This window comes from Streptomyces sp. NPDC001941, assembly GCF_040296945.1.
Lineage (GTDB): Bacteria > Actinomycetota > Actinomycetes > Streptomycetales > Streptomycetaceae > Streptomyces.
In genome coordinates, this window is sequence record NZ_JBEOYE010000007.1 from 80,941 (window position 1) to 138,611 (window position 57,671).

Below are 57,671 nucleotides of genomic sequence, written 5' to 3' on the forward strand. Positions count from 1 at the left end.
CGCCGGGGCCCATCGGGATCAGGGGCTGGAGCTGGGCGAGGTTGGTGGCCAGGGAGCGGTGGAAACAGGACCCCCGGGTGCATCTCTCCGGGGTTCACCCCTAGAGCCCGCGCCAGCCGCCCTCGTCGACCCCGCCCGGCACCGCGTCCCGCGGGCCGTACGGCTCTCGCGTGAAGGCGAAGGACGCGAGGTCGAGATGGCTCACCGAACCGTCCTCGCGGCGCACCACCCTCAGCGGCTCCCCCTGGTAGTAGCCGTCGAGCCCGATCCAGCCGCCGTCGGGCAGCGCCCTGAAGCGCGAGGCGCGCCCGCCGCCCCGCAGCGGCTCCAGTGCCACGCCGCGCTCCGGCAGCAGCCGCAGGCCGTAGGAGTACGTCCCCCAGTACCAGGGGCCCGTCAGCGCGAGGAGTTCCTGGTCCACCTCGGGCAGCGGGCGCCAGGGGCGCGGGATGCGCGGCTCCGCCTCCGCCACGGTCCGCAGCAGCTCGGCGGCCACGGCGCCCACCTTCGGCCCGGACGTGGCGTTGGCCACCGCCACCGCGGACAGGCCCTGTTCGGCGCTCACCCACAGACAGGCGACGAAGCCCGGCAGCGAGCCGGTGTGCCCGAAGAGGGTGCCGCCCTCGCCCATGGCGATCTGGAGCCCGAGCCCGTACGCCGCCTCCCGGTCCCGCGGGTCACCCGGCGCGGCGGGCCGGCGCATCTCCGCGACCGTCCCGGCCGGGAGCACCCGGTCATCGCCCTCGGCCAGGAACCAGCCGAACCGGCACAGGTCGGCTGCCGTCGACCAGAGCTGCCCGGCCGGCGCCATCAGCCCCAGGTCCTCGGACGGTTCGGGCATCATCGCGTCCGCCCACGGGTGCACCGCCCAGCCGCCCGCGTGCGGGGCGACGGGCTGGTAGCTGGTACGCGACAGGCCCAGCGGCTCCAGCACCTCGGTGCGCAGCGCCTGCTCCCAGCTGACGCCGCGCACCGCCTCGACGAGCGAACCCAGCAGGGTGTAACCGGGGTTGGAGTAGTGGTGGACCTGTCCGGCGGGGTGGACGAAGGGCTCCTCGCCGAGCACGTCTGAGAGGCCGGGGCGGCTGCTCCCCGGGGTCCGCTCCCACCAGGGCGCGGGCGTCTCGGCGCCCAGGCCCGCGCTGTGGCCGAGGAGTTGGGCGAGGGTGACCTCGCCGACGCCCGTGCCCGGCAGGTGCTTCTCCAGCGGGTCGGACAGGTCGACCAGCCCCTCGTCGCGCAGCCGCATGACCAGGACGGCGGTGAAGACCTTGGTGATGGACCCGACCCTGAACTGGGTGTCCGCGTCGGGGGCGTGGCCGTCCACACAGCTGCGCGACCCGCTCCAGACCAGCCGCCCCTCCCGGCTCACGGCTCCGACCAGGGAGGGTGAACGGCCTTCGGCCTGGGCCGTGGCGACGCGGTGCAGCAGGGCTCGTGCCGTACTCGGCAGGAGGTCTTCGGGGGATTCCAGGGGAGAGGTCATGATCCAGGTCTACCGCTCGCCCCGCGTCCGGGTCGAACGGGTTTCACCGACCCACGCCGACTCCCCGGAACCACCCGGACGGCCCAGGGAGTGAGCGCTCACTCCCCCGCGCCGTCCCGGGGTCCGTCAGGGGATCAGGTCTGGGCCATGTCCACGAAGCGGGAGTAGTGGCCCTGGAAGGCCACGGTGATGGTGGCCGTCGGACCGTTACGGTGCTTGCCCACGATGATGTCCGCCTCGCCCGCGCGCGGGGACTCCTTCTCGTACGCGTCCTCGCGGTGCAGCAGGATGACCATGTCCGCGTCCTGCTCGATGGAACCGGACTCACGCAGGTCGGAGACCATCGGCTTCTTGTCGGTGCGCTGCTCGGGACCACGGTTCAGCTGCGACAGGGCGATCACCGGCAGCTCCAGCTCCTTGGCCAGGAGCTTCAGGTTTCGCGACATCTCCGAGACCTCCTGCTGGCGGCTCTCGGCGCGCTTGGAGCCGCCGTTCTGCATCAGCTGGAGGTAGTCGATGACGACGAGCTTGAGTCCGGCGCGCTGCTTGAGCCGCCGGCACTTGGCGCGGATCTCCATCATCGACAGGTTCGGCGAGTCGTCGATGTAGAGCGGGGCCTGGGAGACGTCGGGCATCCGGCGCGCCAGCCGGGTCCAGTCGTCGTCGGTCATCGTGCCGGACCGCATGTGGTGCAGGGCCACCCGGGCCTCGGCCGACAGCAGTCGCATCGCGATCTCGTTGCGCCCCATTTCGAGGGAGAAGATCACGCTCGGCAGGTTGTTCTTGATCGAGGCCGCGCGGGCGAAGTCCAGCGCGAGGGTCGACTTACCCATGGCGGGACGGGCCGCGATGATGATCATCTGGCCCGGGTGCAGACCGTTGGTCAGCTGGTCGAGGTCGGTGAAGCCGGTGGGCACACCGGTCATCTCGCCGCTGCGCGAGCCGATCGCCTCGATCTCGTCGAGCGCGCCCTCCATGATGTCGCCGAGCGGCAGGTAGTCCTCGGTGGTGCGCTGCTCGGTGACCGCGTAGATCTCGGCCTGGGCGGAGTTGACGATCTCGTCGACGTCCCCGTCGGCCGCGTATCCCATCTGGGTGATCTTGGTGCCCGCCTCGACCAGACGGCGCAGCACCGCCCGCTCGTGCACGATCTCGGCGTAGTACGACGCGTTGGCCGCGGTCGGCACCGACTGGACCAGCGTGTGCACGTACGACGGGCCGCCGACGCGGGTGATCTCGCCGCGCTTGACCAGCTCCGCGACCACCGTGATGGGGTCGGCGGGCTCGCCCTTGGCGTACAGGTCGAGGATCGCCTGGTAGATCGTCTCGTGGGCCGGCTTGTAGAAGTCGTGGCCCTTGATGATCTCCACGACGTCCGCGATGGCGTCCTTGGAGAGCAGCATGCCGCCGAGCACCGACTGCTCGGCGTCGAGGTCCTGCGGGGGTACGCGCTCGAACGCCGCGGGGCCGTCCCAGTCACCGCCCTCGCGGCCCCGGTCGTCGCGCCCGCGGCCCTCGCCGCGGCGCTGCCGGGCGGGCAGCCGGTCGCTGGGACCACTCTCGGCCCAGGGGTCGTCCACGTGCTCGGGAATGCTCACCCGGCCACCTCCTCCCGTCCGCACCGCGGACCTTGCCGTGCCACTCTTTCTTACGCCACGGCTCGGACAAACAAGGGACTTTGGCTCCGCTTCCCGCGCGTCGGGCGACGGTCCACGTTAGGCCCGCGGGCACCGTCAGCCAATCTGGTTATCCACAGGCCCTGTGGGCGAAGGACCAGATGCTGTGGAGAACTCCGCAGAACCTGTGCACGGACCGGGGGACAGCCATGTGGACAAACTCATAGGCCCTTCAGAAAACCCCCTCTGACCTGCACCTCTTCAATCCACTGGCTGTGGGGGAGAAAAACTTTCCCAGTCGGCCCAAGATCAGAACAAACGGCGCACACCAGTAGCCGTGATCGCTTCCAAAGTAAGGGTCCCAACTGCATTGCATCTCTTACCTGTGGAAGATTAGATTGAGCACATGACACAGGCATCCACGGCGCCCGAGCGCACCCCGAGACAACACGACCGGGAGATCCTCGCCCTCGCCGTCCCTGCCTTCGGCGCGCTCGTCGCCGAGCCGCTCTTCGTGATGGCCGACAGCGCCATTGTCGGCCACCTCGGCACCCCCCAGCTCGCCGGGCTCGGCATCGCCGCCGCCCTCCTCGCCACCTTCGTGAGCGTCTTCGTCTTCCTCGCCTACGCCACCACGGCGGCCGTCGCGCGGCGCGTCGGAGCCGGTGACCTGCCCGCCGCCATCCGCCAGGGCATGGACGGCATCTGGCTGGCCCTGCTCCTGGGCGCCGCCGTCATCGCGGTCACCGTCCCCACGGCCCCCTGGCTCGTCGGTCTCTTCGGCGCCTCCGACACCGCCGCGCCCTACGCCATCACCTATCTGCGGATCTCCACCCTGGGCATCCCGGCGATGCTCGTGGTGCTGGCCGCCACCGGCGTGCTGCGCGGCCTCCAGGACACCCGCACACCGCTGTACGTCGCCATCGCGGGCTTCGTCGCCAACGGCGTCCTCAACGTCGCCCTCGTCTACGGCGCCGGCCTCGGCATCGCCGGCTCCGCCTGGGGCACCGTCATCGCCCAGTGCGGCATGGCCGCCGCCTACCTCGTCGTGGTCGTCCGCGGAGCCCGCAGGCACGGCGCCTCACTGCGCCCCGACGCCGCGGGGATACGGGCCAGCGCCCAGGCAGGCGTTCCCCTGCTCGTCCGTACGCTCTCCCTGCGCGCCGTCCTGATGATCGCCACCGCCGTCGCGGCCCGGCTCGGCGACGCCGACGTCGCCGCACACCAGATCATCCTGTCCCTGTGGAGCCTGATGGCGTTCGCCCTGGACGCGATCGCCATCGCGGGCCAGGCGATCATCGGCCGCTACCTGGGGGCGAACGATCCCGAGGGCGCCCGCCAGGTCTGCCGCCGCATGGTCCAGTGGGGCGTGGTCTCCGGCATCGTCCTGGGCGCCCTGGTGGTCCTCACCCGGCCCCTCTTCGTACCGCTCTTCACGGGCGACCGGACGGTGCAGGACACCCTGCTGCCCGCCCTGCTCGTCGTCGCGCTGTCGCAGCCGATCTCCGGGGTCGTGTTCGTCCTGGACGGCGTACTGATGGGCGCCGGGGACGGCCGCTACCTGGCGGGCGCCATGCTGGTCACCCTGGCGGCCTTCGCCCCGGTGGCCCTGCTGGTCCCGGCGCTGGGCGGCGGTCTCACGGCGCTCTGGTGGGCCATGACGCTGATGATGGCGGTCCGCATGCTCACCCTCTGGCTGCGCACCCGCTCGGGCCGCTGGATCGTCACGGGCGCCACGCGCTGAGCACCGACGGGCCTGTTTCACGTGAAACAGGCCCGTTTCACGTGAAACAGACGCGGCCCCCCACAGACGCGGCCCAACAGACTCGGCCCGCCGAACGCCACGAGACACCGCATCCGGACACGCGGACCGGACACGCGGAAGGGCCGCATCCCGAAGGATGCGGCCCTTCCTCAAGCCCTGAAGCCCGATCGAGCGATCACTGCCTCAGGCGGCGATGACCTCGATGGCGAGCTTCGCGGCAACGTCGGCGTGCAGACGCACGGACACCTGGTGCGAGCCCAGGGTCTTGATCGGCGAGCCGAGCTCGACGCGGCGCTTGTCCACGTCCGGGCCACCGGCGGCCTTGATCGCCGCAGCGACGTCGGCCTGGGTGACGGAGCCGAAGAGGCGGCCGGCGTCGCCGGAGCGAACGGCCAGACGCACCTTCACGCCCTCGAGCTTGGCCTTGACCTCGTTGGCCTGCTCGATGGTCGCGATCTCGTGGATCTTGCGAGCACGACGGATCTGCTCGACGTCCTTCTCGCCACCCTTGGTCCAGCGGATCGCGAAACCACGCGGGACCAGGTAGTTGCGAGCGTAACCGTCCTTGACGTCCACGACGTCGCCGGCGGCACCGAGGCCAGAGACCTCGTGGGTGAGGATGATCTTCATTAGTCGGTCACCCTTCCCTTATCGCGCGGTGGACGTGTAGGGCAGCAGCGCCATCTCACGGCTGTTCTTCACGGCCGTGGCGACGTCACGCTGGTGCTGAGTGCAGTTGCCGGTCACGCGGCGGGCACGGATCTTGCCGCGGTCGGAAATGAACTTCCGCAGCATGTTCGTGTCCTTGTAGTCCACGTAAGCGGTCTTGTCCTTGCAGAACGCGCAGACCTTCTTCTTCGGCTTGCGCACAGGCGGCTTCGCCATGGTGTATCTCCTGTGTGATCAAGAAGTGGGGGTACGAGCCGTCCCTGGAAGGACCCCGGTGAAGGGGGCCTAGAAGGGGGGCTCGTCCGAGTAGCCGCCGCCGCCGGAGCTTCCGCCCCAGCCGCCACCGCCGCCGCTGCCCTGCTGGCCGCCGCTCGCGGGCGCACTGGTCGCCCACGGGTCGTCGGCCGGGGCACCGCCGCCGCCCTGCGGGCTGCCGCCACCGGAGCTTCCGCCCCAGTTGCCGCCGCCCTGCTGGCCGCCACCGCCGCCGCCGTAACCGCCCTGGCCGCCGCGACCGGTGGTCTTGGTGACCTTGGCCGTGGCGTTCTTGAGGCTGGGGCCGACTTCCTCGACGTCCAGCTCGAAGACCGTGCGCTTGACGCCCTCGCGGTCCTCGTAGGACCGCTGCTTCAGCCGGCCCTGCACGACGACGCGCATGCCGCGCTGCAGCGACTCGGCGACGTTCTCCGCCGCCTGACGCCAGACCGAGCAGGTCAGGAACAGGCTCTCGCCGTCCTTCCACTCATTGGTCTGACGGTCGAAGGTGCGGGGAGTGGACGCGACACGGAACTTCGCGACCGCCGCACCGGACGGGGTGAAGCGCAGCTCGGGGTCGTCGACGAGATTGCCGACGACCGTGATGACGGTCTCGCCTGCCATGGGGGAACCTCTCGGCGGGGATTGCTTCTGGCTGCTTGCTGCTACTCGGACCCGATGACCTCTGAGCTAGAAGCTCAGTGGGTCTCGGGACGGAGGACCTTGGTCCGGAGGACCGACTCGTTCAGGTTCATCTGGCGGTCGAGCTCCTTGACGACCGCAGGCTCGGCCTGCAGGTCGATGACCGAGTAGATGCCCTCGGGCTTCTTCTTGATCTCGTAAGCGAGACGACGACGGCCCCAGGTGTCGACCTTCTCAACCTTTCCGTTGCCCTCGCGGACGACGGAGAGGAAGTTCTCGATCAGGGGGGAGACAGCGCGCTCCTCCAGATCGGGGTCGAGGATGACCATCACCTCGTAGTGACGCATGTAGAACCCACCTCCTTTGGACTCAGCGGCCACGGTCGTTCCGTGGCAGGAGGGTCGTGATGCGTTGTGCATCGGTGTTCCCGATTCAAGCAGCCGCCACTGACAATCGCGGGGATCGCCTTCGTGACCTGGGCTGAAGCCGGGCAGACACCGGTGCAGACCGTACAGAGTACCCGCCCGGCGGCTTCCGGTTGAAATCCGGGCCCCAGAGGGCACAATCTGTACACATCGGGTGACCGCGGCGCTACGATGCGCCGCCTTCCGGCACAGGCCAGGAGGTGCCTCATGGCACAGGCGACACGACCGCACTCCATCTCCCTCTTCGCCACGGACGGCAAGCCCCATCCCCTCCAGGACACCCTCATGGCGGTGACCCTGGTGCTGGGCGTGCTCGCGTTCGTGACGGCACAGTTCCACCAGCTCCACCTGATCAGTTCCTGGGCGGGGCTCGTGGGCATCCTCACGGGCGCGTACGGCCAGTTCATCTCCGTCACGACCCGCGAACGCTCCCTGCTGATCGTCGGCCTCGGCGCCGCGGCGGTCGGCTTCTTCCTCGGAATGGCCCACGGAGGACTCTTCGGCGGGGTCATCGGCTGACACCCGGGCCCGTACGGCCAGACGGGGCGCTCCTCGGGCGCAGTAGGCTTCGGCGCGAGAGCCGGAGCCCCTGTACCCATGGGGACACACCTGCCGAGGAGCGCCCCGCATGAGCCTGACCCTGAGGACCATCAGCCGTGAGCAGCATCTGGCGTACGTCCAGAGCCTGCCCTCGGCGAGTCACTGCCAGGTCCCGGCGTGGGCGGACGTGAAGACGGAGTGGCGCTCGGAGAACCTCGGCTGGTTCGACAAGAGCGGCCAGATGGTCGGCGCCGGCCTGGTGCTGTACCGCCAGCTGCCCAAGATCAAGCGCTACCTGGCCTACCTGCCCGAGGGCCCGGTCATCAACTGGTACGCCCCGAACCTGGACGACTGGCTGCAGCCGATGCTGGCGCACCTCAAGCACCAGGGCGCCTTCTCCGTGAAGATGGGCCCGCCGGTCGTCATCCGCCGCTGGGACTCCGCGGCGATCAAGAGCGGCATCCAGGACCCGGACGTCAAGCGCCTGCGCGACGTCGAGGCCACCCACATCGAGCCGCGCGCCTTCGAGGTGGCCGACCGGCTGCGCAAGATGGGCTGGCAGCAGGGCGAGGACGGCGGCGCCGGCTTCGGCGACGTCCAGCCGCGCTACGTCTTCCAGGTCCCGCTGGCCAACCGCTCGCTCGACGACGTCCTCAAGGGCTTCAACCAGCTGTGGCGCCGCAACATCAAGAAGGCCGAGAAGGCCGGTGTCGAGGTCGTCCAGGGCGGCTACGAGGACCTGGCCGAGTGGCAGCGGCTGTACGAGATCACGGCCGTCCGCGACAAGTTCCGCCCGCGCCCGCTGTCGTACTTCCAGCGCATGTGGACGGTCCTCAACAACGAGGACCCCAACCGCATGCGCCTCTACTTCGCGCGCCACAACGGCGTGAACCTCTCGGCCGCGACGATGCTCGTGGTCGGCGGACACGTCTGGTACTCCTACGGCGCCTCCGACAACATCGGCCGCGAGGTCCGGCCCTCGAACGCGATGCAGTGGCGGATGCTGCGCGACGCGTACGCCATGGGCGCGACCGTGTACGACCTGCGCGGCATCTCCGACTCGCTGGACGAGACGGACCACCTCTTCGGCCTCATCCAGTTCAAGGTCGGCACGGGCGGCGAGGCCGTGGAGTACGTCGGCGAGTGGGACTTCCCGCTCAACAAGCTCCTGCACAAGGCGCTCGACATCTACATGTCGCGCCGCTGACGGTTGCGTAGGCTCGAACACGTCGAACACTCCGTCAGGCGTGTCGGGCACCTCTCCACTCGCTTCCACACCTCTGATACACCGCAGCCACCAGAAAGGTTCCGGGCCGGCCATGGCGCTCTCCCTCTACGTCGACACCGCTCGCTGGCGGGCGCACCAGAAGTCGGTCATCGACCAGTTCCCGGGTCTGGTGCCGGTCTGCAAGGGCAACGGTTACGGCTTCGGCCACGAGCGGCTCGCCGAGGAGGCGGCCCGCATCGGCTCCGACATGCTCGCCGTCGGCACGACGTACGAGGCGGCGCGCATCAAGGACTGGTTCAGCGGTGACCTGCTGGTCCTCACCCCGTTCCGGCGGGGCGAGGAGCCGGTGCCGCTGCCGGACCGCGTGGTGCGCTCGGTCTCCTCGGTCGACGGCGTGCACGCCCTGGTGGGCGCCCGCGTCGTCATCGAGTGCATGAGCAGCATGAAGCGCCACGGCATCTCCGAGCAGGACCTGGGCCAGCTGCACTCGGCGATCGAGGACGTCCGGCTGGAGGGCTTCGCCCTGCACCTGCCGCTCGACCGCACCGACGGCTCGGACGCCGTCGAGGAGGTCATCGGCTGGATGGACCGGCTGCGGGCGGCCCGGCTGCCGCTGCACACCATGTTCGTCAGCCACCTGCGGGCCGCGGAACTGGCGCGCCTGCAGCAGCAGTTCCCCCAGACCCGGTTCCGGGCCCGCATCGGCACCCGGCTCTGGCTGGGCGACCACGAGGCCACCGAGTACCGCGGGGCCGTCCTCGACGTCACGCGCGTGTCCAAGGGCGACCGCTTCGGCTACCGCCAGCAGAAGGCGGCCTCCGACGGCTGGCTCGTGGTCGTGGCGGGCGGCACCTCGCACGGCGTGGGCCTGGAGGCGCCCAAGGCGCTGCACGGCGTGATGCCGCGCGCCAAGGGCGTGGCCCGCGCCGGTCTGGCGACCGTCAACCGCAACCTCTCGCCCTTCGTGTGGGCGGGCAAGCAGCGCTGGTTCGCCGAGCCTCCGCACATGCAGGTCTCGATCCTGTTCGTGCCGTCCGACGCCCAGGAGCCCAAGGTCGGCGACGAACTGGTGGCGCACCTGCGCCACACCACCACCCAGTTCGACCGCTTGGTCGACCGCTAGGAGCGATGCCGCAGGCCCGCGGACCCGCGTCCTGAGCCCCGCTCAGACCGGGTCCTGGGCCCCCGCGCCCCAGTCCACGCGCGGGCTCTCCTCCGTGTGCGCCGCGTGCCGCGGCGGGCGCGCCGCCCGGCCCACCACGAACACGTCCTCCGCCCCGTCCAGGACGCCCCCGGACGGGTCGTCGGAGCCGTCCTGGCGGACGACGTCGCGCTCGGGCATCAGGATGTCGCGCACCACCAGCGCGCACAGGTACAGCGTCCCGGCCAGGTGCAGCGCGATCGCGAACTGGTAGCCCTCGGTCGGCAGCCCCTGCTTGTTCCCGCTGGTCGTGTACGCCAGGTAGAACCAGATGCCCAGGAAGTACATGACCTCGCAGGCCTGCCAGACCAGGAAGTCCCGCCAGCGCGGCCGGGCCAGCACCGCGAGCGGGATCAGCCACAGCACGTACTGCGGCGAGTAGACCTTGTTGGTCAGGACGAACGCCGCGACCACCAGGAACGCCAGCTGGGCGAAGCGCGGCCGCCGCGGCGCCATCACCCCGAGCGCCCAGATCCCCGCGCAGGCCAGCAGCATGAGCACGATCGCGTACGTGTTGACCGCCTCCGGCTCCAGGCGCTCACCGGTGCGCTGCGTGATGATCAGCCAGAGCGAACCGAAGTCGACGTCCCGCTCCTGGCTGAACGTGTAGAACTTCTTCCAGCCCTCCGGCGCGAGCAGCATCACCGGCACGTTCACCACCAGCCAGGAGCCCGCCGAGCCCAGCAGCGCCAGGCCGAACTCCCGCCACTTCCAGGCCCGCCAGCAGATCACGAGCAGCGGCCCGAGCAGCAGGGCCGGGTAGAGCTTGGCCGCCGTGGCGAGCCCCAGCAGGATGCCGAAGGCCAGTGCGCGCCCGCGCGACCACATGAGCATCGCGGCGGCCGTGAGGGCCACCGCGAGCAGGTCCCAGTTGATGGTGGCCGTCAGTGCCAGCGCGGGGGCCAGGGCGACGAGCAGGCCGTCCCAGGGCCGGTGCCGGTGCGTGCGCGCGACGCAGACGGCCAGCACGACGGCGCAGACCATCAGCATGCCGGAGTTGACCATCCAGTAGACCTGCTCGCGGTGCATCAGGTCGCCGCCGCCCGGCGTCAGCCAGGCCGCGACCTCCATGAACAGGCCGGTGAGCACGGGGTACTCCAGGTACTCCATGTCCCCGCTGAGCCGGTCGAAGTACGGGATGAGCCCGTCGGAGAAGCCCCGCCCGACGAACAGGTGCGGGATGTCCGAGTAGCACGCGTGCGTGTACTGCGAGCTGCTGCCGCGGAACCAGGCCCAGTCGTAGCAGGGCACCTTCTGGACCATGCCGAGCGCGAACATCCCGATGGCGACGAGGGCGACGACGCGCACGGGGGTGAGGGCGCTGCCGCCCACCCGCGCCCAGCGTCCGATCGGGCCTCCGATCAGCTCGCTGCCCACGGCGGCGATCTCGTCGCGACGGGTGGGGTGGACGACCGGCCTCTCCGGGGGAGAAGTGGTCTTCTGGTGGCTCGGCATGGGGGACATCCTGCCGTACGGGGCTGTGGACCGGGCGGGCCTGTGGACAGCGCCGCCCTTGTGGAAAATCCCGTCACCCGCCCGTGGCCGCACGGACCACGCCACCCGTGGCCCGTGAGCCGCGCCGCCCGCGCCCCCACGAGCCGCGCCACCCGTGGCCGGCGCGCGGGAGGGGGTGGGGAACGGCGGAGGGCCGCCGCCCCGGACGCGTACAGCCTCGTACGCGTCCCGGGGCGGCGGCCCTCGACGGGAACCTCGCCGCGCGGCCGTCAGCCGCTGGGGAACCAGCCCCCGTTGTTGCCGTTGCCGTTGTTGCCGCCGTTGGCGTTGCCCCCGGTCGGCGTCGGCGGCGGACTCTGGCCGCCCTGGCCGTTGGTGTTGCCCCCGGTGTCGGTGGCTCCGCCGTCCTGGCCGGTGTTCGTGCCACCGCCGTCCTGGCCGCCGTTGTTGTGGCAGTCCCAGTCGAAGGGGCCGCAGGACTCGGTCGGGCCCGGGGAGGGCTTCGAGGGCGTCGGGGACGGCGAGCTCGGCGGCGGGCTCGACGGCTCCGAGGGCGAGGGCGTCGGGGACGGGGTCGGCTTCGGGCTGGAGGCGCCGCCGCCGTACACCGCCTCTCCGAGCGGCTCGGGGTCGGGGAAGTCCATGACCTTCTGGCCCTTCAGGGCGCCGGTCATGTAGTCGTGCCAGATCCGCGAGGGGAACGACGAACCGTGGATCTTCGGCTGGTTGCCCGTGCCGAACATCTCCTCGAACTTGCGGCTCTTGTTGTTCGCGTCGTCGTCGAAGCGGTACATGTCGATGGCGGTCGACAGCTGCGGCGTGTAGCCGACGAACCAGGCGGACTTGTTGCCGTCCGTGGTACCGGTCTTGCCCGCCGCCTCACGGCCGTCGAGCCTGGCCTTCGTACCGGTGCCCTTCTCCACGACGTCCTTCAGCACGTCCGTGACGTTGCCTGCGACGGCCTCCGAGAAGGCGCTCTTCGGCTGGTCCTTGTGCTCGTAGATCGTCGCGCCCTCGTGCTCGACCTTGGTGACCGAGTACGGGTCGCGCTGTTCACCGTTGGCCGCGAACGTCCCGTACGCGCCCGCCATGCGGATCGTGCTGGGGTGGTCGATGCCGAGGGAGAACGAGGGGACGTTCGCCTTGGACAGCGTGTCGTCGCGCAGTCCGGCGGCGACGGCCGCCTCGCGGACCTTGCTGATGCCCACGTCCATGCCCAGCTGCACGTACGGCGAGTTGGCCGACTTCTCCATGGCCTCGCGCAGCGTGATGTCCGGGTAGGACTGGTCGTCGTCGTTGGTCTGGAGCCACTCGCCGCCCTTCTCGTCGCGCCAGACCGAGCGGTCGTAGTTCTTGATCTTGAGCTTGTTCTTGCCGTTGTAGCGGCTCTTGTCCGGGTCGACGATCGTGCGCTGGTCCTCGCCCTGGTCCGGGGGTCCGTTGGGGTCCCGGACGCCGCTGCTGAGGGCCGCGGCGAGCACGAACGGCTTGAACGTCGAGCCGACCTGGGCGCCGGTCTCGTCGGCGTTGTTCGTGTAGTGCCTGGTGGCGTCGGCGCCGCCGTAGATGGCGACGATGGCACCGGTGCGCGGGTCGATCGAGGCGCCGCCGAACTGGACGTGCGTGTCCGTCTTCGGCCGCTTCTTCGGGTCGATGTACTCCTTGTAGACGGCCTTGACGGCCGTCTCCATCGCCCCGATCTTCTTCTTGTCGAAGGTCGTATGGATCTCGTAGCCGCCGCGCGACAGGGCCTGGGCGTCGATGCCGCGGTCGTTGCTGTTGAGGAAGTTCGCCTTGGCGAGGCTCACCAGGTAGCCCGTCTGCCCCCCGAGCTGCGCGTTCGCCGTCGGCGTCTTGGGCATGGGGAACTGGGTGAACTTCGCGCGCTCCGCGGCCGTCAGGTGGCCGTCCTTGACCATCTCGCCGAGGATCCAGCTCCAGCGCTTGGTCGCGCGCTCGGTGTTGTCCTTCGGCGTGGCGCTCGGGTCGACGTCCACCGCGCCGGCCGGGTCGTAGTACGTGGCGCCCTTGAGCAGCGACGCCAGGAAGGCGCACTGGCTCGGGTTCAGCTCACTGGCGTTCTTGCCGTAGTACGTGCGCGCCGCGGCCTGGATGCCGTAGGCACCGCGCCCGTAGTACGACGTGTTCAGATAGCCCTCCATGATCTTGGGCTTATCCATGTCGGTCCCGACCTTTATGGAGATGAAGAGCTCCTTGAACTTCCGGCTCAGGGTCTGCGACTGGTCGCCGAGCCGGGCGTTCTTCACGTACTGCTGGGTGATGGTCGAGCCACCCTGCGTCTGGCCGCCCTTGGCCATGTTGAACACGGCACGGGCGATGCCCATCGGGTCGACGCCCTTGTCCGTGCGGAACGTCTTGTTCTCCGCGGAGATCACGGCGTTCTGCATGGCGGCGGGGATCTGCTCGATCGGGATGATCTGCCGGTTGACCTCGCCACCGGTCGAGGCCATGACCGTGCCGTCCGCGTAGTAGTAGACGTTGTTCTGCGCCTGCGCGGCCTTGTCCGGGTCGGGCACCTCGACCAGGGCGTACGCGATCGTCGCCGCGCCCATCAGCGAGCCCAGGAACAGGAAGCACAGCCCGCTGGCCAGCTTCCAGGACGGCAGCCAGCGCTTCCAGCCGTACTTGTCGTGGCGCGGGTAGTCGATCAGCCGCTTCTTGCCCGGCCGTCCACCACGCCCCGGGCCGCGGCCGCCCCCGGGTCCGCTTCCGCGGCCCCCGCCGTGACCGCGTCCGGGGCCTCCGGGGCCCCCACGGCCGCCGTCGGCGGCGCGTCGGCGCCCTCCTCGCTTGGCGGCCCTGCGGGCCTCGGCACGGCCTCCGTAGGGGCGTTCCTGGCCGTACGGGTCTGAGGGGGATCCCGTACTGGCTTCCCGTGCCTGGGGTGCCGCCCGACGGCCCGAGGGCTGCTGGGCGGCTCGCCTGGCCGCGGCGCGTCCGCCGCCTTGCGGCTGCGGCGGTTTGCGACGGTGCTCGCTCATCGAACGACTACTCCTCGGGCAGGCGAGTGACGCCTGGAAACGGCAGTGAGTTCCTGTCCCCCCGAAACACGGACGAGCTCTGGCGGAGGCCCGTCCGTCCTGCAGCCGGTACACCCAGGCGACCTCGCCCCCCTGGCGTCGCTGGAGTCCCGGCGGTCTGCATGCCGCACAGACTACGCACGGTCAAAACCCCCCGAGGCTCGAAGTTCACCCCATTTCAGGCAAGTCCATTGCTGCGAATTGACGATGTGATTCCGTTCACGACCTTCCCCCTTGTCCCGGCAGGGGTCGCGTTCTATCGTCAGGATGTATCGAGTCGATACATCAGTACGGCATAAAGAGCCGGGGCGACGAAGGAGGAGGACCATGAGCAGGCGCTCGGGCATCCTCGAGTTCGCCGTCCTCGGCCTGCTCCGCGAGGCCCCGATGCACGGGTACGAGCTGCGCAAGCGGCTCAACACCTCGCTGGGGATCTTCCGGGCCTTCAGCTACGGGACCCTCTACCCCTGCCTCAAGACGCTGGTCGCCAACGGCTGGTTGATCGAGGAACCGGGCAGCGGACCCGAGGACGCGCTCGCCGCTTCACTCGCAGGACGCCGCGCCAAGATCGTCTACCGATTGACGGCGGAGGGGAAGGAGCACTTCGAGGAGCTCCTCTCCCACACCGGTCCTGACACCTGGGAGGACGAGAACTTCGCCGCCCGCTTCGCCTTCTTCGGCCAGACGGAGCGCGACGTGCGGATGCGTGTTCTGGAGGGGCGCCGCAGCCGGCTGGAGGAGCGCCTGGAGAAGATGCGCGCCTCCCTGGCCCGCACGCGCGAGCGGCTGGACGACTACACGCTCGAACTGCAGCGGCACGGCATGGAGTCCGTGGAGCGCGAAGTGCGCTGGCTGAACGAGCTCATCGAGAGCGAGCGGGCGGGACGGGACCGGAGAAGTCCGGACCCCGGGGGCCCTGCCGCTCAGCAGGACAACACATCTGGAGAGACGGGCGGCCTGCCCCGGCACGGGGGCAGTACCCCGCCGGATCCGTCCGACGACACCACCAAGTGAGGCCCTGCGACCCGCAGGGCTTCGTCGAGATCACACAGGGAGCAACCGGAATGGGTTCGGTTCGCGTAGCCATCGTCGGCGTGGGCAACTGCGCCGCCTCGCTGGTGCAGGGCGTCGAGTACTACAAGGACGCCGACCCGGCGGGCAAGGTGCCGGGTCTGATGCACGTCCAGTTCGGCGACTACCACGTCAAGGACGTCGAGTTCGTGGCCGCCTTCGATGTCGACGCCAAGAAGGTCGGCCTCGACCTCGCCGACGCCATCGGTGCCAGCGAGAACAACACCATCAAGATCTGTGACGTCCCCAACACGGGCATCACGGTCCAGCGCGGCCACACCCTGGACGGTCTCGGCAAGTACTACCGCCAGACCATCGAGGAGTCCTCCGAGGCGCCGGTCGACATCGTCCAGACCCTCAAGGACAAGCAGGTCGACGTCCTCGTCTGCTACCTGCCCGTCGGCTCCGAGGACGCGGCGAAGTACTACGCCCAGTGCGCCATCGACGCCAAGGTCGGCTTCGTCAACGCCCTCCCGGTCTTCATCGCCGGCACCAAGGAGTGGGCGGACAAGTTCACCGAGGCCGGTGTCCCGATCGTCGGTGACGACATCAAGTCGCAGGTCGGCGCGACCATCACGCACCGCGTCATGGCGAAGCTGTTCGAGGACCGGGGCGTCATCCTGGACCGCACGATGCAGCTGAACGTCGGCGGCAACATGGACTTCAAGAACATGCTCGAGCGCGAGCGCCTGGAGTCCAAGAAGATCTCCAAGACGCAGGCCGTCACCTCGCAGATCCCCGACCGCGAGCTGGGCGAGAAGAACGTCCACATCGGCCCGTCGGACTACGTCGCGTGGCTCGACGACCGCAAGTGGGCGTACGTGCGCCTCGAGGGCCGCGCCTTCGGCGACGTCCCGCTGAACCTGGAGTACAAGCTCGAGGTGTGGGACTCCCCGAACTCCGCGGGCGTCATCATCGACGCGGTGCGCGCCGCGAAGATCGCCATGGACCGCGGCATCGGCGGCCCGATCCTCTCCGCGTCCTCGTACTTCATGAAGTCCCCGCCGGTCCAGTACTTCGACGACGAGGCCCGCGAGAACGTCGAGAAGTTCATCAAGGGCGAGGTCGAGCGCTGAGCTCCGACTGAGTGAGGAGCGCTCCGGCGCCCCTTCCCCGTCCCGCCGTCGAGGGTCCCCGTGGTGTATGCCCGGGGGCCCTCTTCGTGTGTGACCCTTGCTGCCATGCCTGTCGTGCGTGATCTGCGGGTACTCCTGCGCCAGTTGAACTTCCGCCGCCTGCTCGCCGTCCGGCTGCTGTCGCAGTCCGCCGACGGCGTCTACCAGGTCGCCCTGGCCACGTACGTCGTCTTCTCGCCGGAGAAGCAGGCCTCGCCGGCCGCGATCGCCTCCGCCATGGCGGTGCTCCTGCTGCCGTACTCCATCGTGGGCCCGTTCGCCGGAGTCCTGCTCGACCGCTGGCAGCGCCGCCAGGTCTTCCTGTACGGCAACCTGCTGCGGGCCGTCCTGGCGTCCGCGACCGCGCTGCTGATCGTCAGCCCGGTGCCCGAGTGGCTCTTCTACGCCTCCGCCCTGGCCGTCACGGCCGTCAACCGGTTCGTCCTGGCCGGGCTCTCGGCGGCACTGCCGCGGGTCGTCGACGACGAGCGGCTGGTGCTGGCCAACTCCCTCTCGCCCACGGCCGGGACGCTGGCCGCGGTGGCCGGCGGCGGCCTGGCCTTCGCGGTGCGCGTGGTGATCTCCGACTCGGACGCCGCGGTGGTCCTGCTCGGCGCGACGCTCTACCTCTGCTCGGCCCTGCTGTCACTGCGGATGAGCCGGGAACTGCTCGGCCCCGACCCGGAGTTGGTGCAGCCCCGGCTGACGGCGGCGCTGGCCTCCACGGCGCGCGGCCTGCGGGACGGGCTCCGGCACCTGGCGGAGCGCCGGGAGGCGGCCCGGGCGCTGGGGGCGATGACGCTGGTCCGCTTCTGCTACGGCGCGCTGACCGTGATGGTGCTGATGCTCTGCCGGTACGCCTGGAGCTCGACGGACGCCCACGGGATGGCGCTGCTCGGGGTGGCCGTCGGGGTCTCGGGGGCCGGGTTCTTCGCGGCGGCGCTGGTCTCCCCCTGGGCGGTCGGCAGGATCGGCCGGTTCGGCTGGATGACCCTGTGCGCCGGGGCGGCCGCGGTCCTGGTCCCCGCGCTGGGACTGTCCTTCGCCCCCGCCCCCGTGCTGGTCGCGGCCTTCGTCCTCGGGGTGGTCACCCAGGGCACGAAGATCGCCACCGACACCGCCGTGCAGACCGCCGTGGACGACGCCTACCGCGGGCGGGTCTTCTCGCTCTACGACGTGCTCTTCAACGTCGCCTTCGTGGGCGCGGCGGCGGTGGCGGCGCTGATGCTGCCGCCCGACGGGCGCTCGGTGACGCTCCTGTCGTTCGTGGCGCTGCTCTACGCGGCGGTGGCCGTGACCCTGGCCCGTTGGAGACGTGTTGACGCGGTGCTATAGCGTGCCCGCGTCAAAACCACGCTGACGTTCCTCAGGGGGACCCGCATGACCCACCCGCCGCAGCAAGGCCCCGGCCCCTACGGCCAGCAGCCCTATCCGCCGCAGCAGCCGCAGCAGCCCCAGCCCGGCTACGGCTACCCGCAGCAGCCCCAGCAGCCGTACCCCCCGCAGGGCCAGGTGCCCCCGCAGCAGCAGTGGGGCGCGCCGCAGGGCCAGCAGCAGTGGGGCGCGCCGCCGCCCCCGCCGGCCCCGGGCCGCAAGATGAGCATCAAGACGATGTTCCGCATCGGCTTCGCCGTCGTCGCGGTCATAGTCCTGGCCGTCGTCTGGTTCATGAGCCGCGACGACGCCGACCAGGCCGAGGCGGGCGACTGCCTCAAGAACAACGGCTCCACCTCCGCACCCGACCTCCAGGTGGTCGAGTGCGGCGACACCAAGGCCGAGTACAAGGTCGTCGAGGTCATCAAGGACACCCTGGACAAGGAGCGCTGCCAGGGGAAGTCGGACATCGGCTACTACGAGCAGACCAGCGGCTCGCGGCGCCACGCGGGCAAGCAGTTCGTGCTCTGCCTGAACGAGATCAAGAAGTAGCCGGTCCCACCGGGCGGTGTTTCACGTGAAACACCGCCCCTCGGGCACATCCGGCAGCAGGACCCGGCGCCATGTTTCACGTGAAACATGGCGCCGTTTCACGCTCAGTCCTGCGCGGCCCACCAGTCCTTGAGCGCGGTCACGGCCGCCTCGTGCTCCATCGGGCCGTTCTCCAGCCTCAGCTCCAGCAGGAACGTGTACGCCTGGCCGATCGCCGGGCCGGGGCCGATGCCCAGGATCTCCATGATCTGGTTGCCGTCCAGGTCGGGACGGATCGCGTCCAGCTCCTCCTGCTCCTGCAGCTCGGCGATCCGGGTCTCCAGACCGTCGTACGCGCGCGAGAGTGCGCTGGCCTTGCGCTTGTTGCGGGTGGTGCAGTCGGAGCGGGTGAGCTTGTGCAGCCGGGACAGCAGCGGCCCGGCGTCCCGGACGTAGCGGCGCACCGCCGAGTCGGTCCACTCCCCGGTGCCGTAGCCGTGGAAGCGCAGGTGCAGCTCCACCAGCCGCGAGACGTCCCTGACCATCTCGTTGGAGTACTTCAGCGCCGTCATGCGCTTCTTGGTCATCTTGGCGCCCACCACCTCGTGGTGGTGGAAGGAGACCCGGCCGTCCTTCTCGAAGCGACGGGTGCGCGGCTTGCCGATGTCGTGCAGCAGCGCGGCCAGGCGCAGCACCAGGTCAGGACCGTCCTCCTCCAGGTCGATGGCCTGGTCGAGGACGGTCAGCGAGTGCTCGTAGACGTCCTTGTGGCGGTGGTGCTCGTCGCTCTCGAGACGCAGGGCGGGCAGCTCGGGGAGCACGCGCTCGGCGAGGCCGGTCTCGACGAGCAGCGACAGGCCCTTGCGCGGGTGCGCGGAGAGCAGCAGTTTGTTGAGCTCGTCACGCACCCGCTCGGCGGAGACGATCTCGATGCGCTCGGCCATCTCCGTCATCGCCGTGACGACCTCGGGGGCCACCTCGAAGTCGAGCTGGGCGGCGAACCGGGCGGCGCGCATCATGCGCAGAGGGTCGTCGGAGAAGGACTCCTCGGGCGTCCCGGGCGTGCGCAGCACCCGCTCGGCCAGGTCCTCGAGGCCGCCGTGCGGGTCGATGAACTCCTTCTCGGGCAGCGCCACGGCCATGGCGTTGACCGTGAAGTCGCGCCGCACGAGGTCCTGCTCGATGGAGTCGCCGTAGGAGACCTCGGGCTTGCGGGAGGTGCGGTCGTACGCCTCGGAGCGGTACGTCGTCACCTCGATCTGGTAGCCGTCCTTCTGGGAGCCCACCGTGCCGAAGGCGATCCCCACGTCCCAGACGGAGTCGGCCCACGGGCGCACGATCCTCAGCACGTCCTCGGGGCGGGCGTCCGTGGTGAAGTCCAGGTCGTTGCCGAGCCGGCCCAGCAGCGCGTCCCGCACCGAGCCGCCGACGAGCGCGAGGCTGAAGCCCGCCTCCTTGAAGCGGCGGGCGAGGTCGTCGGCGACAGGGGACACGCGCAGTAGTTCGCTGACCGCGCGGCGTTGCACCTGGCTCAGTGCGGGCAGCGCGGTCATCGGGTTGTCTTCGTTGGCGTTCGGCACAACAGGAAAGGGTACGTGGCCCGGCCCCGGGCGGCGTCCTGGTTATCGGGCCGGCGGGAACCCGCTCTTCCGATCATGTGGAGCAGTCCGCAGCACTTCGCCACAGCGGCGCTCGTTACCATGCGTGGACGCACAACCGACGACCACTGACGACGAGGGACGGGCGAGCGCGTGGCCGAGGCGGCAGACTTCCAGGGGACGGCTCCCTCTCCTGCCCGCCGGTGGCTGCGGCGCACAGCCGCCCTCCTGGCCGGAGCGCCGCTCCTGGCCGGGCTCGCACCGGGCGCCACGACGCCCGCCGCGGCGGCGGAGGAGGGCTCCGGCTCCCGCACGGTCGAGGTGACGCTGAACTCCCTCGCCCCGAGCACCCCGGTCAAGAACGACACCCTGACCATCAGCGGCACGGTGACCAACCAAGGCAAGGAGCCGATCGACTCCGCGCACGTGGACCTGCGGGTCGGCCAGCGGCTCTCCGGACGTGACGCGATCGACAGCACGGCGTCCCGCAAGGGCTACGCGGGCGGCAGCGACGGCGCCCCGCTCGGCGGCTACACCGTCAAGATCCCCAAGCTGCCGGCCGGCATCAGCCAGGACTTCACCCTGAACGTGCCCGTCAGCAAGCTGGACCTGGGCGCCGACGGCGTCTACCAGCTGGGCGTCTCACTGTCGGGCCGGACGCCCGGCGACGGGGAGCAGGTGCTGGGCATCCAGCGGACGTTCCTCCCCTGGCAGCCCGAAGCCGCCGAGAAGAAGACGCAGGTCAGCTTTGTCTGGCCGCTGATCTCGACCTCGCACCTGTCGGCGCGGACGGGATCGGACGACCAGCAGACGCCGGTCTTCGAGGACGACGGCCTGGCGGCCGAACTGGCCCCCGGGGGCCGCCTGGACCAGCTGGTCTCGCTGGGCGCCGCGCTCCCGGTCACCTGGGTCGTCGACCCCGACCTGCTGGCCACGGTCGACGCCATGACCCGTACGTACCGGGTGAGGACCGGGGAGACCACGGTCGCGGGCCGCAACCAGTCCGTCGCCAAGCAGTGGCTGGCCTCCCTGGAGACCGCGATCCAGGGCCGCAAGGTCGTGGCACTGCCCTTCGCCGACCCCGACCTGGCCTCCCTCGCCCACAAGGGCAAGGAGGTGTCGGGCTCGCTCAGCCACCTCCAGCCCGCCACCAAGGTCGCCGAGACGACGGTCGAGACGATCCTGCACGTCACCCCGTCCACGGACTTCGCCTGGCCGGTCGACGGGGCGCTCGACCCGGCGATCGTGGACGTGGCGACCTCCGCGGGGGCCCACAAGGTGATCTCCCGCAGCGACAGCCTGCGCGACGACGTCGGGTACACGCCCACCGCGGCCCGGCCCATCGGCGGCGGCACCACCGCCGTCGTCGCCGACGCGGGCCTCTCCATCGCCTTCCAGGGCGACATGACGCGGGCGGGCAGCTCCACCCTCGCGGTGCAGAAGTTCCTGGCGCAGACCCTCGCCATCACCCAGGAGGAGCCGGACAAGCAGCGCAGCATCGTGGTCGCGCCCCAGCGGATGCCGACCACGGCCCAGATCCAGTCCATGGTCAGCGCCCTGACCGGGCTGACCACGCTGCGCTGGACCCAGCCCCAGGACCTCCTCGCGGCCGCCGCGGCCAAGCCGGACGCGGGCGCCACCACGCGCGTGCCGCCCGCCTCCCGCTACCCGGAGCGGCTGCGCGACTCCGAACTGCCGGTCCAGGCGTTCCGGGACATGCGCACCACCCAGGACACCCTGGACAACTTCAAGGTGATCCTGACCGCCGCGTACCGTGTGGTGACGCCCTTCGGGAACGCGATCAACCGCGAGATGTCCACGTCCTGGCGCGACCGCTCGATCGAGGCCAAGGCCTACCGCGACTCCGTGCAGCAGTACCTGGAGAGCCTCACCGACGAGGTGAAGCTCATCGACAAGTCGGACCTCATGTTCTCCGGGCGCAGCGCCACCATCCCGGTGACCGTCCAGAACAAGCTGGTCCAGGGCATCGACCACCTGGTGCTCCAACTGCGCTCCACCAAGCCCACCCGGCTGAAGTTCGACGACGGCCGGGCGGTCTCCGAGCAACCGGTGCGCATCGACGGCGGACACAGCCAGTCCGTGAAGTTCACCGCCTCGGCCAACGCCAACGGCCCGGTCTCGATGATCGCCCAGCTGTACACCGAGGACGGCAAGCCCTACGGCCAGCCCATGACGTTCACCGTCAAGGTCTCGGAGATCACCCCCACGGTGATGCTCGTCATCGCCGGCGGTGTCCTGCTCCTGGTGCTCGCGGGCATCAGGATGTACACCCAGCGCAAGAACGCCGTCGCACGTGGGGCGGCCTCCGAGGCCGCCGGAGCGGCCGACGGTCCGCCGGACGGCGAACCCGGGCAGCCGAGTGACCCGACCCCTGACACCGGGCCGGAAAGCGGCAACCCGTCCGGCCCGGGTGAGAAGGTGGACCGTTGAGCGATGTGAACCGTTGAACGCAGCCGTGGCCGCTCGGCCGGGGACGATGAGGTGGGGTAACCATGAACGCGCCGTACGACGGTGACCGCGGCCAGGGCGCGGGCAGCGGCAGTGCGCCCGCCGGGGACGTTCCCCCGGTGTACCCGCCGGCGGGTCAGGTGCCTCCGCCCGCGGGGCAGGTGCCGCCCCCCGCGCCGCCGCCGGTGCCGGACCCGTACGTACAGGACGCCTACGACCACGACCCGTACCGGGCCCACGACCTCTCCGCCCAGGACCCCGTGACCGAGGCGCTCTACGACCGGGCCGCGCACCCGCCCCCGCCGCCCGGCACCTACCAGGACCCCCAGGCGCTCTACCAGCAGCCGCAGGCCCAGCAGTACGCCCCGGACCCGCGGCTCTGGGCGCAGACCCCGCCCCCCGAGCCGGACGGCCCCTCGCGCCACCTGCCGTACGGGGACGACGCGCGCACCGTGCAGTTCACCGGGGTCGACGACCTGGTGACCCGGGCGGGCGAGGACGAGCCGGAGACGGACGCCTTCGCGCACCTGTACCGGGACCAGCAGGCGCCCGGGCAGGTGCCCGCGCCCGCGGCCCCGCCGGAGCCGGAGCCCGCCGCGGCGCCGAAGAAGACCGGCCGCGCCGCCGGGCTGCTCAAGTCCAGCGCCGTGATGGCCGCGGGCACCCTGGTGTCCCGGCTGACCGGCTTCGTACGCTCCGCCCTGATCGTCTCCGCGCTCGGCGTCGGCCTGCTCGGCGACACCTTCCAGGTCGTCTACCAGATCCCGACGATGATCTACATCCTCACCGTCGGCGGCGGCCTCAACTCGGTGTTCGTACCGCAGCTCGTGCGCTCCATGAAGGAGGACGACGACGGCGGCGAGGCGTACGCCAACCGGCTGCTGACCCTCGTCATGGTCGCCCTGGGCGTGCTCACCGTCCTCGGCATCGTCTTCGCGCCCCAGCTGGTGCGGGTGATGTCGGTGCCGGTCGCCAACAACCCGGCGGCCACCGACGTCGGCGTGACCCTGCTGCGCTACTTCCTGCCCTCGATCTTCTTCATGGGCGTCCACGTGGTGATGGGCCAGATCCTCAACGCCCGCGGCAAGTTCGGCGCGATGATGTGGACCCCGGTCCTCAACAACATCGTCATCATCGCCACGCTGGGCATGTTCATCGGCGTCTACGGCAGCTTCTCCACCTCGGGGATGACCCCGGAGACCATCCCGCCGCAGGCCGAGCGCCTGCTCGGCGTGGGTGTGCTGCTCGGCCTGGTCGTCCAGGCGGTGGCGATGATCCCCTACCTGCGCGAGACCGGCTTCCGGCTGCGCCCGCGGTTCGACTGGAAGGGCCACGGCCTGGGCAAGGCCGCCAAGCTCGCCAAGTGGACCATCCTGTTCGTCCTCGCCAACCAGGCGGGCGCCCTCGTGGTGATCCAGCTGGCCACCGCCGCCACGGTCGACGACCCGGACAACGCGGGCATCGGCTTCGCCGCCTACGCCAACGCCCAGCTCATCTGGGGCCTGCCGCAGGCCATCATCACCGTCTCGCTGATGGCGGCCCTGCTGCCCCGGCTGTCCCGCTCCGCCCACGACGGCGACACCGGGGCCGTGCGCGACGACATCTCCCAGGGCCTGCGCACCACCGCCGTCGCGATCGTGCCGATCGCCTTCGGCTTCCTCGCCCTGGGCGTGCCGATGTGCACCCTGATCTTCGGCTCCTCCGGCTCCGGCGCCACCAACATGGGCTACATGCTGATGGCCTTCGGCCTCGGCCTGATCCCGTACTCGATCCAGTACGTCGTGCTGCGCGCCTTCTACGCCTACGAGGACACGCGCACGCCGTTCTACAACACGGTCATCGTCGCGGTGATGAACGCCGCCGCCGCGGCGGTCTGCTACCTGGTGCTGCCCACCCGCTGGGCCGTCACCGGTATGGCGGCCGCCTACGGCCTCGCGTACGCCATCGGCGTGGGCGTCGCCTGGCGCCGGCTGCGCAAGCGGCTCGGCGGCGACCTGGACGGCACGCGCGTCGTGCGTACGTACGCACGGCTCTCCATCGCCTCGGTGCCCGCCGCGATTCTCGCCGGAGCCGCCGGGTACGCGGTCCTGCAGGGCCTCGGCCGAGGTGCCCTCGGCTCGCTGGCGGCGCTGGTCGTGGGCGGAGCCGTACTGCTGGGCGTGTTCTTCGTCGCCGCGAAGCGCATGCGCATCGAGGAGATGAACGCGATGGTCGGAATGGTGCGCGGGCGCCTCGGGCGCTAGGGATCCGCTCCCTCGCACAACCTTCGTCCGCCGCTGTGTGTCGTGCATAGCGCCGGACTGTGGGCACAATTGGCATGGCTGTTGGACATGCGCAACGGATGGGGAGGCAGGGAACGACGGTGGCGGAACGTAGCACGGCTGCCGTCGACGTGGCCGACAACAGCGGTGACGACCCGCTGACCGCCAAGGCGGACGCGGCCACGACCGACGGGGTGGCGAAGACGCAGGAAGCAGCGGACGAGACCGCACAGGACACGGGCAGCGAACGCCGCGGCGGCGAGCAGCCCGGCATCGCCACGCCCGAGCTCCACAGTGGCCACAAGCTCGCCAGACGCTACCGCCTGGAGGAGTGCGTCACCCGTCTGGACGGTTTCAGCAGCTGGCGTGCCGTCGACGAGAAACTGCGCCGTGCCGTCGGCGTGCACATCCTCCCGGCCGACCACCCCAGGGCCCGCTCGGTGCTGGCCGCGGCCCGCTCCGCCGCGCTGCTGGGGGACCCCCGCTTCGTGCAGGTCCTGGACGCGGTCGAGGAGAACGACCTCGTCTACGTGGTCCACGAGTGGCTGCCCGACGCCACCGAGCTGACCGCGCTGCTCGCGGCCGGCCCGCTGGAGGCCCACGACGCGTACCAGCTGGTCAGCCAGATCTCCCAGGCGATGGCCGCGGCGCACCGCGAGGGGCTGGCGCACCTGCGGCTGACCCCCAGCGCGGTGCTGCGCAGCTCCACCGGCCAGTACCGCATCCGCGGCCTCGCGGTGAACGCGGCGCTGCGCGGGATCACCACCGAACGGCCGCAGCGCGCGGACACCGAGGCGATCGGCGCCCTGCTGTACGCGGCGCTGACGCAGCGCTGGCCGTACGAGAGCGACGCCTACGGCCTCTCCGGGCTGCCCAAGGGCGTCGGCCTGATCGCCCCCGACCAGGTGCGGGCGGGGGTCCACCGGGGCCTGTCCGAGGTCGCCATGCGGGCGCTGGCCAACGACGGGGCGACCGCCTCGCGCCAGGAGCCGCCCTGCACCACCCCGGACGAGCTGTCGAAGGCCGTGACGGCGATGCCGCGCATCAAGCCGCCGGAGCCGACCTTCCCCACTCCTCCGGAGTACCAGCACACGACGTACCAGCAGGGCACCTACGGACGGCCCCCGGCGCGTCCGGCGGCCGCCGCCCAGCCGGTCATGGCCCCGCCCGCCCCGCTGCAGAGCCGTACCGGGAAGGCCCTCAAGTGGGCCGTCTCCGCGCTGCTCATCGCGGCACTGGGCCTGGGCAGCTGGCAGGTGGCCGACAAGCTCCTGGACCGGGACAAGGGCGCCGAGCAGCAGAACACCCAGACGACCCCCGGCAGCGTGAACAAGCCCGCGCCGGAGTCCGGCAAGCCGGTGGCGATCGTCGGCGCCAAGGACTTCGACCCCCTCGGTGACGGCTCGGAGAAGCCCCAGGAGATAAGCAAGGCCTACGACGGCGACCCCAGCACGTTCTGGCCCACCGACGGCTACTACAACGCGAAGTTCGGCAGTCTCAAGGCGGGCGTCGGCATCATCCTGGACCTGGGCAAGGAGCAGCAGGTCGGGAACGTGGACGTCACCTTCCTCGGTGGCGACACCTCCGCGGAGCTCCGGACGGCCCCGGCCGGTTCCTCCTCCGCCCCCGGCCGCCCGGACGGCTTCGACAAGGTCGCCTCCGGATCCGGCTCGAAGGTGTCCCTCAAGCCCGGCAAGCCGGTGAAGACGCGGTACGTTCTCGTCTGGCTGACCAAGCTTCCGCAGAGCGACGGCAGTTACCGCGGCAAGATCTCCGACATCAAGATCACCAGCTGACGGGATCTCAGGGGAGGGGGCTCACCGTTGGACGACGCCACGACCGGCGCCGCGAGCGATCAGGAGCTGCTGGCCCGCCACGTGGCCGGCGACCCGGACGCCTTCGGTGAGCTCGTACGCCGGCACCGCGACCGGCTCTGGGCCGTGGCCCTGCGCACGCTGGGGGACCGCGAGGAGGCCGCTGACGCCGTCCAGGACGCCCTCGTCTCGGCGTTCCGGGCCGCCCACACCTTCCGCGGCCAGTCGGCCGTCACGACCTGGCTCCACCGCATCACGGTGAACGCCTGCCTCGACCGGGCGCGCAAGGCCGCCTCGCGCAAGACCTCACCGGTGGACGACACGGAACGCCTGGAGCAGCTGCTCGAACCCCATGAGTCCGCCGAGGCCCCCGCCGAGCGCGAGGACCTCCACCGCCAGCTGCTGGCCGCGCTGGCCAAGCTGCCCGTCGACCAGCGGGCGGCGCTGGTGCTGGTCGACATGCAGGGCTATCCGGTTGCCGAGGCGGCCGAGGTCCTGGACGTACCGACCGGAACGGTGAAGAGCCGCTGCGCGCGGGGCCGGGCCCGGCTGCTGCCGATGCTCACTCATCTGCGCGAGGGGACGGTGGATAACCAGCGTCCCGGTGGGGGAAGGAACCGGACGCCGGGGACATCCGTCCCATCGGCGTCGGAGACAAGCGTCTCGGAGACCAGGGTCAAGGGATCGGACGATCCCGCTGCTGTGAAGGGCGGAGGTGGGCGCGCGTGACTTCCACGACCGGCACGACTCAGCACCCGGACGTCTCGGAGATCTCCGACCTCACCGAGGGGCTGCTCTCTCCGGCCCGCTCGGCCGACGTGCGCCGGCACCTCGACGACTGCGGCCTGTGCAGCGACGTACGGACCTCCCTGGAGGAGATCCGGGGGCTGCTCGGGACGCTGCCCGGCCCCTCCCGGATGCCCGCCGAGATCGCGGGCCGCATCGACGCCGCCCTCGCGGCGGAGGCGCTGCTCAACGCCACCGCGCCCGAGGAGCCCGTCGATGTTTCACGTGAAACAGCGGTCGCGGCCCTCGCTCCGGCCCCGTCAGAGGACCGCCCCTCGGGACACGCGCGGGGAGCCACTGGCCCCGGCCGGAGCCGCCCGGCGCGCCGACGCCGCCGGGTCGCCGTCCTCGGCGCGGCCTTCGGGGTCGCCGCCGTGGGCGCCACCGTGCTCTTCCTCCAGGGCGTCACCCCCTCCTCGGACCCCGGGGCCAGCAAGAAGGCGTACAGCACGAGCGCCGAAGCCCCCCGCTTCGGCGAGGCGACCGTGGCGGGACGCGTCCACGAGCTGCTCTCCTCCGGCCAGGCCGCCGGACGGCCGTCCACCAAGCGCGAAGGGCCCTCGTCCCTCGGCGTGAGCCCTGAGAAGCCCCTGGGGAGCCTTGCCGTCCCGGTCCCCGAGTGCGTGCGCCAGGGCACCGGCCGCAGCGAGCAGATCCTCGCCTCCGACAAGGGCGTCTTCGACGGCGCCCAGGCCTACCTCCTCGTCCTCCCGCACGCCACGGACAGCAGCCAGGTCGAGGCGTACGTGATGGAGGCGTCCTGCGCCACCGGCTCGGAGCCGACCCGGGCCGCCTCGGTGCTGCTGACGCACGCCTACCCCCGTACCTGACGACCGTCCCTCGTGCCGCTGGGCCATCTCGGGAATGCTCGCCCCGTAGGATCCGTTGGGTGGGGTGAGAGTCACGAACCGGCCCCAGTAGGCAGTAGGCAGTCCGCAGAGACGAGGAAGAAACCCGTGAGCGACGTCCGTAACGTGATCATCATCGGCTCCGGGCCCGCCGGCTACACGGCCGCGCTGTACACCGCGCGCGCCTCCCTGAAGCCGCTGGTGTTCGAAGGTTCCGTCACCGCCGGTGGTGCGCTCATGAACACCACCGAGGTGGAGAACTTCCCCGGCTTCCGCGACGGCATCATGGGGCCGGACCTCATGGACAACATGCGCGCCCAGGCCGAGCGCTTCGGCGCCGAGCTGGTCGCCGACGACATCGTCGCCGTCGACCTCACCGGCGACATCAAGACCGTCACGGACTCCGCGGGCACCGTCCACCGCGCCAAGGCCGTCATCGTCACGACCGGCTCCCAGCACCGCAAGCTCGGTCTGCCCCGTGAGGACGAGCTCTCCGGCCGCGGCGTCTCCTGGTGCGCGACCTGCGACGGCTTCTTCTTCAAGGACCAGGACATCGTCGTGGTCGGCGGCGGCGACACCGCGATGGAGGAGGCGACCTTCCTCTCCCGGTTCGCCAAGTCCGTCACCATCGTGCACCGCCGTGACACCCTGCGCGCCTCCAAGGCCATGCAGGAGCGCGCCTTCGCCGACCCGAAGATCAAGTTCGCCTGGGACAGCGAGGTGGCCGAGATCCACGGCGACCCCAAGCTCACCGGTCTGACCCTGCGCAACACCAAGACCGGCGAGACCTCCGAGCTGGCGGTCACCGGCCTGTTCATCGCCGTGGGCCACGACCCGCGCACCGAGCTGTTCAAGGGCCAGCTGGACCTCGACGACGAGGGCTACCTGAAGGTCGCCGCGCCGTCGACCCGTACCAACGTGACGGGCGTCTTCGGCGCCGGTGACGTCGTGGACCACACCTACCGCCAGGCCATCACGGCCGCCGGCACCGGCTGCTCCGCCGCTCTCGACGCCGAGCGCTTCCTCGCCGCGCTCTCCGACAGCGAGAAGGTCGCCGAGCCGGAGAAGACCGCCGCGGTCTGACCCGAGCCTTTTCACCTCCCTCTCCTCACCCCGCGAAGATTAAGGAGGCCGCCGTGGCCGGCGACCTGAAGCACGTGACCGACGCATCCTTCGAAGAGGATGTCCTCAAGAGCGACAAGCCCGTCCTCGTGGACTTCTGGGCCGAGTGGTGCGGCCCGTGCCGCCAGATCGCCCCCTCCCTGGAGGCCATCGCGGCCGAGCACGGCGACAAGATCGAGATCGTCAAGCTCAACATCGACCAGAACCCGGCGACCGCCGCGAAGTACGGCGTGATGTCGATCCCGACCCTGAACGTCTACCAGGGCGGCGAGGTCGTGAAGACCCTCGTCGGCGCCAAGCCGAAGGCCGCGATCGTCCGCGACCTGGAGCCGTTCCTCGGCGAGAAGTAATCACGCGTCATCACGCGTCGTTTCACGTGAAACACGAATGGCCCCTCCCCTCCCGGGGACGGGCCATTCGGCGTTCTCGGCGTTCTCTGCGTTCTCGGCGGACTACAAGGGACGCAGAGCGGGCTCCTTCTGGACGGCGCCCAGCAGGCGGTCCAGCGCCATCTCCACGTCCTCCTTCCACGACAGCGTGGTGCGCAGCTCCAGCCGCAGCCGGGGATGCGCGGGATGGGGCCGTACGGTCTTGAAGCCGACCGCCAGCAGATGATCGGCGGGCAGCATGCACGCGGGCTCGCGCCAGCGAGCGTCACCGAACGCCTCGATCGCCTTGAAGCCCCGGCGCAACAGGTCCTTGGCCACCGTCTGCACCATCACCCGCCCCAGCCCCTGGCCCTGGTAGCCGGGCATGATCCAGGCCGTCATCAGCTGGACGGCGTCAGGGGCGACGGGACTCGTCGGAAAGGCCGTGGAGCGCGGTACGTAGGCGGGCGGCGCGTAGAGGACGAACCCCACCGGCACGTCGTCGACGTAGACCACCCGGCCACACGAACCCCACTCCAGGAGGACCGCCGAGATCCACGCCTCCTTCTCCAGCTCGGGTCGGCCGGCTCCTACCGCAGCTTCTCCACTGACCGGGTCCAGTTCCCAGAAGACGCACGCACGGCAGCGCTTGGGGAGGTCCGGAAGGTTGTCCAGCGTGAGCGGTACGAGCCGACGCCCCATGAAGGCTGATCCTCATTTCCCTCGCCCACCGCTTCCCGCGCGGCCGCCAGAGCGTTCCGTTCGCGGAGCAGGCTGCCGATGAATCCACCGACCGCGCCCAGTCCCAGTCCTGCCGTCACCAGCCGGCCGTGGCTCACCTCTCGCACGGGCCCGCCCTCCCTGTGAGTGGATGAAGAGCTGGATGCGCCATATCCGTTCGCATCGTATCCAGCGGGCGATGACTGGCATACCGAACGAGAGCAAAGGGCGGGCCGTGTTCCGGTATGCGCCGGACACGGCCCGCCCTTCAGGTCCCTCGCGGACGGCTCAGCCGTCCGTGTCCTCCGGCTCGGCCAGGCCCTTGTCCAGGACCTTGCCCTCGCCCGGGGCCAGGGTGCCCAGGATCCGGTCGAGATCCTCCATCGAGGCGAACTCGACGACGATCTTGCCCTTCTTCTGGCCCAGGTCGACCTTCACCCGGGTCTCGAAGCGGTCCGAGAGGCGGGTGGCCAGATCGCTCAGCGCGGGAGACACCCGGGCACCGGCACGCGGCCCCTTGGGCTTGGGCGCCGCCTTGGGGTCGGAGTTCATCAGCGTGACGATCTCCTCGACCGCACGCACCGACAGGCCCTCGGCGACGATCCGGTGCGCCAGGCGGTCCTGCTCCCCGGTGTCCTCGACCGAGAGGAGCGCCCGGGCGTGGCCCGCGGAGATGACCCCCGCGGCGACCCGGCGCTGGACCGGTGCGGACAGCCGCAGCAGGCGCAGCGTGTTGGAGACCTGGGGGCGCGACCGTCCGATCCGGTCGGCCAGCTGGTCATGGGTGCAGTTGAAGTCCTTCAGCAGCTGGTCGTAGGCCGCGGCCTCTTCCAGCGGGTTCAGCTGCGCCCGGTGCAGGTTCTCCAGGAGCGCGTCCAGGAGGAGCTTCTCGTCGTCCGTGTGCCGCACGATGGCCGGGATGCTCTCCAGGCCGGCCTCACGGCAGGCGCGCCAGCGGCGCTCGCCCATGATGAGCTCGTAGCGCTCGGGGCCCAGCTGCCGCACCACGATCGGCTGGAGGAGCCCGACCTCCTTGATGGAGGTGACCAGCTCGGCCAGCGCGTCCTCGTCGAAGACGTCACGCGGCTGGCGCGGGTTGGGCGTGATGGAGTCCAGCGGCACCTCGGCGAAGTGGGCACCGGCCGGGGACTGTAGCTCCGGAGCGGGCTCCGGCACGACCACGGGCCGCTCGGCCTCGAGGGCCACCGCGCTCTGCGGCAGCGTCGCCACCTTGGCGGCGGCCACACCACGCTCGGCCGTCAGCACGGGGATCGCCCCTGGGGAGGTCGACCCGGGGCTGACCGAGGGCACCTGCTTCTCCTGAGGAGCCGCGGGAATCAGGGCACCGAGCCCTCGTCCCAGTCCTCTACGTCGGTCGCTCACTGGATCCCCTCCGGCCTGCTGTGCTGGTTCTGGCTGCCCGCGTGGGCGTGCGAGGCGTCGTACTGCATGCCGACTCCGCGCAGTGCGATCTCACGGGCGGCTTCGAGGTACGACAGCGAGCCGCTGGAACCCGGATCGTACGTGAGCACGGTCTGCCCGTAGCTGGGAGCCTCGGAAATGCGCACCGAGCGCGGGATGCTCGTCCGCAGCACCTCTTCACCGAAGTGGCTGCGCACCTCGTCGGCCACCTGCGAGGCGAGCCGGGTCCGGCCGTCGTACATGGTGAGCAGGATGGTGGAGACGTGCAGGTCGGGATTGAGGTGACCGCGCACCAGATCGACGTTCCGCAGCAGCTGGCCCAGGCCCTCCAGCGCGTAGTACTCGCACTGGATGGGGATCAGCACCTCCGCGCCCGCGACCATCGCGTTCACGGTGAGCAGCCCCAGCGACGGCGGACAGTCGATGAAGATGTAGTCCAGCGGCTGCTCGTACGCCTGGATGGCGCGCTGCAGACGGCTCTCCCGGGCGACCAGCGAGACCAGCTCGATCTCGGCGCCGGCGAGGTCGATGGTCGCCGGGGCGCAGAACAGGCCCTCGACGTCCTGGACCGGCTGGACGACCTCGGAGAGCGGCTTGCTCTCGACCAGGACGTCGTAGATCGACGGGACCTCGGCATGGTGGTCGATCCCCAGCGCCGTGGAGGCGTTGCCCTGCGGGTCGAGGTCGATCACCAGGACACGGGCGCCGTGCAGCGCCAGGGAGGCGGCAAGGTTGACCGTCGTGGTCGTCTTGCCCACCCCGCCCTTCTGGTTGGCGACCACCATGACGCGTGTCTGCGCAGGTCGGGGAAGACCCTCGCCGGCACGGCCCAGAGCTTCCACCGCCAGCTGGGCAGCACGACCAATGGGTGTGTCGTCCAGCGGAGGCGGCGATGTTTCACGTGAAACATCGTCCCCCGCCGACTCGGTGCGGGGACCGGGGACCGGATCGGTCATCGGTCCCGCGATGTTGGCGTCGGACCGCAAGGATTCACTCTCCTCGACTTCAGGCTCGCGATGAACAGAGCCTGCCATGCTTTCGGGGTCGTGAACCAGCGAGGCCCGGGGATCTGTGGATGAATCCACCTCTGTGGACAACTCCGTAACCCCCTTGGGGGGCTTGCGGTCGCGGATCGGGACAGCCGCGCGCCCGCGACTGATGATGCCGTGCAGCAGTGAGCGACGTTTCACGTGAAACACGATGCACAGGCCGCAGGTTCATGCCTCCCGCGACACTCCGAAATGCGTACGTATGAGGATCAACCGGGGGTCAACGGGAAGCTCCCGATGACCCCCGAAGCACGCAACGACGCGGGCCGGGTACGTCAGCGGCGACGTCGCGGCCGCGACGTACGAGCCGCCTTGGCGCGCTTGGCGGCGAACCGGACGCCACCGGGGCTCTCGCCCACCTCGACGCGCACCACCGTGGAGAGCGGATCGACGATCCCCTCACCCACCTGGAGCACCTCGGTGTCCACCACGCCGAGCTTGCTCAGCGCGGCACGGGCGCCCTTGATCTCCTCCTCGGCGGTGTCGCCCTTGAGCGCCAGCATCTCGCCGTAGGGCCGCAGCAGCGGGACGCCCCAGCCGGCCAGCCGGTCGAGCGGGGCCACGGCGCGCGCCGTCACCACGTGCACCGGCTGCAGCGTGCCGAGCACCTCCTCGGCGCGCCCGCGGACCACGGTCACGTGGTCCAGGCCGAGCAGCTCGACGACCTCGGTGAGGAAGTTGGTCCGCCGCAGCAGGGGCTCCAGGAGCGTGATCTTCAGGTCCGGACGGACCAGCGCCAGCGGGATGCCCGGCAGCCCCGCCCCGGAGCCCACGTCGCAGACCGTGACGCCCTCGGGGACCACCTCGGAGAGCACCGCGCAGTTCAGCAGGTGGCGCTCCCACAGCCGCGGGACCTCACGGGGACCGATGAGTCCGCGCTTGACTCCCGCGTCCGCGAGCAGCTCCGCGTACCGGACGGCCTCCGGGAAGTAATCGCCGAACACCGTCCTGGCCTCTTCGGGCGCCTCGGGGAGCTGCCCGCCGGCCTCTGCTTCTGCTGCCTCCGTCACGGGAGAACCGTCCTTCCGTACCGCACTACCGCACTGTGGCTGACTATCAGGCTGACAAAGATCGGCCCCGCCTGCGAACAGACGGGGCCGAGGGAACGACGTGGGTCAGGCCGGGAGAACGACGACGAAGCGCTGCGGCTCCTCGCCCTCGGACTCGCTGCGCAGACCCGCGGCGGCGACCGCGTCGTGCACGACCTTGCGCTCGAACGGCGTCATCGGATCGAGCTTGACCGGCTCGCCGCTGCTCTTGACGTCGGCCGCGGCCTTCGCGCCCAGCTCGGCCAGCTCGGTGCGCTTCTTGGCGCGGAAGCCGGCGATGTCCAGCATCAGACGACTGCGGTCACCGGTCTCGCGGTGCACGGCCAGACGCGTCAGCTCCTGAAGGGCCTCCAGCACCTCGCCGTCACGGCCCACGAGCTTCTGCAGGTCACGGCCGCCCGTGTCACTGATGATCGAGACCGCGGCCCGGTCCGCCTCGACGTCCATGTCGATGTCGCCGTCGAGATCGGCGATGTCGAGCAGGCCCTCGAGGTAGTCCGCTGCGATCTCCCCCTCCTGCTCCAGGCGGGTCAGGGTGTCGACACCCTCAGCGGCGGCGGGGGTGGTGCCTTCCGTCACGGATGGACTCCTTCTTGCTTACTTCTTGGACGGGTGCTTGGGGCGCTGCTGGCCCTTGCGCTGACCGGACTTCGGCTGCCCGCCCGCGGGCTTGCCCTTGGCACGCGGCCTGGCGTCGGTGGGCTCGCTGTCCTTGGACAGGGAGGTCTTGGGCTCGTCGTCGTCCTGGGTGGGCGCGGCCGGCTGGACGGTGCCGGACTGGCGCTGGGCCTTGGTCTGGCGCTTGGGCTGGCGGCGGGCCGTGGCGGCCGCCTCGGCCTCGGCGACGGCGGGGTCGACCTTCGTGACGTTGCCGTCCTCCTGGGCGGAGAAGCCCGCCTTGGCGAGGCCCGTGATGAAGCGGCGCTCGTTGTCGTTGCGGTCGGGGCCCTTGGCGACGATGGCCTGGACGATGGTGCGACGGCGGCGGCCGCGGACCTCACCGTGGGCGGAGACCGACTTCAGCAGGCGCTGGAGGTAGCTGTCCTGGGCCTTGGAGCCCGGCGTCGGGTTCTGGTTGATCACGTACATCTGCTGGCCCATGGTCCACACGTTGGTGGTCAGCCAGTAGACGAGGACACCGACGGGGAAGTTGATGCCCATGACGGCGAAGATGACCGGGAAGATGTACATCAGCATCTTCTGCTGCTGCATGTACGGGGTCTTCACCGAGAGGTCGACGTTCTTCATCATCAGCTGGCGCTGGGTGAAGAACTGGGACGCCGACATCAGGACGATCATGACCGCGGTGACGACGCGGACGTCGGTCAGCGAGGCCTGGAGCGCGGACACCTTCTCGGCGCTGTCGGTGAACTTGGCGGCGAGCGGGGCACCGAAGATGTGGGCCTGACGGGCGCTCTCCAGGAGCGGACCGTCGATCTTCCCGATCTCCTTGCCGGAGGCGATGCCCGACAGCACGTGGTAGAGCGCGAAGAAGAACGGCGACTGCGCGAGGATGGGAAGGCACGAGGAGAGCGGGTTGGTGCCCGTCTCCTTGTACAGCTTCATCATCTCTTCGGACTGACGCTGCTTGTCGTTCTTGTAGCGCTCCTGGATCGCCTTCATCTTCGGCTGGAGCGCCTGCATGTTGCGGGTCGACTTGATCTGCTTGACGAAGAGCGGGATCAGGCAGATCCGGATCAGCACCACCAGGGACACGATGGACAGACCCCAGGCCCACCCCGTGTCGGGGCCGAAGACCGCCCCGTACACCTTGTGGAACTGGACGATGACCCACGAAACAGGTGTGGTGATAAAGCTGAAGAGACGGGCAATCGTGTCCACTAATCAGGCTCCTTGAGCATTGGGCGAGGTCTCTGCGGCCGGGCTCGTCTCGGCGGAGTGCCCGCCCTTCTTGCCGCGCAGCGCGCCGCGCAGCATTTCGTGCCATCGGGGCCGCTTGCGCTCCGGCACATGGTCCACGCCGCCCGGCGACCACGGATTGCACCGCAGGATCCGCCAGGCGGTCAGCGCCGTGCCCTTGATGGCTCCGTGCCGGTCGACGGCCGTGAATCCGTAGTGGGAGCACGACGGGTAGTACCGGCAGACGGGCCCCAGGAGCGGGCTGATCGTCCACTGGTACAGCTTGATCAGGGCCAGCAGCGGGTACTTCATCGCGCGCCCCCTCCCAGCAGCCGCTGCACGGCGGCGTCCAGGTCTCGGGCCAGCTCGGTGTGATCGGCGTCGCCCGCTCCGGGCAGCGCCCGTACGACCACCAGGCTACCGGGGGGCAGCGCGGCGAGCCGGTCGCGCATCAGGTGACGCAGCCTGCGCTTCACCCGGTTACGGACGACCGAGCCGCCCACGGCCTTGCTCACGACGAAACCCGCACGGGCCGGGGAAGCGCTCTCCCCAGGCGCGTGCGGGTCCGTGGAACCGCTTCGTAGGTGTACGACGAGGAGCGGGCGTCCTGCCCGACGCCCTCGTCGTACCGCGGTCGCGAAGTCCTCGCGCCGCCTCAGCCGATTTTCGGTAGGCAGCACGTCATGACCTGCGTGCTAGATCAGGCGGACAGGCGGGCGCGACCCTTGCCACGGCGGGACGCCAGGATGGCGCGGCCGGCGCGGGTACGCATGCGCAGGCGGAAACCGTGGGTCTTCGCGCGACGACGGTTGTTCGGCTGGAAGGTGCGCTTGCTCACTCGGGGGCTCCAGAAATTCTTGTGGTGGCGGGACATCGCCTGGCTGTCACCGTGCGCCCACGAGTAGCTCGTAATACGCCCGAGTGCACCGCTTCGCGATCACTGTCGTGATCTTCGCCCATCGGAGGCAGGCGGCAGCAGCCATCGACAACTCGACCTGGTTACGGTACGCGCGACTACGCCATCCGGTCAAACCAGGGTCTCACCGAGGCTCACTGTGCACAGGCTGTGGACAACAACTTGAACCACGTCAGTCGGCCCGACTACCGTGGCTGAACTCCAATTCTTTTCCGTTGTGTCCTTACCTGTCCTTCCCATCCTGTCCCGAGAACCACACCTTCGTGGGACCTGTGAGAGAGCGTGCCTCGTGGCTGACGTACCTGCCGATCTTGCCGCAGTGTGGCCACGAGTGCTCGAGCAGCTCCTGAGCGACGGCCAGCAGGGCATCGAGGCCAAGGACAAGCAGTGGATCGAGCGGTGCCAGCCGCTGGCGCTGGTCGCCGACACCGCGCTGCTGGCCGTGCCCAACGAGTGGGGAAAGCGCGTCCTGGAGGGACGGCTGGCCCCGCTGATCAGTGAGGCCCTCAGCCGCGAGTGCGGCCGCCCGATCCGGATCGCGATCACCGTCGACGACTCCGCGGGCGAGCCCCCGGCGCCCCCGGCCCCGCCCGCGCACCAGCAGCCGCGCTACGACGAGCGCCCGCAGCAGGACGCGTACGACAAGCCCTACGACAAGCCGTACGAGGGCTACGGGCACCAGCCCCCGGCCGACGACGGCCTGCCCACCGCGCGCCCCGCCTACCCGGACTACCAGCGCCAGCAGCGCCCCGAGCCGGGCGCCTGGCCACGCAGCCAGGACGACCTGGCCTGGCAGCAGCCGCGCCTCGGCGGCTTCCAGGAGCGCGATCCGTACGCCACCGCGCGCCCCCAGCAGCCCCCGCACGACTACCGCCCCCAGCAGCCGCCCGAGCGCCCCTCGTACGAGCAGCAACGGCCGGAGCGGGCCGAGCTGCCCGAGCCGCAGCACCAACAGCACCAACAGCACCGGCAGGGGCCGCCGCCGGGCGGCCCCACGGGCGCGGCCCCGCAGCCGGGCGGTCCCGGCGAGCCGCACGCGCGACTGAACCCGAAGTACCTCTTCGACACCTTCGTCATCGGTTCCTCGAACCGGTTCGCGCACGCGGCCGCGGTCGCGGTGGCCGAGGCGCCGGCCAAGGCGTACAACCCGCTCTTCATCTACGGCGAGTCCGGGCTCGGCAAGACGCACCTGCTGCACGCCATCGGGCACTACGCGCGCAGCCTCTACCCGGGCACACGCGTGCGGTACGTGAGCTCGGAGGAGTTCACCAACGAGTTCATCAACTCGATCCGCGACGGCAAGGGCGACACCTTCCGCAAGCGGTACCGCGACGTGGACATCCTGCTGGTCGACGACATCCAGTTCCTGGCGAGCAAGGAGTCGACGCAGGAGGAGTTCTTCCACACCTTCAACACGCTCCACAACGCCAACAAGCAGATCGTGCTGTCCTCGGACCGGCCGCCCAAGCAGCTGATGACCCTTGAGGACCGGCTGCGCAACCGCTTCGAGTGGGGCCTGACCACCGACGTGCAGCCGCCGGAGCTGGAGACGCGCATCGCGATCCTGCGCAAGAAGGCGGTCCAGGAGCAGCTGAACGCGCCGCCGGAGGTCCTGGAGTTCATCGCGTCCCGCATCTCGCGCAACATCCGCGAGCTGGAGGGCGCCCTGATCCGGGTGACGGCGTTCGCCTCGCTCAACCGGCAGCCGGTGGACCTGGGTCTCACCGAGATCGTCCTGAAGGACCTGATCCCCGGCGGCGAGGACGCGGCCCCGGAGATCACGGCCGGCGCCATCATGGCGGCGACCGCCGACTACTTCGGCCTCACGGTCGAGGACCTGTGCGGATCCTCGCGCAGCCGGGTGCTGGTGACGGCCCGCCAGATCGCCATGTACCTGTGCCGCGAGCTGACGGACCTGTCGCTGCCGAAGATCGGCGCGCAGTTCGGCGGGCGCGACCACACCACCGTGATGCACGCGGACCGCAAGATCCGCGCGTTGATGGCCGAGCGGCGCTCCATCTACAACCAGGTCACCGAGCTGACCAACCGCATCAAGAACGGCTGAGGCGCGCGGAGCGCCGCCGTTCCCCTCTTCACCGTCATCCGCTCCACCGGCATCCACGCACGCGTAGCTGAAGGGCGCTCAGGGACCCGCTCCCCGGGCGCCCTTCGGCGTTCCCGAGGACGTACCGGGGCGAGCGGCGGGCAGCCGGTGGACGGCCGTTCGGCGGCCCTCACGACGGCCGTCCGGCGCCGAACGGGCCCCGAACCGGGCCCGTCCACACCCTGTGAGCCGTCCCTGTGCACAGCGCGCTGTTCGATTCCCTGGCCGCCAGGGGCAGTTCTCCACAGATTCATGGACTATTTTCCGTCCACAGCCTGGGGACTGGGAAGTTGTCCAGATTGCATCCACAGCGCACGGTAGTGAAACTCCATCAGGCCAGGTCAGTGGCCTGTGGAATTGTGGTCAACCGTCCTCCACAGGTTGTGGACACAGACTTTGTCCACAGGCTGTGCATCACGGTTGTCCACCGGCGGCCCACAGGTTGAGGCCGGTTGCCCACAGCTTCTCGCGGCTTCTCCACACCGCTGTCCACTGTTCGGCAACGAAACGCCCGGGGTCACCGGGTCGAGTGAAAGGCATCACACCAAGGGGGTCGGTTGGGCTGTGGGGAACGGGGGTAAAGCTGGGGACAGTGCTGGGGAGAACTCCCTGTGGACTGTGCATGGCCTGTGCAGAACTTTCCTGTGTCCACAGAAAGGGCCGGTTGTCCACCGGCTCCACCCACAGGGGCAGTGGACAAAAAACACGGCCTGACCTGCGTGGACGACGTTATCCACCGTTTCCACAGGCCCTACTACTACTTCCACTCAGAGTTAGCCCGGAATCCGCTTGGAAGCGGGGCCTGTGCACAACTCGAGCCCGGCGGTCGCGACACCGCTTGTCGCGACTTGACCCCGAGCCGCACCGAGTGTCGGTGGCGTACGTCAGACTGGTTCCCGCAGTCGACGAAGAGCCAGCAACAGCAGGAGGCGGTTTCCGGTGAAGATCCGGGTGGAGCGCGACGTACTCGCGGAGGCGGTGGCGTGGGTGGCCCGGAGCCTCCCGGCTCGTCCGCCGGCGCCCGTTCTCGCGGGCCTTCTTCTGAAGGCGGAGGACGGAGCCCTCAGCTTCTCCAGCTTCGACTACGAGGTCTCCGCACGCGTCTCGGTCGAGGCCGAGGTGGAGGAGGACGGCACCGTCCTCGTCTCCGGCCGCCTGCTCGCCGACATCTGCCGCGCCCTGCCCAACCGCCCGGTGGAGATTTCCACAGACGGTGTACGGGCGACGGTCGTCTGCGGCTCCTCCCGGTTCACACTCCACACCCTTCCTGTGGAGGAGTACCCGGCGCTGCCCCAGATGCCGACCGCGACCGGCACGGTCCCCGGCGAGGTCTTCGCCTCGGCCGCCGCCCAGGTCGCCATCGCCGCCGGCCGCGACGACACGCTGCCCGTGCTGACCGGTGTGCGCATCGAGATCGAGGGCGACACCGTCACCCTGGCCTCCACCGACCGCTACCGCTTCGCCGTCCGCGAGTTCCTGTGGAAGCCGGAGTCCCCGGACGCCTCCGCGGTCGCCCTGGTGCCCGCCAAGACGCTCCTGGACACCGCCAAGGCGCTCACCAGCGGCGACACCGTCACCCTGGCGCTCTCGGGCTCCGGCGCGGGCGAGGGCCTGATCGGCTTCGAGGGCGCCGGACGGCGCACCACCACCCGGCTGCTCGAAGGCGACCTGCCGAAGTACCGCACGCTCTTCCCGACGGAGTTCAACTCGGTCGCCGTGATCGAGACCGCGCCGTTCGTCGAGGCCGTCAAGCGCGTGGCCCTGGTCGCCGAGCGCAACACCCCGGTGCGCCTCAGCTTCGAGCAGGGCGTGCTGATCCTGGAAGCCGGTTCCAGCGACGACGCACAGGCTGTGGAAAGGGTCGACGCCGACCTGGACGGCGACGACATCTCGATCGCCTTCAACCCGACCTTCCTGCTCGACGGCCTGAGCGCGATCGACTCCCCGGTCGCCCAGCTCTCCTTCACCACCTCGACCAAGCCCGCGCTGCTGAGCGGCCGCGCGGCCAAGGACGCCGAGGCGGACGAGGCGTACAAGTACCTGATCATGCCGGTGCGCCTGAGCGGCTGACCCCACAGGTGTGCACCCGCGTCCGGGCGTAGGCTCGGACGCGGGTACGAAACCGCACACACGCTTAAGGAATCTCTGATGCAGCTTGGTCTCGTCGGTCTCGGCAAGATGGGCGGCAACATGCGCGAGCGCATTCGCCGCGCGGGCCACACCGTCATCGGGTACGACCGCAACCCGGACCTCGCGGACGTCCACAGCCTCAAGGAGCTCGTGGACGGCCTCCAGGGCCCCCGCGTGGTGTGGGTGATGGTCCCGGCGGGCGCCGCCACCCAGTCGACCGTGGACGAGCTGGCCGAGCTGCTCTCGCCCGGCGACGTCGTCGTGGACGGCGGGAACTCGCGCTGGACGGACGACGAGAAGCACGCGGAGCAGCTGGCCGCCAAGGACATCGGCTTCGTCGACTGCGGCGTCTCCGGTGGCGTCTGGGGCCTGGAGAACGGCTACGCGCTGATGTACGGCGGCGACGCCGAGCACGTCGCGAAGGTCCAGCCGGTCTTCGACGCCCTGAAGCCCGAGGGCGACTTCGGTGCCGTCCACGCGGGCAAGGTCGGCGCCGGCCACTTCGCCAAGATGGTCCACAACGGCATCGAGTACGCCATGATGCAGGCCTACGCCGAGGGCTGGGAGCTGCTGGAGAAGGTCGACTCCGTGGAGAACGTCCGCGAGGTCTTCCGCTCCTGGCAGGAGGGCACGGTCATCCGCTCCTGGCTGCTCGACCTGGCGGTCAACGCGCTGGACGACGACGAGCACCTGGAGGGCCTGCGCGGCTTCGCCCAGGACTCCGGCGAGGGCCGCTGGACCGTCGAGGCGGCCATCGACAACGCCGTACCGCTGCCCGCGATCACGGCCTCCCTCTTCGCGCGTTTCGCTTCGCGCCAGGAGGACTCCCCGCAGATGAAGATGATCGCCGCGCTGCGCAACCAGTTCGGCGGGCACGCGGTCGAGAAGAAGTAGTCCACAGCCTGTGGGCACGCGTGCGCGCGTACCCACAGGCTCGCCGGGGGAGGTCGGCGCCCACCATGCACGTCACGCATCTGTCGCTGGCCGACTTCCGCTCGTACGCCCGGGTCGAGGTCCCTCTCGATCCGGGCGTCACCGCTTTCGTGGGCGCCAACGGACAGGGCAAGACCAACCTCGTCGAGGCCGTCGGCTACCTGGCCACCCTCGGCAGTCACCGGGTCTCCTCCGACGCGCCGCTGGTGCGCATGGGGGCGGAGCGCGCCGTCATCCGCGCCGCCGTCACCCAGGGCGAGCGCTCCCAGCTGGTCGAGCTCGAACTGAACCCGGGCCGCGCGAACCGCGCCCGTATCAACAGGTCCTCGCAGGTCAGGCCGCGTGACGTGCTGGGGATCGTACGCACCGTGCTGTTCGCCCCCGAGGACCTGGCGCTGATCAAGGGCGACCCCGGGGAGCGCCGGAAGTTCCTCGACGAGATGATCACCGCGCGCTCGCCCCGGATGGCCGGGGTGCGCTCCGACTACGACCGGGTCCTCAAGCAGCGCAACACCCTGCTCAAGAGCGCCGCCATGGCCCGCCGCCACGGCGGCCGCTCCATGGACCTGTCCACGCTCGACGTCTGGGACCAGCACCTCGCCCGCGCGGGCGCCGAGCTGCTAGCCCAGCGCCTGGACCTGATCGCCACCCTCCAGCCGCTCGCCGACAAGGCGTACGAGCAGCTGGCGCCGGGCGGCGGCCCGGTCTCCCTGGAGTACAAGCCGTCCGCGCCGGGCCCGGGACAGAGCCGCGAGGAGCTGTACGAGCAGCTGCTCGCCGCCCTCGTGGAGGTGCGCAAGCAGGAGGTCGAGCGGGGCGTGACGCTGGCCGGGCCGCACCGCGACGAGCTGCTGCTCAAGCTCGGGGAGATGCCCGCCAAGGGGTACGCGAGCCACGGCGAGTCCTGGTCGTACGCGCTGGCGCTGCGGCTGGCCTCGTACGACCTGCTGCGCGCCGAGGGCAACGAGCCGGTGCTGGTGCTCGACGACGTCTTCGCCGAGCTGGACGCGCGCCGCCGGGAGCGGCTCGCGGAGCTGGTGGCGCCGGGCGAGCAGGTGCTGGTCACGGCGGCCGTGGACGACGACGTCCCGGGGGTGCTCAAGGGGGCCAGGTACGCGGTCGCCGCGGGTGAGGTGGAACGGCAGTGAGCGAGCTTCCGGGGAACGGCGCGGACCCCGCGCCCAAGGCGCCCGAGCCCTCGGGCGTCGACCTCGCGCGCGTGGCCCTGCGCGCCGCGAAGGAGCAGGCCCGCGCGCGCGGCGCGGCGGCGCAGGAGAAGAAGCAGGCGCGCCGGGGCGGCGGCCTGCGCTCCGGCGCGCGCGCGGACGGCCGCGACCCGATGAACCTGGGCGCCGCCATCAACCGCCTGATCACCGAGCGCGGCTGGGAGACCCCGGCGGCCGTCGGCGGGGTGATGGGCCGCTGGCCGCAGATCGTCGGCGAGGACCTGGCCAAGCACTGCGTGCCGCTGCGCTACGACGAGGACCCCGACGAGCGGGTGCTGACCGTGCAGTGCGACTCCACGGCCTGGGCGACCCAGCTGCGGCTGCTCGCCCCCCGGCTGGTGGCGCGGCTCAACGAGGACCTGGGCCACGGCACCGTACGGATGCTCAAGGTGCTCGGCCCCGGGGCCCCGCGCAAGGGGTACGGGCCGCTGCGCGCGCCCGGCAGCTCCGGGCCCGGGGACACCTACGGCTGACGGGCCCGGCCCGCCGGTCACCGCCGGCGTCGCCCGCCGTCCGGCACGGGTGTGGCGAGCGCGCGCCCCTGTTGTCCACAGGGCGCCCGGAAGTGTCCACAACCCGTCACTGACCGAAGCCCTACGTGCCGGTGTGAGGCTTCTGGAGCCCCCGGGCGCATATGGGGAGTCGGAACGGTCCGGTTCAGGGCGGCACATGCGGACTCAGGTACCGGCAAACCCCCATTCGTGTCAGCGGTACCGGTAGACTGGTAAGTAATCCCGCCCACTGCGGAACATGTCGAACGACGCAGCCGCTCCCGCATGCCCGGAGAGACGGCCTGTGCTGTGCCAGAAAGGGCGCTTCGTGGCCGATTCCGGCAACCCCAACGAGACCAATCAGTCCGCCACCACTGGGTCGTACGACGCCAGCGCGATCACCGTCCTCGAGGGTCTGGACGCGGTCCGCAAGCGTCCCGGCATGTACATCGGCTCGACCGGTGAGCGCGGACTCCACCACCTCGTCTACGAGGTCGTGGACAACTCCGTCGACGAGGCCCTGGCCGGGCACGCGGACACCATCGACGTGACGATCCTGCCCGACGGCGGCGTGCGCGTGATCGACAACGGTCGCGGCATCCCGGTGGACATGCACCCGGTGGAGAAGAAGCCGGCCGTCGAGGTCGTGCTCACCGTGCTGCACGCGGGCGGCAAGTTCGGCGGCGGCGGCTACGCCGTCTCCGGCGGTCTGCACGGCGTCGGCGTCTCCGTGGTGAACGCCCTGTCGACGAAGGTCTCGGTGGAGATCGAGCGCGACGGCTACCGCTGGACGCAGGACTACAAGCAGGGCGTGCCCACCGCCCCCCTGGCCAAGCACGAGGAGGTGTCCTCGTCCGGCACGTCGGTGACCTTCTGGGCCGACGCGGACATCTTCGAGACGACCGAGTACTCCTTCGAGACGCTCTCGCGCCGCTTCCAGGAGATGGCCTTCCTCAACAAGGGCCTGACCATCAAGCTGACGGACGAGCGCGAGTCGGCGAAGGCGGTCGCGGGCGCGGACACCGCCGAGGAGTCGGACGACGACCAGGTCCGTACGGTCACGTACCACTACGAGGGCGGCATCGTCGACTTCGTGAAGTACCTCAACTCGCGCAAGGGCGAGCTGATCCACCCGTCCGTCATCGACATCGAGTCCGAGGACAAGGAGCGCATGCTCTCGGCCGAGATCGCGATGCAGTGGAACTCGCAGTACAGCGAGGGGGTGTACTCCTTCGCCAACACGATCCACACGCACGAGGGCGGCACCCACGAGGAGGGCTTCCGGGCCGCCATGACGGGTCTGGTCAACCGCTACGCGCGCGACAAGAAGCTGCTCCGCGAGAAGGACGACAACCTCACCGGCGAGGACATCCGCGAGGGTCTGACCGCGATCATCTCGGTCAAGCTGGGCGAGCCGCAGTTCGAGGGACAGACGAAGACCAAGCTGGGCAACACGGAGGCCAAGACCTTCGTGCAGAAGGTCGTGCACGAGCACCTGACCGACTGGTTCGACCGCAACCCGAACGAGGCCGCGGACATCATCCGCAAGGGCATCGCCGCCGCCACCGCGCGCGTGGCCGCCCGCAAGGCGCGCGACCTGACCCGCCGCAAGGGCCTGCTGGAGTCGGCGTCGCTGCCGGGCAAGCTCTCCGACTGCCAGTCGAACGACCCCACCAAGTGCGAGATCTTCATCGTCGAGGGTGACTCCGCCGGCGGCTCGGCCAAGTCCGGCCGCAACCCGATGTACCAGGCCATCCTGCCGATCCGCGGCAAGATCCTGAACGTCGAGAAGGCCCGGGTCGACAAGATCCTGCAGAACACCGAGGTCCAGGCGCTGATCAGCGCGTTCGGTACAGGTGTGCACGAGGACTTCGACATCGAGAAGCTCCGCTACCACAAGATCATCCTGATGGCGGACGCCGACGTCGACGGCCAGCACATCAACACCCTGCTGCTCACCTTCCTGTTCCGCTTCATGCGGCCGCTGGTCGAGGCCGGGCACGTGTACCTGTCCCGCCCGCCGCTGTACAAGATCAAGTGGGGTCGCGACGACTTCGAGTACGCCTACTCGGACCGCGAGCGCGACGCGCTGGTGGAGATCGGCAAGCAGGGCGGCAAGCGCATCAAGGAAGACTCGATCCAGCGCTTCAAGGGTCTGGGCGAGATGAACGCTGAGGAGCTGCGCGTCACCACCATGGACGTCGAGCACCGCGTGCTGGGCCAGGTCACCCTGGACGACGCCGCGCAGGCCGACGACCTGTTCTCGGTGCTGATGGGCGAGGACGTCGAGGCCCGGCGCTCCTTCATCCAGCGCAACGCCAAGGACGTTCGCTTCCTCGACATCTGAGTCGGTCCCCGCTGACCGTACGAAAGGACTGACGACCAGCAATGGCCGACGAGAACACTCCCACCACCGCCGACACCGAGGAACCGCAGCTGCGGATCGAGCCCGTCGGGCTCGAGACGGAGATGCAGCGCTCGTACCTCGACTACGCGATGTCCGTCATCGTCTCGCGCGCGCTGCCGGACGTGCGGGACGGCCTCAAGCCCGTCCACCGCCGCGTGCTGTACGCGATGTACGACGGCGGGTACCGGCCCGAGAAGGGCTTCTACAAGTGCGCCCGCGTCGTCGGCGACGTCATGGGTACGTACCACCCGCACGGCGACTCCTCCATCTACGACGCCCTGGTCCGGCTGGCCCAGCCGTGGTCGATGCGCATGCCGCTGGTCGACTCCAACGGCAACTTCGGCTCCCCGGGCAACGACCCGGCCGCCGCCATGCGCTACACCGAGTGCAAGATGGCGCCGCTGTCGATGGAGATGGTCCGCGACATCGACGAGGAGACCGTCGACTTCACGGACAACTACGACGGCCGCAACCAGGAGCCGACGGTCCTGCCGGCGCGCTTCCCGAACCTGCTGGTCAACGGCTCCGCGGGCATCGCGGTCGGCATGGCCACCAACATCCCGCCGCACAACCTGCGCGAGGTGGCGGCCGGTGCCCAGTGGTACCTGGAGAACCCCGAGGCCTCGCACGAGGAACTCCTGGACGCGCTGATCGAGCGCATCAAGGGCCCCGACTTCCCCACCGGCGCCCTCGTGGTCGGCCGCAAGGGCATCGAGGAGGCCTACCGCACCGGGCGCGGCTCCATCACCATGCGCGCGGTGGTCGAGGTCGAAGAGATCCAGAACCGCCAGTGCCTGGTGGTCACGGAGCTGCCCTACCAGACCAACCCGGACAACCTCGCCCAGAAGATCGCCGACCTCGTCAAGGACGGCAAGGTCGGCGGCATCGCGGACGTCCGCGACGAGACCTCCTCGCGCACCGGCCAGCGCCTGGTCATCGTGCTCAAGCGCGACGCGGTCGCCAAGGTCGTCCTGAACAACCTGTACAAGCACACCGACCTGCAGACGAACTTCGGCGCCAACATGCTGGCGCTCGTCGACGGCGTGCCGCGCACCCTCTCCCTGGACGCGTTCATCCGCCACTGGGTGCACCACCAGGTCGAGGTCATCGTCCGGCGCACCCGCTTCCGGCTGCGCAAGGCCGAGGAGCGCGCCCACATCCTGCGCGGCCTGCTCAAGGCGCTCGACGCCATCGACGAGGTCATCGCGCTGATCCGGCGCAGCGCCACCGTCGACGTCGCGCGCGAGGGCCTGATGGGCCTGCTGCAGATCGACGAGATCCAGGCCAACGCCATCCTGGAGATGCAGCTGCGCCGGCTGGCCGCCCTGGAGCGCCAGAAGATCGTCGCCGAGCACGACGAGCTCCAGGCCAAGATCAACGAGTACAACGGGATCCTGGCCTCCCCGGAGAAGCAGCGCACCATCATCAGCGAGGAACTGGCGCTGATCGTGGACAAGTTCGGCGACGACCGCCGCTCGCAGCTGGTGCCCTTCGACGGTGACATGTCCATCGAGGACCTGATCGCCGAGGAGGACATCGTCGTCACGATCACCCACGGCGGTTACGTCAAGCGCACCAAGACCGAGGACTACCGCTCGCAGAAGCGCGGCGGCAAGGGCGTGCGCGGCACGAAGCTGAAGCAGGACGACCTGGTCGACCACTTCTTCGTGTCCACCACCCACCACTGGCTGCTGTTCTTCACGAACAAGGGCCGCGTCTACCGCGCCAAGGCGTACGAGCTGCCCGACGCGGGCCGCGACGCGCGCGGCCAGCACGTCGCCAACCTGCTGGCCTTCCAGCCGGACGAGAAGATCGCCCAGATCCTCGCCATCCGGGACTACGAGGCCGCGCCGTACCTGGTCCTCGCGACCAAGGCCGGCCTGGTCAAGAAGACCTCGCTCAAGGACTACGACTCGCCCCGCTCCGGCGGCGTCATCGCGATCAACCTGCGCGAGACCGAGGACGGCCAGGACGACGAGCTGATCGGCGCGGAGCTGGCCTCGGCCGAGGACGACCTCCTGCTCATCAGCAAGAAGGCCCAGTCGATCCGGTTCACCGCTACGGACGATTCGCTGCGCCCGATGGGCCGTGCCACCTCGGGCGTCAAGGGGATGAGTTTCCGCGAGGGGGACGAGCTCCTCTCGATGAATGTCGTGCGGCCCGGTACTTTCGTGTTCACCGCGACGGACGGTGGGTACGCCAAGCGCACCGCCGTCGACGAGTACCGCGTCCAGGGCCGCGGCGGCCTCGGCATCAAGGCCGCCAAGATCGTGGAGGACCGCGGCTCGCTCGTCGGCGCGCTGGTGGTCGAGGAGGGCGACGAGATCCTCGCCATCACGCTGTCCGGTGGTGTGATTCGTACGCGAGTCAACGAAGTCAGGGAGACGGGCCGTGACACCATGGGCGTCCAACTGATCAACCTGGGCAAGCGGGATGCCGTCGTCGGCATCGCCCGCAACGCCGAGGCCGGGGCCGAGGCCGACGAGGTCGACGGCGTCGAGGACGCCGAAATCGGCGCCACCGCCGAAGCTGCCGAGGGCGCCGAGCCCTCGGTCGGGGAGCACGAGGAGTAGAGCGTGAGTGGAGCCACGGGCGCCGGACAGGCTTCCGCCGGAGCAGCTGGAGCGAACGGTGCCCGTGGCCCTGCCACGGACTCCCAGGGGGTTACGGTGACGGACACTCGGGGCCCCAAGGCCTCCTACGAGACGTACGGCAACGGGCCGCTGCCCGGCGAGCGCGAGCAGCCCCAGGGCCCCGCGCAGCCGTACCACCCGCCGCAGGCGTACGGCGGCCAGGCGGCCGCCCAGGGCGGCGCGGTGCGCCGCCCGCGCACCGGGGCGCGCACCACGCCGCGCACCCGCAAGGCGCGCCTGCGGGTGGCCAAGGCCGATCCGTGGTCGGTGATGAAGGTCAGCTTCCTGCTCTCCATCGCGCTGGGCATCTGCACGGTCGTGGCGGCCGCGGTGCTGTGGATGGTCATGGACGCCATGGGTGTCTTCTCCACGGTCGGCGGCACCATCTCCGAGGCCACCGGCTCGAACGAGTCGAACGGCTTCGACCTGCAGTCCTTCCTGTCGCTGCCGCGCGTGCTGATCTTCACCTCGGTGATCGCGGTGATCGACGTGGTGCTGGCCACCGCGCTGGCCACGCTGGGCGCCTTCATCTACAACCTGTCCGCCGGCTTCGTCGGAGGGGTGGAGCTGACGCTCGCCGAGGACGAGTGAGCGGGCCGGGGGCCGCCCGGGAACCGATTTTGGGACTGGCCCCCACGTGCGCTAATCTTCAGGGGTCAGCGCGCGAGACGAAAACCTCGCAGAGCGCGGCGGGGCTATAGCTCAGTTGGTTAGAGCGCATCCCTGATAAGGATGAGGCCACAGGTTCAAATCCTGTTAGCCCCACAGTGTCGATCGGCCCGGACGGTTCTCCGTCCGGGCCGATCGCTTTGTACCGGTCGCTATGTCCTCGTATCACCCGTTCGGGGGCGTTAGTTGGGGCGTACGCAGGTCACCGATCGATATCGATCGGTGTGTATAGTCGGCGACAGAAGTCCCCTACGCCAAGGAAAGACGAGGTCGCGCGGTGAAGAAGCTCCTCCTGGTCGCACTGGCCGCCATCGGCGGGCTCCTCGTGTACCGCCAGATCCAGGCGGATCGCGCCGAGCAGGACCTGTGGACGGAGGCGACCGACTCCGTGCCCGCAGGTTCGGGTGTGTGACCCTCACAGAGGCAACAGTCTGATGCCGGAACCCCGGCCGCCCCAGAGGCGGCCGGGGTTCTGTGCGTCGCGGGGCCTGTGATGTTGCGTACGCGAACCCTTTCGTTGCTGTGGCAAATAGGTCGACCGGGGTGTTCCTTGTGGCCGTCCGCGCAGACAGGGCCGTGGCGGGCGGTGCAGGATGGCCCGGACCCGGCCGCGCAGGCCGCGGAGACGACGAGGGGAAGCACGTGACGAAGCGGTGCGGCAGGGGGCGGGCGGCGCTGGCCGGAGCGGCGGCGGTGTGCGTGGTCGCCGTGCTGCCCGGTGCCGCGTGGGCGGCCGGTGACGGCTACCGGTTCGCCGACGGGTCCGTGCCCGTCCAGGGCGCCCCGGGGACCGGCGGGGCACCGGAGTTGAAGGACCGGCAGCTCTACCGCTCCAGCCTGGCCAGCGGCGCGAAGCAGTACTACGCGGTGCGCCTGGACGCCCGGGAGGACGCGTACGTCTCCGTGACGGCCGTGCCCGGGGACGAGGGCGCCGCCGAGGACGCCAGCGACGGGTTCCGTACGGTCCTGGAGACCGCGGACCACGTCATGTGCGACGGGCAGCAGACCGCCAAGTTCGGCTCCACCGGGTACGCCCGCCGGCTCACCGCGGGCGCCGGGCGCACGCTGAAGCCGGGCAGCACGACCTGTGCGCAGGCGGGCACGTACTACCTGCGGGTCGAGCGCATCGGCCGCGGCGACCCCGGGGCCTGGGACCTGGAGATCCGCCACGTCACCGAGCCCGGCCTGACCGATCCCGGCGCGGCGGGCGGACCGGGCAGCACCCCCGCCGCCGCCCCGCCCTCCGCCGGGGCGCCCGTGGCCAAGGCGGGCGGGGCGGGCTTCGCCGACGCGGCGGCCGTCACCGCGGGCAGCTGGACCGCACGCGTCGAGCCCGGCCGCACCCTCTACTACCGGGTCCCCGTGAACTGGGGGCAGCAGCTGTCCGTCGCGGCCGACCTCGGGGCCAGCGCCAAGGACGGCGGCCCGGTCAGCGGCGCGGTCGAGGTCGAGCTGTTCAACCCGGCGCTCGGACAGGTGGACCAGAACAGCGGGCCGTACGACGACAAGGGGACGTCCCTGTCGCTGGAGCCGCTGCCCGCCGTCGCGTACGCCAACCGGTTCGCCTCCGGCGAGACGGCCGCGGCCGTGCGGTTCGCGGGCTGGTACTACGTGGCGGTCTCGCTCAGCCCCGAGGTGGCGCGGAGCTACGGCTCGCTGCCGCTCACGCTGCGGGTCGGCGTGACCGGAGAGGCCACGCGGGAGCCGGACTACGACGGGGATCCCGGGCCCTTCCGGCTCGCGGGCGGCTCCGGGCCGCTGGCCGGCGGCTCCGGCGCGAGCGGCTCCGACGGGGACGCGCGGGCCGCGACGATGCGGGTCGTCGCGGTGGCCGGGATCGGCACGGGATCCGTACTGCTGCTGGGGCTGGGGGCGTGGACGGTGCTGGCGCGGCGGCCGGGCCGGGCCCGGGGAGTCTGAAGACGCTCACCGGGACGCTCCTTGAGGGCACTCTCTCCGGGACGCTCCCCTAAGGCACTCCCCGAGGGCGTTCGCCGTGGCTTCGCGACCGCGCCTTCAGAGCTGGGTCAGTGCCCATAGGCCCACCGCCAGGCAGGCCAGCGCCACGATCAGCACCGGGACCGCCACCTTCGGGGGCGGTCCCGGTCGCCTGGGGCGCCCGGCGGCGTGCCGGGCCGGGGCGGGCTGGAGTGGAACCCCGGGGCCGGGAGCGGTGTATTGACGAGTGGGGGACTGATCGTGGAGTGGCCCGGCCGCCGGACCCGGTGACGCGCCGGGCGCGGCGGCGTACTGGGGGGAGGCCGTGTGCGCGGGGAAGTGGTCGGGGAGCCGGGTGGTCGGCGGGGTCGGCTGTTCGGCCGGGAGCGGCAGCCTGAAGCCGTCCCGGGCCGGGGGCCGCGGGGGCTGGGCCTGGCGCTCGGGCCGTTCCGCCTGCGCTTCGGGGTGGTCCTGGGGCGCGCGTTGCCGGAGCGGCTGGGCGGTGTGCCGGGAGGGCGCGGGGGCCGGTTCGGGGGCGTGGGGTACGGAGCCGGGTGCGGCGGGCCCGGGTGCGGCGGCGGCCTCCGGTGCGGCCCAGGCCTGGCCGGGGCCGGGGATGCCGGTACCGCTGTGGGGAGACTGCGGGCCGCTGGTGCCGGTGTGCCCGGTGTCGGTGCCGGTGGTGCCGCTGTCGGGGGCGTCCGGCGGGACGTCCGCCGGCGAGTCCGCGTCCGTGCCCGCGTGCGGATCCGGGTGCGCCCCGGCCGGGTCGGGGGCGGCCGCGTGGGCGGGGGCCCGGCGGGCCGGGCCCTCGGGGCCGAAACCGGCCGGGAGCGGGCCCAACTGGTCGAAGATCTCCACCGGTTCGTCGTCGAACGCGGGCTCGGGCAGCAGCTCCACGGCCGCCGCGAGCGCCTTGCGGGCCCCCGTGGCGGTGCGGAAGCGGGCGTCCGGGTCCGGCTGCAGCAGCCCGGCGAGCACCTGCCACAGCGGCTCGGGGACGCCCTGCGGGGCGCCCGGCGTGCCGTACGCCGTGAAGTGGTCCACCAGGGCCTTGGCGTCCGGCTTCTGACCCTCCAGCAGGTAGACGGCGACCAGGCCCGCCGCGAACAGGTCGGCCGGGAAGTCCGGCTCCGCGCCCTGCATCTGCTCGGGCGCGAAGTACCCGGGCGTCCCGACGACGTAGTTGGTCTCGGTCAGCCGGGGCTCGCCCTTGCGCATCGAGATCCCGAAGTCGGACAGCCGCAGGTGCGGCCGTCCGGTCCCGGTGGCCTCCAGCAGGATGTTGGCCGGCTTGATGTCGCGGTGCACGACCCCCTCCGCGTGCACCGCGGCCAGCCCGGCCAGCAGCTGGTCGAGCAGGACGCAGACCAGCCGCGCGGGCAGCGGGCCGTAGTCCCCTATGACGTGGGCCAGCGAGCCGCCGCCCACCAGGTCCATCGTGAACAGCACCTTGTCGTCGTCCGCGGCCCAGCTGGCCGGGGCGAGGACGTGCGGGTGGTCGATCCTCACGGCCTGCTCGCGCACGAAGCGCAACAGGGTGTGCGCGTCGCTCTGCTGCAGGACCTTGGCCGCGACGTACCGCTTGCGGCGGTGGTCCCAGGCGCGCCAGACCGCCCCGACGCCACCGCGTCCGATCGGATCGACCAGCTCGTACCGACCGGCGAAGACCTCACCCATTGCGCTGCGCCCGCTCCCCGTCACCCGTGCCGACGTCGTGTCCCGCTGCGTGCCGCCCGTACCGTCAGGACCGCGCGTACGGTCCTGACCGCTCGTGCTCCGGTCGGCCGCGGATCCGGCGTGGGGGCCGGCCGCGGACCCGGCCGCGGATCAGTTCTGGTGCGACTCGTAGTGGGCGACCGCGTCCGCGGTGCGCCCGGCGCCGTACACCCGGAGGAACTCTGCCAGTTCGGGATGGGTGGGGGCGAGGGAGTCGGCGGCGTCGATGATGTCGCCCGCCGCCGCGACCGAGCGCAGCAGCGACTGGATCTCGCGGACCACGCGCCGTACGGTCGGCGCCCCGGTGCTGGTGGTGGTCTGGCTCGGAGCCGTCAGGACGGAGCCGCCCTGGGACTTCTTGATCTCGTCCATGCGGTCCGTGGCCTCGGCGGCGCTTGCGCTGCCGTCGGCGACCTGGCCCGCGAGCTCCTGGAGGGCCTGTACGCGCTGGACCACGGCCGGGTTGCCGATCTTCGCGCGCTGACCGCTCATCAGCTGGGACAGCATGGGCGCCGACAGCCCGAGCACCGCGGCGAGCCGGGCCTGGTTGAGGCCCAGGTCGTCGATGAGCCGACGGAAGAGCGCCCCCAACGGCTCGCCGTACCAACTGCGTTGAAGTTCTCTCGCTCTCGCCGTGGCTTCCTGCTGTGCTGCATCCATTGCGTCTCCCCATCGCTTCGGTTCGCTGCTGCGAACCTAGTCGTGCATCTTACGGAGAGTGGTCGTCCACCGGGAGTCCCAATCCTTTTGCGGGATCCCCGGGGTGACCGGGTACTCTGGTCTGCGGCCAGGGGCCTTAGCTCAGTTGGTAGAGCGCTGTCTTTGCATGGCAGATGTCAGGGGTTCGACTCCCCTAGGCTCCACAGCGAAAAAATGCCCTCCGAACCTGCGGGAACGCAGCTTCGGAGGGCATTTTCGCGTCCTGGGCGGGCCGGGACGCGGGGGATTGGGCCAGCCGAGTGGTGTTCATCAGAAGATCTGCGCAGCGGTTGCGTCGCTCCCGGAAATCCCCGAATGCGTACACATCATGAGGAAGGTATGTAGATCGCTCCGCCCCGGAGCGCGACCCGAACCCGAAAGCGAGGGGTCATGGCCACCAAGGTCAAGACGTTCTGGACCGCCTTCATCACGCTGCTGCTCGCCGTTCTCGCCCCGCTCGGCCTGGCGACCTCCGCCACCGCCGCCCAGCGCCCCGCCGCCCAGAGCACGGAGGGCGCGGCCGACGCCGTCGCCACCGCCGTCCGGGCGGAGGTGCCCGTCCAGCGGGAAGCCTCGTACGCGGGAGTGGTGCGCGACCGGTCGCTGCCGCCCACGATCAAGCAGCGCATCGGCGCGGAGGCGCACGGCTCCTCGCCCTCGTCGCGCCACCTGTCGGCCGCGGCGCCGCTCGACACCGTCCTCACCGACCAGGTGCTCGCGGCCGCGTAGGGCGCCGGGAGCTCCAGGTCTCCCGACGCCCGTGACCGTGACCTACGCGGTACGGCCTGCGGTCAGCGACGCTCGTCGCCCTCCGCGGCCTCGGCCTCGGCCTGCTTGGCCTGCACCTCCGGGTCCAGGACCTCGTGGCCAGTGCCGTCGACGGAGGTCAGTGGAGTCCGGTCGGAGACCTCGGTGGGAGCCGGCGGCTCGACCAGCCAGTCCGGGTTGGCCTGCTTGTCCCACCACTTCCAGGCGGCGAAGGCGCCGCCCGCCAGAACGCCCAGGACCGCGAGGCCCTTGGCGAGGCGTCCGGCCCTGGCCCGACGCTCGTGCTTCCTGACGATCTTCTGAACTTCCTTGGCCGTCACCTGACCGCGCAGCGCGGCCAGAGCGGCGGCGGAGCGGGCCACGGCCTCGTCCCTCACGGGCGCAGCAGCCGCGACGGCCTGCTCGACACGCGGCACCGTGTAGTCAGCGGCCTGCCGCGCGGCCCTGCGGGTCCGGACCGCGGCACGATGCGCGGCCTCGTCGACCCTCGGGGGAACATGCGGCGCCACGTGGGCGCCGTACTGAACACGTGCCTGGTGCCGTGCTTGATGGGCGGCCTTGGAGACCTTGGGCGCGAGCCGTACGCGGGCCTCGTGCGCGTACTGCGCAGCCTGGTCCTTGGCCGTGCCTGCGTAGGGCGCCACCACTTCCGCGGCGTGCAGCACGCTGTCCTTCGCCGAGTCCGCGGCGGCGCGCACGCTGTCGATGCGGGTCACAGGATCCTCCTCCTCGGTGGCGGGGTCGTGAATTCGCCTATCCACCCTTTTCGAGATCATGCCTGTCGGCGCCCGATCCGGCATGCGCAACCGGGCATACGGGGCAATCCGCCGCAAGGGCGTGGTTCGCGGGGCAAGGAGAGCTCCCGTCGACGATGCCACGGTTCGCCTCCGCGCGCTCCCATACCGGGACGACTGACCCGCCTTTATCCGTAGTCGCCTGTTCCGTGCGAGGATCGGGAAACGTCAGAGCAGACTTACGGAAGGCAGGATCGTGGCCGAGCAGCTTTACGCCACCCTGAAGACGAACCACGGCGACATCGAGATCCGGTTGCTGCCGAACCACGCGCCGAAGACCGTCGCCAACTTCGTGGAACTCGCCCAGGGCGAGCGCGAGTGGGTGCACCCCCAGACCGGCAAGAAGTCCACGGACAAGCTCTACGACGGCACGGTCTTCCACCGCGTCATCAGCGGCTTCATGATCCAGGGCGGCGACCCGCTGGGCAACGGCACCGGCGGCCCGGGCTACAAGTTCGCGGACGAGTTCCACCCGGAGCTCGCCTTCGACAAGCCGTACCTGCTGGCGATGGCCAACGCCGGGCCGGGCACCAACGGCTCGCAGTTCTTCATCACGGTGGCCCCCACCGCGTGGCTGACCCGCAAGCACACCATCTTCGGCGAGGTCAGCAACGACGCCGGCAAGAAGGTCGTCGACGCGATCGCCGCGGCGCAGACCAACCCGCGCACGGACCGTCCGGTCCAGGACGTGGTGATCGAGTCGGTCGTCGTCGAGACCCGCTGACACACCCGCCCGGCGCGCGCGCCGGGGGAAACTTTTCGCCCCGCCCGTCCGTCAGGATGGGCGGGGCGGTGTGTTGAGCACGGCCAGGAAGGGACCCCATGGACCAGACCTGCTACCGGCATCCCGAGGTGGAGACCGGCATTCGCTGCACCCGCTGCGAGCGGCCGATCTGCCCGGAGTGCATGGTCAGCGCCTCCGTGGGATTCCAGTGCCCCGAGTGCGTACGGGACGGTTCGGGCACCGGGCACGCCCCGACGGCGAACCAGCCGCGCACGGTCGCGGGCTCGGCGGTCACCAAGGGCGACCCCAGACTGCTGACCAAGCTGCTGATCGGTGCCAACGTGCTGGTCTTCATCGCGGTCATGGCGCAGGGCAACCGGCTGGTCAGCGACCTGGCGATGCTGGGCGGATGGCCGCTGCCGCCGCGGTTCGTGACCGAGGGCGTGGCGGCCGGCCAGTGGTACCGCCTGGTGACCTCGATGTTCCTGCACCAGGAGGTCTGGCACATCGGGTTCAACATGCTCAGCCTGTGGTGGCTGGGCGGGCCGCTGGAGGCCCAGCTGGGCCGGCTCCGGTTCCTGGCGCTGTACCTGCTGTCGGGTCTGGCGGGCAGCGCCTGCGTCTACCTCTTCGCCGACCCCAACTCGTTCACGCTCGGCGCGTCGGGCGCGGTATTCGGCCTGTTCGGCGCCACGGCGGTGCTGATGCGGCGGATGCGCTACGACATGCGCCCGCTGATCGCGATCCTCGCGGTGAACCTGCTCATCACGTTCATGACGCCCGGGATCTCCTGGCAGGCGCACATCGGCGGCCTGGTCGCGGGCGGCGCCATGGCCTTCGGCATCCTGCTGCCCGCGCCCCGCGAGAAGCGCGCGCTGGTGCAGGCCGGGACCTTCGCGGTGACGGCCGTGGTGATCCTGGTGGTGGTCCTGGCCCGGACGGCCGCGCTCACCTGAGACGGCGGCCGGGCCGCCGGCCCGGCGCTGTGCGGCGCGGTACCGGTCCCGCTCACCTGAGACCGGTTGTGCACAAGCTTTCCCCACCGTTGTCCACAGCGGGTGCCGGATTGTGCGCACCCTGTGGGGAACAGCAGTGCCCCTTGTCCCCGGCGTGGGTTTCCCCAGCAGGGACAAGGGGCGAAGGCTGGTGGGCCAAAGGTCCCGCAGTCACATCGGCGTCAACACGATGCGAGTTATCCACAGATCGTCTGACCTTTTCCCCAGTGTGGACAACGCTGTGGATAACTCAGGGCAGAACTTGACGTGCGGGGTGCGGAGCAGCTACTTCCACTGGGTGGAGACGCCGAAGCCGCCCGCGATGAAGCCGAAGCCGACCACGATGTTCCAGTTGCGGATCGACTTGATCGGCAGCGAGCCGTCGGTGACGTAGAAGACCACGATCCACGCCAGGCCGACCAGGAACAGTGCCAGCATCACCGGGGCGACCCAGCTGCGGTTGCCGAGCTTGATGCTGGTCGCCTGCTTCGTCGTCGCCGGCGGCGGCGTGAAGTCGGCCTTCTTGCGGATACGTGACTTCGGCACGAGGGACTCTCCTGTCGATGCGCTGCGTGACCGCGCAGGGAACTGTGGCTGGCGCCCCGGCGGGGGCGAGGGGGACCGTGACCTCCCCCGGGCGTCCGTTAGCGTAGTGCTTCCGCGGCGTCTGAGGAGAGCAGGGTACGTTGAGCAATTCTGCCGACTCCCCGTCCGGACCCGCGCGCACCACCCGGTGGAGGCCCGT

The 57,671-nt window shown here is 70.5% G+C and carries 51 protein-coding genes and 2 tRNA genes (1 of these 53 running past the window's edge); 31 read left to right on the top strand and 22 right to left on the bottom strand.

Annotated features, from left to right (window positions below):
* Window positions 1-100: 100 nt before the first annotated feature.
* Window positions 101-1,486, bottom strand: coding sequence for a serine hydrolase domain-containing protein (locus tag ABT160_RS08550; RefSeq protein WP_351645235.1), 1,386 nt, complete (start codon window positions 1,484-1,486; stop codon window positions 101-103).
* Window positions 1,487-1,620: 134 nt separating this feature from the next.
* On the bottom strand, window positions 1,621-3,084 hold the full coding sequence (gene dnaB, locus ABT160_RS08555) for a replicative DNA helicase (RefSeq protein ID WP_351645237.1): 1,464 nt from the start codon (window positions 3,082-3,084) through the stop codon (window positions 1,621-1,623).
* Between the two features lie 424 nt (window positions 3,085-3,508).
* On the opposite strand from dnaB, the gene ABT160_RS08560 reads away from it, so the two are divergent.
* Complete coding sequence (locus ABT160_RS08560; RefSeq protein ID WP_351645239.1) at window positions 3,509-4,846, top strand: MATE family efflux transporter; 1,338 nt, start codon at window positions 3,509-3,511, stop codon at window positions 4,844-4,846.
* A 204-nt stretch (window positions 4,847-5,050) separates the two neighbouring features.
* Here the strand turns inward: ABT160_RS08560 and rplI are convergent, their stop codons facing one another.
* From rplI to rpsF, 4 genes are all read right to left on the bottom strand, one after another.
* Window positions 5,051-5,497, bottom strand: coding sequence for a 50S ribosomal protein L9 (rplI, locus tag ABT160_RS08565; protein WP_351645241.1), 447 nt, complete (start codon window positions 5,495-5,497; stop codon window positions 5,051-5,053).
* Between the two features lie 18 nt (window positions 5,498-5,515).
* Window positions 5,516-5,752 (bottom strand): 30S ribosomal protein S18, encoded by a 237-nt coding sequence (rpsR, locus tag ABT160_RS08570; RefSeq protein WP_005315025.1) that lies wholly within the window; start codon window positions 5,750-5,752, stop codon window positions 5,516-5,518.
* Window positions 5,753-5,821: 69 nt separating this feature from the next.
* A complete protein-coding gene (locus tag ABT160_RS08575; RefSeq protein WP_351645242.1) occupies window positions 5,822-6,415 on the bottom strand; it encodes a single-stranded DNA-binding protein in 594 nt (197 codons plus the stop codon).
* 74 nt (window positions 6,416-6,489) lie between these two features.
* Entirely contained in the window at window positions 6,490-6,780 is a 291-nt protein-coding gene (rpsF, locus tag ABT160_RS08580) for a 30S ribosomal protein S6 (RefSeq protein WP_004950685.1), read from the bottom strand.
* Window positions 6,781-7,065: 285 nt separating this feature from the next.
* On the opposite strand from rpsF, the gene ABT160_RS08585 reads away from it, so the two are divergent.
* From ABT160_RS08585 to ABT160_RS08595, 3 genes are all read left to right on the top strand, one after another.
* Window positions 7,066-7,377, top strand: coding sequence for a hypothetical protein (locus ABT160_RS08585; RefSeq protein ID WP_351645243.1), 312 nt, complete (start codon window positions 7,066-7,068; stop codon window positions 7,375-7,377).
* A gap of 109 nt (window positions 7,378-7,486) precedes the next feature.
* Complete coding sequence (locus ABT160_RS08590) at window positions 7,487-8,605, top strand: lipid II:glycine glycyltransferase FemX (RefSeq protein ID WP_351645246.1); 1,119 nt, start codon at window positions 7,487-7,489, stop codon at window positions 8,603-8,605.
* 112 nt (window positions 8,606-8,717) lie between these two features.
* A complete protein-coding gene (locus tag ABT160_RS08595) occupies window positions 8,718-9,749 on the top strand; it encodes an alanine racemase (RefSeq protein ID WP_351645248.1) in 1,032 nt (343 codons plus the stop codon).
* A 42-nt stretch (window positions 9,750-9,791) separates the two neighbouring features.
* Here the strand turns inward: ABT160_RS08595 and ABT160_RS08600 are convergent, their stop codons facing one another.
* Both ABT160_RS08600 and ABT160_RS08605 read right to left on the bottom strand, forming a co-directional pair.
* Window positions 9,792-11,282 carry a glycosyltransferase family 87 protein gene (locus ABT160_RS08600; RefSeq protein ID WP_351645249.1) on the bottom strand — a complete coding sequence of 497 codons (1,491 nt, stop codon included), beginning with the start codon at window positions 11,280-11,282 and terminating at the stop codon, window positions 9,792-9,794.
* A 269-nt stretch (window positions 11,283-11,551) separates the two neighbouring features.
* Entirely contained in the window at window positions 11,552-14,284 is a 2,733-nt protein-coding gene (locus ABT160_RS08605) for a transglycosylase domain-containing protein (protein ID WP_351645252.1), read from the bottom strand.
* A gap of 366 nt (window positions 14,285-14,650) precedes the next feature.
* On the opposite strand from ABT160_RS08605, the gene ABT160_RS08610 reads away from it, so the two are divergent.
* From ABT160_RS08610 to ABT160_RS08625, 4 genes are all read left to right on the top strand, one after another.
* The gene (locus ABT160_RS08610) at window positions 14,651-15,337 is read left to right on the top strand and encodes a PadR family transcriptional regulator (RefSeq protein WP_351645253.1); all 687 of its coding nucleotides are present in this window, start codon (window positions 14,651-14,653) and stop codon (window positions 15,335-15,337) included.
* Window positions 15,338-15,387: 50 nt separating this feature from the next.
* A complete protein-coding gene (locus ABT160_RS08615) occupies window positions 15,388-16,470 on the top strand; it encodes an inositol-3-phosphate synthase (RefSeq protein ID WP_351645256.1) in 1,083 nt (360 codons plus the stop codon).
* A 105-nt stretch (window positions 16,471-16,575) separates the two neighbouring features.
* The gene (locus ABT160_RS08620) at window positions 16,576-17,844 is read left to right on the top strand and encodes an MFS transporter (protein WP_351645258.1); all 1,269 of its coding nucleotides are present in this window, start codon (window positions 16,576-16,578) and stop codon (window positions 17,842-17,844) included.
* Window positions 17,845-17,889: 45 nt separating this feature from the next.
* Complete coding sequence (locus ABT160_RS08625; RefSeq protein ID WP_351645261.1) at window positions 17,890-18,435, top strand: LppU/SCO3897 family protein; 546 nt, start codon at window positions 17,890-17,892, stop codon at window positions 18,433-18,435.
* 104 nt (window positions 18,436-18,539) lie between these two features.
* Here the strand turns inward: ABT160_RS08625 and ABT160_RS08630 are convergent, their stop codons facing one another.
* Complete coding sequence (locus ABT160_RS08630; RefSeq protein WP_351645264.1) at window positions 18,540-19,994, bottom strand: CCA tRNA nucleotidyltransferase; 1,455 nt, start codon at window positions 19,992-19,994, stop codon at window positions 18,540-18,542.
* A gap of 171 nt (window positions 19,995-20,165) precedes the next feature.
* On the opposite strand from ABT160_RS08630, the gene ABT160_RS08635 reads away from it, so the two are divergent.
* From ABT160_RS08635 to trxA, 7 genes are all read left to right on the top strand, one after another.
* The gene (locus tag ABT160_RS08635; protein WP_351645266.1) at window positions 20,166-22,463 is read left to right on the top strand and encodes a DUF6049 family protein; all 2,298 of its coding nucleotides are present in this window, start codon (window positions 20,166-20,168) and stop codon (window positions 22,461-22,463) included.
* A 62-nt stretch (window positions 22,464-22,525) separates the two neighbouring features.
* Window positions 22,526-24,724, top strand: a complete 2,199-nt coding sequence (gene murJ, locus ABT160_RS08640; RefSeq protein ID WP_351645268.1) for a murein biosynthesis integral membrane protein MurJ — start codon at window positions 22,526-22,528, stop codon at window positions 24,722-24,724.
* Between the two features lie 119 nt (window positions 24,725-24,843).
* Window positions 24,844-26,538 (top strand): protein kinase family protein, encoded by a 1,695-nt coding sequence (locus tag ABT160_RS08645; protein ID WP_351645271.1) that lies wholly within the window; start codon window positions 24,844-24,846, stop codon window positions 26,536-26,538.
* A 27-nt stretch (window positions 26,539-26,565) separates the two neighbouring features.
* Window positions 26,566-27,285 carry an RNA polymerase sigma factor SigM gene (gene sigM / locus ABT160_RS08650; RefSeq protein ID WP_351645274.1) on the top strand — a complete coding sequence of 240 codons (720 nt, stop codon included), beginning with the start codon at window positions 26,566-26,568 and terminating at the stop codon, window positions 27,283-27,285.
* Complete coding sequence (locus ABT160_RS08655; protein WP_351645277.1) at window positions 27,282-28,172, top strand: RsmA family anti-sigma factor; 891 nt, start codon at window positions 27,282-27,284, stop codon at window positions 28,170-28,172. The genes sigM and ABT160_RS08655 overlap by 4 nt, the downstream gene beginning before the upstream one ends.
* A 126-nt stretch (window positions 28,173-28,298) precedes the next feature.
* Entirely contained in the window at window positions 28,299-29,273 is a 975-nt protein-coding gene (gene trxB / locus ABT160_RS08660) for a thioredoxin-disulfide reductase (protein WP_351645279.1), read from the top strand.
* 53 nt (window positions 29,274-29,326) lie between these two features.
* A complete protein-coding gene (trxA, locus tag ABT160_RS08665; protein WP_351645282.1) occupies window positions 29,327-29,662 on the top strand; it encodes a thioredoxin in 336 nt (111 codons plus the stop codon).
* A 102-nt stretch (window positions 29,663-29,764) separates the two neighbouring features.
* Here the strand turns inward: trxA and ABT160_RS08670 are convergent, their stop codons facing one another.
* The 9 genes from ABT160_RS08670 to rpmH form a co-directional block, all read right to left on the bottom strand.
* Complete coding sequence (locus tag ABT160_RS08670) at window positions 29,765-30,382, bottom strand: GNAT family N-acetyltransferase (RefSeq protein WP_351645285.1); 618 nt, start codon at window positions 30,380-30,382, stop codon at window positions 29,765-29,767.
* Window positions 30,383-30,688: 306 nt separating this feature from the next.
* On the bottom strand, window positions 30,689-31,783 hold the full coding sequence (locus tag ABT160_RS08675) for a ParB/RepB/Spo0J family partition protein (RefSeq protein WP_351645287.1): 1,095 nt from the start codon (window positions 31,781-31,783) through the stop codon (window positions 30,689-30,691).
* Window positions 31,780-32,856 (bottom strand): ParA family protein, encoded by a 1,077-nt coding sequence (locus ABT160_RS08680; protein WP_351645290.1) that lies wholly within the window; start codon window positions 32,854-32,856, stop codon window positions 31,780-31,782. Before ABT160_RS08680 ends, ABT160_RS08675 begins: the two co-directional genes overlap by 4 nt.
* Before the next feature lie 290 nt (window positions 32,857-33,146).
* Window positions 33,147-33,881 carry a 16S rRNA (guanine(527)-N(7))-methyltransferase RsmG gene (gene rsmG, locus ABT160_RS08685; protein WP_351645292.1) on the bottom strand — a complete coding sequence of 245 codons (735 nt, stop codon included), beginning with the start codon at window positions 33,879-33,881 and terminating at the stop codon, window positions 33,147-33,149.
* A 105-nt stretch (window positions 33,882-33,986) separates the two neighbouring features.
* Entirely contained in the window at window positions 33,987-34,499 is a 513-nt protein-coding gene (locus ABT160_RS08690; RefSeq protein ID WP_351645295.1) for a Jag family protein, read from the bottom strand.
* An 18-nt stretch (window positions 34,500-34,517) separates the two neighbouring features.
* Window positions 34,518-35,762, bottom strand: a complete 1,245-nt coding sequence (gene yidC, locus ABT160_RS08695) for a membrane protein insertase YidC (RefSeq protein ID WP_351645297.1) — start codon at window positions 35,760-35,762, stop codon at window positions 34,518-34,520.
* Between the two features lie 3 nt (window positions 35,763-35,765).
* On the bottom strand, window positions 35,766-36,092 hold the full coding sequence (gene yidD, locus ABT160_RS08700; RefSeq protein WP_351645299.1) for a membrane protein insertion efficiency factor YidD: 327 nt from the start codon (window positions 36,090-36,092) through the stop codon (window positions 35,766-35,768).
* Complete coding sequence (gene rnpA / locus ABT160_RS08705) at window positions 36,089-36,460, bottom strand: ribonuclease P protein component (protein WP_351645302.1); 372 nt, start codon at window positions 36,458-36,460, stop codon at window positions 36,089-36,091. Before rnpA ends, yidD begins: the two co-directional genes overlap by 4 nt.
* A gap of 20 nt (window positions 36,461-36,480) precedes the next feature.
* Window positions 36,481-36,618: a 50S ribosomal protein L34 gene (gene rpmH, locus ABT160_RS08710; RefSeq protein WP_003949374.1), complete on the bottom strand. Its 138-nt coding sequence runs from the start codon at window positions 36,616-36,618 to the stop codon at window positions 36,481-36,483.
* Window positions 36,619-36,985: 367 nt separating this feature from the next.
* Here rpmH and dnaA point away from each other — a divergent pair, with 367 nt between their 5' ends.
* From dnaA to ABT160_RS08765, 11 genes are all read left to right on the top strand, one after another.
* Complete coding sequence (gene dnaA, locus ABT160_RS08715; protein ID WP_351645304.1) at window positions 36,986-38,761, top strand: chromosomal replication initiator protein DnaA; 1,776 nt, start codon at window positions 36,986-36,988, stop codon at window positions 38,759-38,761.
* A gap of 978 nt (window positions 38,762-39,739) precedes the next feature.
* Complete coding sequence (dnaN, locus tag ABT160_RS08720) at window positions 39,740-40,870, top strand: DNA polymerase III subunit beta (RefSeq protein WP_351645307.1); 1,131 nt, start codon at window positions 39,740-39,742, stop codon at window positions 40,868-40,870.
* A gap of 78 nt (window positions 40,871-40,948) precedes the next feature.
* On the top strand, window positions 40,949-41,824 hold the full coding sequence (gnd, locus tag ABT160_RS08725; RefSeq protein ID WP_351645310.1) for a phosphogluconate dehydrogenase (NAD(+)-dependent, decarboxylating): 876 nt from the start codon (window positions 40,949-40,951) through the stop codon (window positions 41,822-41,824).
* A 65-nt stretch (window positions 41,825-41,889) separates the two neighbouring features.
* Complete coding sequence (gene recF / locus ABT160_RS08730) at window positions 41,890-43,011, top strand: DNA replication/repair protein RecF (RefSeq protein ID WP_351645313.1); 1,122 nt, start codon at window positions 41,890-41,892, stop codon at window positions 43,009-43,011.
* Window positions 43,008-43,562: a DciA family protein gene (locus ABT160_RS08735; RefSeq protein ID WP_351645315.1), complete on the top strand. Its 555-nt coding sequence runs from the start codon at window positions 43,008-43,010 to the stop codon at window positions 43,560-43,562. The genes recF and ABT160_RS08735 overlap by 4 nt, the downstream gene beginning before the upstream one ends.
* A 322-nt stretch (window positions 43,563-43,884) precedes the next feature.
* Window positions 43,885-45,927, top strand: coding sequence for a DNA topoisomerase (ATP-hydrolyzing) subunit B (gene gyrB / locus ABT160_RS08740; RefSeq protein WP_351645318.1), 2,043 nt, complete (start codon window positions 43,885-43,887; stop codon window positions 45,925-45,927).
* A 41-nt stretch (window positions 45,928-45,968) separates the two neighbouring features.
* Complete coding sequence (gyrA, locus tag ABT160_RS08745; RefSeq protein WP_351645321.1) at window positions 45,969-48,560, top strand: DNA gyrase subunit A; 2,592 nt, start codon at window positions 45,969-45,971, stop codon at window positions 48,558-48,560.
* Window positions 48,561-48,656: 96 nt separating this feature from the next.
* Entirely contained in the window at window positions 48,657-49,211 is a 555-nt protein-coding gene (locus tag ABT160_RS08750; RefSeq protein WP_351645324.1) for a DUF3566 domain-containing protein, read from the top strand.
* A 100-nt stretch (window positions 49,212-49,311) separates the two neighbouring features.
* Window positions 49,312-49,385 (top strand) — tRNA-Ile (locus tag ABT160_RS08755).
* A 181-nt stretch (window positions 49,386-49,566) separates the two neighbouring features.
* Complete coding sequence (locus tag ABT160_RS08760; RefSeq protein WP_003958712.1) at window positions 49,567-49,701, top strand: DLW-39 family protein; 135 nt, start codon at window positions 49,567-49,569, stop codon at window positions 49,699-49,701.
* A gap of 230 nt (window positions 49,702-49,931) precedes the next feature.
* A complete protein-coding gene (locus tag ABT160_RS08765) occupies window positions 49,932-51,209 on the top strand; it encodes a hypothetical protein (RefSeq protein WP_351645326.1) in 1,278 nt (425 codons plus the stop codon).
* A 96-nt stretch (window positions 51,210-51,305) separates the two neighbouring features.
* Here the strand turns inward: ABT160_RS08765 and ABT160_RS08770 are convergent, their stop codons facing one another.
* Entirely contained in the window at window positions 51,306-52,907 is a 1,602-nt protein-coding gene (locus ABT160_RS08770) for a serine/threonine-protein kinase (RefSeq protein ID WP_351645328.1), read from the bottom strand.
* 150 nt (window positions 52,908-53,057) lie between these two features.
* On the bottom strand, window positions 53,058-53,606 hold the full coding sequence (locus ABT160_RS08775) for a helix-turn-helix domain-containing protein (RefSeq protein WP_351645330.1): 549 nt from the start codon (window positions 53,604-53,606) through the stop codon (window positions 53,058-53,060).
* 130 nt (window positions 53,607-53,736) lie between these two features.
* Between ABT160_RS08775 and ABT160_RS08780 the strand changes: the two genes are divergently transcribed.
* Window positions 53,737-53,809 (top strand) — tRNA-Ala (locus ABT160_RS08780).
* A gap of 226 nt (window positions 53,810-54,035) precedes the next feature.
* The gene (locus tag ABT160_RS08785; RefSeq protein ID WP_351645333.1) at window positions 54,036-54,374 is read left to right on the top strand and encodes a DUF6344 domain-containing protein; all 339 of its coding nucleotides are present in this window, start codon (window positions 54,036-54,038) and stop codon (window positions 54,372-54,374) included.
* A gap of 62 nt (window positions 54,375-54,436) precedes the next feature.
* Here the strand turns inward: ABT160_RS08785 and ABT160_RS08790 are convergent, their stop codons facing one another.
* On the bottom strand, window positions 54,437-55,129 hold the full coding sequence (locus ABT160_RS08790; RefSeq protein WP_351645336.1) for a DUF5324 family protein: 693 nt from the start codon (window positions 55,127-55,129) through the stop codon (window positions 54,437-54,439).
* A 274-nt stretch (window positions 55,130-55,403) separates the two neighbouring features.
* On the opposite strand from ABT160_RS08790, the gene ABT160_RS08795 reads away from it, so the two are divergent.
* Both ABT160_RS08795 and ABT160_RS08800 read left to right on the top strand, forming a co-directional pair.
* On the top strand, window positions 55,404-55,931 hold the full coding sequence (locus ABT160_RS08795) for a peptidylprolyl isomerase (RefSeq protein WP_351645338.1): 528 nt from the start codon (window positions 55,404-55,406) through the stop codon (window positions 55,929-55,931).
* A 98-nt stretch (window positions 55,932-56,029) separates the two neighbouring features.
* Window positions 56,030-56,887 (top strand): rhomboid family intramembrane serine protease, encoded by an 858-nt coding sequence (locus ABT160_RS08800; protein ID WP_351645340.1) that lies wholly within the window; start codon window positions 56,030-56,032, stop codon window positions 56,885-56,887.
* 324 nt (window positions 56,888-57,211) lie between these two features.
* Here ABT160_RS08800 and crgA read toward each other — a convergent pair whose 3' ends face one another.
* Entirely contained in the window at window positions 57,212-57,472 is a 261-nt protein-coding gene (gene crgA / locus ABT160_RS08805) for a cell division protein CrgA (RefSeq protein WP_351645342.1), read from the bottom strand.
* A gap of 140 nt (window positions 57,473-57,612) precedes the next feature.
* Here crgA and ABT160_RS08810 point away from each other — a divergent pair, with 140 nt between their 5' ends.
* On the top strand, window positions 57,613-57,671 hold the 5' end (the start) of the coding sequence (locus ABT160_RS08810) for a DUF881 domain-containing protein (RefSeq protein ID WP_351645344.1). The gene runs 709 nt beyond the window's last position; only the first 59 of its 768 coding nucleotides appear in the window; it begins with the start codon at window positions 57,613-57,615; the stop codon falls past the right edge of the window.

Excerpts from the sequence above, each read along its gene's own strand:
- ABT160_RS08550 (WP_351645235.1), bottom strand. The coding sequence starts at position 1,486 with ATGACCTCTCCCCTGGAATCCCCCGAAGACCTCCTGCCGAGTACGGCA.
- ABT160_RS08560 (WP_351645239.1), top strand. The coding sequence starts at position 3,509 with ATGACACAGGCATCCACGGCGCCCGAGCGCACCCCGAGACAACACGAC.
- rplI (WP_351645241.1), bottom strand. The coding sequence starts at position 5,497 with ATGAAGATCATCCTCACCCACGAGGTCTCTGGCCTCGGTGCCGCCGGC.
- rpsR (WP_005315025.1), bottom strand. The coding sequence starts at position 5,752 with ATGGCGAAGCCGCCTGTGCGCAAGCCGAAGAAGAAGGTCTGCGCGTTC.
- ABT160_RS08575 (WP_351645242.1), bottom strand. The coding sequence starts at position 6,415 with ATGGCAGGCGAGACCGTCATCACGGTCGTCGGCAATCTCGTCGACGAC.
- rpsF (WP_004950685.1), bottom strand. The coding sequence starts at position 6,780 with ATGCGTCACTACGAGGTGATGGTCATCCTCGACCCCGATCTGGAGGAG.
- ABT160_RS08585 (WP_351645243.1), top strand. The coding sequence starts at position 7,066 with ATGGCACAGGCGACACGACCGCACTCCATCTCCCTCTTCGCCACGGAC.
- ABT160_RS08590 (WP_351645246.1), top strand. The coding sequence starts at position 7,487 with ATGAGCCTGACCCTGAGGACCATCAGCCGTGAGCAGCATCTGGCGTAC.
- ABT160_RS08595 (WP_351645248.1), top strand. The coding sequence starts at position 8,718 with ATGGCGCTCTCCCTCTACGTCGACACCGCTCGCTGGCGGGCGCACCAG.
- ABT160_RS08600 (WP_351645249.1), bottom strand. The coding sequence starts at position 11,282 with ATGCCGAGCCACCAGAAGACCACTTCTCCCCCGGAGAGGCCGGTCGTC.
- ABT160_RS08605 (WP_351645252.1), bottom strand. The coding sequence starts at position 14,284 with ATGAGCGAGCACCGTCGCAAACCGCCGCAGCCGCAAGGCGGCGGACGC.
- ABT160_RS08610 (WP_351645253.1), top strand. The coding sequence starts at position 14,651 with ATGAGCAGGCGCTCGGGCATCCTCGAGTTCGCCGTCCTCGGCCTGCTC.
- ABT160_RS08615 (WP_351645256.1), top strand. The coding sequence starts at position 15,388 with ATGGGTTCGGTTCGCGTAGCCATCGTCGGCGTGGGCAACTGCGCCGCC.
- ABT160_RS08620 (WP_351645258.1), top strand. The coding sequence starts at position 16,576 with ATGCCTGTCGTGCGTGATCTGCGGGTACTCCTGCGCCAGTTGAACTTC.
- ABT160_RS08625 (WP_351645261.1), top strand. The coding sequence starts at position 17,890 with ATGACCCACCCGCCGCAGCAAGGCCCCGGCCCCTACGGCCAGCAGCCC.
- murJ (WP_351645268.1), top strand. The coding sequence starts at position 22,526 with ATGAACGCGCCGTACGACGGTGACCGCGGCCAGGGCGCGGGCAGCGGC.
- ABT160_RS08670 (WP_351645285.1), bottom strand. The coding sequence starts at position 30,382 with ATGGGGCGTCGGCTCGTACCGCTCACGCTGGACAACCTTCCGGACCTC.
- ABT160_RS08680 (WP_351645290.1), bottom strand. The coding sequence starts at position 32,856 with ATGGCAGGCTCTGTTCATCGCGAGCCTGAAGTCGAGGAGAGTGAATCC.
- yidD (WP_351645299.1), bottom strand. The coding sequence starts at position 36,092 with ATGAAGTACCCGCTGCTGGCCCTGATCAAGCTGTACCAGTGGACGATC.
- gnd (WP_351645310.1), top strand. The coding sequence starts at position 40,949 with ATGCAGCTTGGTCTCGTCGGTCTCGGCAAGATGGGCGGCAACATGCGC.
- recF (WP_351645313.1), top strand. The coding sequence starts at position 41,890 with ATGCACGTCACGCATCTGTCGCTGGCCGACTTCCGCTCGTACGCCCGG.
- gyrA (WP_351645321.1), top strand. The coding sequence starts at position 45,969 with ATGGCCGACGAGAACACTCCCACCACCGCCGACACCGAGGAACCGCAG.
- ABT160_RS08770 (WP_351645328.1), bottom strand. The coding sequence starts at position 52,907 with ATGGGTGAGGTCTTCGCCGGTCGGTACGAGCTGGTCGATCCGATCGGA.
- ABT160_RS08775 (WP_351645330.1), bottom strand. The coding sequence starts at position 53,606 with ATGGATGCAGCACAGCAGGAAGCCACGGCGAGAGCGAGAGAACTTCAA.
- ABT160_RS08785 (WP_351645333.1), top strand. The coding sequence starts at position 54,036 with ATGGCCACCAAGGTCAAGACGTTCTGGACCGCCTTCATCACGCTGCTG.
- ABT160_RS08800 (WP_351645340.1), top strand. The coding sequence starts at position 56,030 with ATGGACCAGACCTGCTACCGGCATCCCGAGGTGGAGACCGGCATTCGC.